The organism is Streptomyces sp. NPDC058240 (assembly GCF_042882135.1).
Classification (GTDB): Bacteria; Actinomycetota; Actinomycetes; order Streptomycetales; family Streptomycetaceae; genus Streptomyces.
Genome location: NZ_JBHVWT010000037.1, coordinates 1 through 51,766, shown reverse-complemented (window position 1 = coordinate 51,766; position 51,766 = coordinate 1). Strand labels below are relative to the sequence as shown.

The window sequence follows — 51,766 nt, the reverse complement described above, 5'->3', positions numbered from 1 at the left end:
CCCCGACTGGCGGGCCCTGCTGCGAGGCGTGGCGGCGAACATCCCCACCATCTACGCGTTCCCCATCGTGGACTCCAGGATGCTCGCCCGCTGGGCTGACGCCGGAGACGCTCTTCGAGTCCGTATCACCACGGACCACAAGGCGTTCATGGTGTTCGGCAAGGACTTCATCGGCGCTCAGGCGCCGAAGCGCTACACGGGCGTTGGCCCGTGCGAGGACGAGACGTTCGAGCAGGCCCTCGAACTCTGGCCGAGCATCTTCGCGGACAGCGATGAGGTCGCCGACATGGATGCGGACATGCCCGCCGAGGAGAAGCCCCGCTACGAGGCCGCGTCCACCATCCCCGACATGGTGGAAAGCCTGCTTCAGCAGACACTCCGGTCGACCAGCGACCTGCTCGGCGCACCCAGCAAGGACGCCGGGGCTATCGCTTCCTACGCCACCGCCGGGGTGAATGCCTGGTCCGCGTACCGGTTCCTCGCCGCCCTCCACCAGGCCGATCCTCGACTTGCCGCGCAGACCGTCGCCGAGCTGGGCGAGGAGTTGGACGCGGGGGACTTCAGCGAGAACGCGTGGGACATCGCCAAGGCGGCCGGACACGACCCGCAGAAGTGGTCCGACGACTACGAGGCCCACCTCAAGAGGCTCGCCGAGAAGCGGACCGTCGAGCAGCCCGCGGCCTGATCACCACCCCCCAGCTCCGCCGCCGGGCCCGCCCCGACCTCCCCGAGTGGGGCGGGCCTCCACACCCCGAAAGGCATGGCACATGAGCACCCAGACACCCGCCATCACCGAGGACACCGCCCGCCACGTCCTGTGGCACTACGGCGCTGACGGAGGTGCCCAGCCCGGCTCGTTCACTCAGCGGCTCATGGAAGCCATGGACGCGGCCGACATCGTCAACCTCGCGATTCTCAGCAGCGTGTACCCGGAGCTGGTCGCCGCCCTCTACGCCGCGAAGAACGACGTCAACGGCATCGCCCAGCTGCAGCGGATTGCTGGTGCGGCATGACCGCCTTCAACCCTCCGACCGGCATCCTCCTCGGCCAATACATCCCCGGCACGGAGGAGTGGGAGCAGGCCCGCGCCGGCCTGTGCATCACCGCCACCGAGATCGCCGTAGTCATGGGCCTGTCGCCGTGGGCCAGCCGCTTCAGCCTCTGGCACAAGAAGGCCGGACTGCCCACCCCGCCGTTCGAGACGAACCCCGCTGTCGAGTGGGGCAACCGGCTCGAAGACGCCGTCGCCCAGAAGTTCGCCGACGAGCACCCCGAGATCGAACTCCGCACCACCGGCACGTGGCGGCACCGCGACCGGGAGTGGCAGCGCGCCACCCCGGACCGGATCGCCCAGGACCGGCTCGTCGAGGTCAAGACGTCCCCGTTCGGCGACGGATGGGGTCCGGCGGGCAGCGACGAGATCCCGATCTACTACCGGTGCCAGGTGCAGTGGCAGCTCGACACCCTCGGGCTGGACGTCTGCCACGTGGCGCTGCTGGTCTCGGGCCACGACTACCGCGAGTACGTCGTCGAGTACGACGAGACGGACGCGGAGGTCATGCGCGGGGCGGCGGAGCGCTTCCTCGACGACGTCCGCCAGGGCAACCGGCCGCCGATCGACGGGGCCGACGCCACCTACCAGACCATCCGCGTCCAGCCCGCCGGCCGCGAAGACCGCGACGTCGAGATCAGCGCCGAGTACGCCGCTGACTACGACATCGCCCAGCAGGCCTACCGCGACGCCGACACCGAACTCGCACGGGCCCGCAGCCAGATCCTCGACGCCATCGGCACCGGCTACCGCGCCGTCCACGGCGACCGCCGCATCGCCTACCGAACCGTCAAGGACGACGGCACCACCCTCGCCCTCCAGCCCTACAGGGGAACCAGCGCATGAGCCAGATCAGCAACGCCCTCGCCCGCCAAGAGCAGACGCCGGCCAACGTCATCGAGCAGTACAAGCCGGAGCTCGCCGTCGTAGCCGCCAGCCACATCAAGGTCGACACGTTCGCCCGCCTCGCCGTCGGCGTCCTGCGCCAGAACGACAAGCTCACCGCCGCGGCACAGAACAACCCCGGCTCCCTCATGAGCGCCCTCATGACCGCCGCCCGCCTCGGGCTGGAGCCCGGCACCGAACAGTTCTACCTGCGCCCGATCAAGCGCAGGGGCCAGCTTGAGGTCCAAGGCATCGTCGGCTACCAGGGCATCGTCGAGCTCATCTACAACGCAGGCGCCGCACAGTCCGTCGTCGTCGAAGTGGTCCGGCAGAACGACGAGTTCGCCTGGACGCCCGGCGCTCTCGACGAGCAACGTCCACCCCGCTGGCCCGGCGCGATGAAGCAGCCGTTCCACAAGGTCGACTGGTTCGGGGACCGAGGCCCGCTCATCGGCGCCTACGCCTACGCCGTCATGCAGGGCGGAGCAATCAGCAAGGTCGTCGTCCTCAACCGCGACCACATCGCCCGCGCCAAGGCCAAGTCCGACGGGGCCGACGGCGAGTACAGCCCGTGGCGCACCGACGAAGAGGCCATGTGGCTGAAGACCGCGGCCCGGCGCCTCGGCAAGTGGGTGCCCACCTCGGCAGAGAAGCGGGCCGGCGTGATCGAGCGTCTCGACACCCCGGCGGTGACGACGGGTGCGCTCGGCGAGATCGACCCGGACGAAGACGACGACCCCATCGAGGGCGAGCTCGTCGACTGACCCACCCCGTGGTCGGGCCGCCCTGACCGAAACAGGGCGGCCCCGGCCTCAAGCACACCACACGGAAAGGAACACGTCATGACCCGCTGGTACCCGCGCCAGACCACGAAGCACGGTGGCGTCCACCCGCCCCGAGGCCCCGTAAACCACCGCATCGGCGAGCCGAGGTCGGCAATGCGGCGCCAACAGCAGCGCATCGACGACAAGCGGTCCCTCGCCAACTACGTGCAGCTCGAACCCGGCGTCCTCGTTATCTGGGACCGGCAGCCCTACCGCGTCGTCGAGCTGACCGAACGCCCCATCGACCTGTGGGGAGAGAAGCACGAGGAGAACTTCAAGGAGGCATTGGCCCGCTGGGAGCGTTACCCGCGCGGCGAGCGCCCCGAGAAGGCCACCTGGGACGGCCGCCCTTTCGTCTTCGTGCTCACCCGGGACGGCCAGCCGAAGGCGGAACTGCACCTGGTCGGCCCATACAACCACTCCTGGGAAGTCTTGCCCGAGCATTACTGCATCTGCTCGGCCTGCGGAGAGCTTCCCCCGTGCCGACACGAGATTGCCGAGCGGATTGCCGACAGTGATGCGGCCCGAGCCAGTGTGCTCATGGATATCGCGCCCGGCCACTGCCTCGGCTGCGGCGAGTACGTCAACGCCCGCCAGAAGGCAGCCCGTTTCCCCGGGCCGAACCTGTGGCGCCCCGACCTGCCTGAGCACTCCGCCGTGTTCCACGCCCGCCAGGAGTGCTCAGGAGAAGTCGAGCGCTACCGCCGCCAGTGGGAAGCGCGCGGCAACAACGACCCCCAGGCCAGCCTCTTCGTCGATGAGGAGAACCCGTCATGACCCGTCGCCTCACGGTCGCCGAGCGCCACGCCGCCGCCGAGAAGGATTTCCTCCTTGAGGAGATAGCCGATCAGTCCAGCTGGGACCAGTTCCTCGTCGAGCAGGCGGTCCTCACCTTCGGCCAGCACCACACCGACTTTAGTTGCAACGACTTGCGGGACGTCCTCCCCGAGATGGGTCACGGCTTCCTTGGCGCCGCGATTAACAGCCTGCGCACCGGCGGGATCATCGCCCACACCGGCCGGGCCGTCCCCTCCACCTCGCCCGCCACCCACGGGCATCGCCTGGCCGTCTGGGCCCTCACCGGCAAGGGGCGCACCATCGCCGCCGAGCGCACAGCCCGAGCGCAGGGGAGCGCCGCCGCATGACCACCGCCGCCCCCCGAGTTCGCCAGCCCGGACCGACGCCGGAGCACGGCACCCCTCAGTGTTACCGCCGCGGATGTCACCGGCCCGAATGCACCAGCGCGGCCACCGCATCGGCACGCAAATGGAAGTACCTCCGAGCCACTGGCCGCAGCGGGTTCGTTCCCGCCGACAAGGTCATCGCCCGCATCTGGCGGCTTCGCGCGGCCGGGCTGACCGACAACGAAATCCGCACTGCCGCCAGGCTCTCGCCCTCGCACATCTACCAGATCATCCGCACCAAGAAGCCGGTCATGCACAGCACCGCCGCCCGCATCTTCGCCGTACCTGTCCCCGAGAACAGCGGCCCATCACGCAACGGCGCCCTCATTCCTCGGCTCGGTACCAGGCGCCGCCTCCAAGTGCTGGTCGCTGAAGGCTGGCCGGCGAAGGCCCTCGACGAACGGCTCGGCACCGGGCAGGGCTACACCGCCTACCTTCTGCGCGGAGAGGGCAACGACATCGTTCGCCTGTCCACTGCGGAGGCGGTGCGGGCCCTGTACACCCAGCTCGTCGATCAGCGCCCCGAAGAACACGGAGTTCCCGCTCACCTGGCAAAGCCGACCCGCACCCGGGCAGCGCGCAAGGGATGGGTCGGATTCGCGTACTGGGACGCCGACGACTTCGACAACCCCAACTTCACCCCCGCTGTCGAAGCTACGCCGCGGTTCATCGAACTGGCGGAGAACGGCCTCGAACTTGAGCGATTGGGGCACACCCGGCAGCAGGCCGCGGAACGCCTCGGCGTCACGAAGGACAACCTGCAGGCCGCCATCGGCAGGTACCGCAAAGCGACGCAGCAGGAACTCCACCCCCGCCCCGAGACGGCCCAGGCCGCCTGAACGCACGACAAAGCCCCGCGGCAACGCGGGGCAGGAAGGGAGGGGACGTGACGTCAGTCGTTGTCGGCGGCCGGCTTCTTGCGACGCACCACGACCTTGCGCTTCGGGGCCGGCGGCTCGATGCCCTGCTCCTTGCGCCATGCGGCAACTCGGGCGTGGGCGTGACGGCGCAGGTCATCGGCGCGGGAGGTTCCCTCCGCCTCGCACAGTTCCCCGTATGCAGCCCAGGTCTCGTCGTCGATTCGGACCACGCGGCCGGGGGTTCCCTTCGTCGTCATGTCGACAGAGTAGCTGACCGCCTGATGACCGGGCACCCCCACGCCACGGATCGACTGTCTATTGACCTACTGGTGACCGGTCACCCTGGGGTACTCTCGAAGCACGCCGAGAGGCCCGCCGACGCGAAATCCGGCGACCGCATGGGCCTGGTTCCGTGCGCCCACTCAGCCCCCATGACCACCTCCACCAACAAGGAGGACCAGTGACCAGCAACTTCGCCACCCTCGCCAAACAGACGCCGAACACCGTCGACCGCGGCGACCAGTGGCGCGAGCACGCCGCTTGCCGCGACGAGGACCCGGAGCTGTTCTTTCCCGCCAGAGAGACCGGGCATCACGCCACCCAGGTCGAGGAAGCCAAGGCCGTCTGCCGCCGCTGCCCCGTCAAGGACGCCTGCCTCCAGTGGGCCCTCGACGCCAGCCAAGAGGCAGGCATCTGGGGTGGCACCACGGAGAAGGAACGCCGCAATCGACGCCGACAGCAGGCCAGGGCTGCAGCCAAGGAACGGCAGGCCGAAACGGAGCCGCTCGTGGCCGCCTGCGGGACAACAAAGGCGTACTACCGGCACCTCTTCGCCGGGGAGCCCATCGACGCCGAGTGTCAGGCGGCATCCGATGCCTACGAACGGCAGGCCGCTGAACAGAACGCGCTGAAGGCAGCCAGGTGCGGCACCCGGCCCGGATATCAGAGGCACATCCGGGAGCACACCAAGATCTGCGACCCGTGCCGCCAGGCCAACACGGACGCCGACCGCCGCCTGCGGAACACCGGCACCACCCTCCAGCGCACCCCCACCTGACCTTACCGCGGCCCGCGGGCCGTGACCGGCAGACCTATCCACACCGCAGGAAAGAAGATCCCGTGAGCAAAGAGGCCATGGACTGGGCGCTTGAATTCGCCCCGCCAATGCCGTCTCAGCTGGTCGCCACGCTGAGCGGACTCGCTCGGCATGCCGACAAGAAGGGGCGCGGCACCTATCCCTCTGTTGCTCGACTGGCCGGCTACGCCTGCAAGTCGGAACGGTCTGTTCAACGGGACCTTGTCGAGCTCCGCAAGCTCGGGCTGATCCGGTACGGCGACCAGAGCAAGGCCAATCACCTGCCCGAGGGGAAGCGCCCGGAGGTCTACGACCTGGCTGTCGAGCGCACCGTTCCGGACGGTCGGGCTGGCAAGGATGAGGTGACGCTGGCGTCACGGGTGACGTTGGCGTCATCCCGTCGGCGCGGCGGTAAGAAGAAGCCCAGCTCAGACCCTGTCGAGTCCGGTTTGACGGGTGACGTGGACGTCAGGGGTGACGTGGACGTCACCGGTGACGCCGACGTCGCGGATGGGGTGACGTCCACGTCGCAGGAGGGGCGACGTCCACGTCACCCAAACCAACTACCTGAACCAACAGATGAACCAAAAGACTCTTGTGAGCCTCCGGCCCACGAGAGCGAGACCGGCACCAAGTCGCTCTTCGGCTCGCCCGCCCCGTCGGCCCAGCCCACCGCGAAGCAGCAACAGGACACCGACTTCGACGCCTTCTGGGCGATCTACCCGCGGAAGGAAGGCAAGGGCAAGGCCCGCCTCGCCTTTGCTGCCGCGGTGAAAAACGGCGTCAAGGCCGACACCCTCATCGCCGCCGTGCAAAAGCACCGCGACCACTGGGCCCACTGCCGGACCGAGACGCGGTTCATTCCGCACCCCACGACCTGGCTCAACGGTGAACGGTATGACGACGAACTGCCCACCCCGACCACCAGTTGGGGTGGCCCCGCCCCTACCGCCCCCCGAAACATGACCGAAGAGGAGAAGAAGCGTGCACTCCAGTTCTGACCCCAACGAGATCGACCCGCGGGCCGAATGGCTTCAGGCCCGCGCCCAGGACGCCCTCACCCGGTTTGCCGACCGCACCCCGGTCATCTACCGCCGGCCGATCACCCTGGACGCGGACACCGACAAGGCCGTCACTGACTGGATCGGCGGCTGGACCGGCAACAGCCTGTTCCTCACCGGCTCGATCGGTGTCGGGAAGACCCACGCCGCGTGGGAGATCTGCCGCCGGTGGCTGGTCGCCGCCTACGGCCCGGCCCGCCCGTGGCAGGGCTCGCCGCTGGTCCGCACGTTCCGGTCGACCGCTCTGTTTGACGCGCTGCGCCCCGATGCCCCCGACGACGAACGCCTCACCCTGTCGCGGGAACTCCAGCGCTGCGATCTCCTGTACATCGACGACCTCGCCGCGGCGAAGGTCACCGAGTGGACGCAGGAGCGCCTGTTCGAGATCTTCGACGAGCGGTACATCAACCGCCTGCCGGTGATCGTCACCAGTGACGTGCTGCCCGGCGACCTCATCCCCGTCACCGGCCCCCGGGTCGCATCCCGGCTCGGCGAGATGTGCCGCGGGTCTGTCCTCCTCCTCGAAGGCCACGACCGGCGCCGGGGTGAGGCCGCGTGAACGCCATTGAGACGGTCGAGTTCCTATACGCCGTCGACAGCAGCGTCGCCGACGACTCCCGGTTCTACGAACCGCCGCGAGTTGTCCGGTTCCGGATCACGAGGAAGACGCCGAAGCGGATCTATTACGTGCGCCGCGAAGACGGATTGACCACGTCGACTGGGTTCGTCGACCGGCAGCGCATTGAGGCCGACGGCGAGATCTACTCCCGGACCCGAGGCTGGTGGGCCCCGGACTTCCACCTCTACCTGAGCCCGCCCGAGCTGGAGCAGGCCACCAAGCCTGACCTCGCCTCCCTGCGAGCCGCCATGGCCGCCGCCCATCCCGACCGTGGCGGCACTGAAGCCGGTTTCATCACCGCCCGGCAGCGCTACGAGGACGCCCGCACCAAGGCCCAGGAGATCACCGCATGACCACCGACCTGTGGGCAGCGCCCCTCGACGAGCAGCAGCCCGGCGGCCCGTCCGCATTCGAAGCCGAGCGGATCATCGCCGCATCCGTCATGGCCCGCCCCGACCTCATTGACGAGCTCGCCTCCGAGTTCGACCCCGCCGACATTCAGGACGACCGCTACCGGTGGGTGTGGAGCGCCGTCGACGAAATCCGGCAGACCCTCAGCAACAGCGAGATCCGGTGGCAGGCCGTCGACCGGCAGCTCCAGGCCTGGCGGGCCACCGGCTACATGCCGATCGTGCCGCTCGCCCTCGACCAACTCGCCCGCCTCTACGACGAAGCCCAGACGTCGCACTCCGCCGCCGCGTACTACGCCGCGCAGATCACCGAAGCGTCCATCGCCCGTCGCTACCTTGCCCTCGGCGCCGACATCAGCGCCCGCGCCCGGTCCGCCGGCTTCAACCCCGAGACGGATATCGCCGCCGCGCAGGACGCCCTCGACAACCTCGTCCGCAACGACGAGGCCAGCACCCCGTCGCTCGTCGGCGACATCATCGGCGGCGCCCTCGAACGCGCCATCACCAAGCCGACGAACGAAGACCGCATCCCCACCGGCTTCATCGACATGGACGGCCTGTTCAGTGGAGGATTTGCCCCCGGCCAGCTGGTCGTTGTTGCAGCCCGCCCAGCCATCGGAAAGAGCACGCTCGGTCTCGGCCTCGCACGGGCTGCCGGAATCAAGCACGGCATCCCGACCCTGTTCGAGTCTCTGGAGATGGGTGAGGCCGAGCTCGCCAACAGCGTCCTCGCTGCTGAAGCCCGCATCCCGCTGCACCACATCAAGCAGGGCATCGTCGACGACGCCGGAATGGCCCGCGCGGCACGGGTAACACCGAAGATTGCCGCAGCCCCGCTCTACCTCAACGACTGCTCGACGCTGTCGCTGCCGATCCTCCGCGGCCGGGTTCGCCACATGATCCGCACCGTCGGGCTGCGCCTCATCATCGTCGACTACCTCCAGCTCATGCAGGCGCCCAAGGCGGAGAACCGGCAGGCCGAAGTCTCCAAGCTCACCCGCGGACTCAAGCTCATGGCCAAGGAGTTCGGGATCACTGTCGTCGTCCTGGCCCAGCTCAACCGCGGACCCGAGCAGCGCACCGACAAGAGGCCGCAGGTATCTGACCTTCGCGAGTCCGGGGCGATCGAGCAGGACGCCGACATGGTCATCCTCCTGCACCGCGAGGACGCCCACGACAAGGAATCCGCGAGGGCTGGCGAGGCGGACTTTATCGTCGGCAAGCACCGCGGGGGACCGACGGGAACGATCACCACTGCGGCCGCTCTGCACTATGCGTCCTTCCTCGACATGGCCGCGACGTGAGCGCCGCCCCCGAGGACATCGCCGCAATGCGCGCCGATGGTGACCTCCTTGACTACATCCGGTCCCTCACCGGGCGCACCCCGAAACAGCGGGTCGCCGCAGAGCCCGAGCCGCCGCCCGTCATCCCGCGATCCCGGCCCGGTGCCTGGCCTGACGGGACCTCACCGCCCGGACCGATCCGGACTGAAGCCGCCGGTGCGTGGGCGGCGGCGCTCGAACGGCACCGGGCCGGCGTAGACGGCCCGCGGTGCGAATGCGGCGGCTGCACGAAGGGCGGCACACGGTGACCCCCGACCCCGCCCCCGCGCCCGTCTCCGGCCGCGTGAGCCCCTCCGACGGCACGGGCGACGCGGGCACCCCTCCGAGGCCGTCACGCGGGCGCACAGCCACCCGCACGGGGTCGCCCGCCGTCGAGGCGCCGATGCCCGGACAGACCGAACTCCCGCTCGTCCACCACCAACCCACCCTCTGGTCCCTGTGACCACCACGAAGGAGAACGCCATGACCTACCGCCCCGACATGAACGCCATCGAGCTCGACGAAGCCGACGGCCGCCCAAGCCAGGCTGACACCCCGGACCCGTGCACCTGCGACGACGAGAACACCCTCGTGACCGTCGACATGGGGGCCGAGGACGGAGGTGTCGTCGACATGTGCGTCGGCTGCTACGACGCCATGCAGAACGAGGACGGCCACTGATGCCGATCCGTCCCGAGAACCGCAACCGGTACCCAGCTAACTGGCCAGAGATCTCCGCGAGCATTCGCTTCGGCCGCGCCGACCGACGCTGCGAGTGCGCAGGCGAATGCGGGCGCGGCACTCACGCCGGCCGCTGCCCGAACTTGCACGGCGGTCTCGCCTACGGCACTGGCTCGCAGGTGATCCTCACCGTCGCGCACCTCGACCACACCCCCGAGAACTGCGCACCGGAGAACCTGCGGGCCATGTGTCAGGGCTGCCATCTGCATTACGACCGCGATCACCACCGCGAGACCGCCGCAGCCACCCGTCGAGCAGCCGTCGAGGCCGCCGGGCAGCTCGTCCTCGACAGCCCCACCCCGTGACACGCCGGACGCCCGCCCCGGGTCATAGCCGGGGCGGGCGCCAGACCACTCCACCACACACCCCGAAGGAGATCCACATGTCGTACCCGCAGTTGCTTACCCCCACTGAGAAGCTCGCCGACGCCAAGGCCCGCCTCAAGATCCCGACGATCGTCGTGATCTGCGGCAGCACCCGGTTCATGGACGCCATGGTCGACGCCGACTGTGAACTCACCGCGGTCGGGTACATCGTCGTCAAGCCCGGCTGCAACATGAAGGAACCCCACCCCCTGTGGGCGGACCCGGCCGAAGCCGAAGCCCTCAAGGCCCAGCTTGACAACCTGCACCGGGCGAAGATCCGCCTCGCCGACGAGGTGCTCGTCGTCGGCGACTACATCGGGGACAGCACCCGCGCCGAGATCGCATACGCCCGGGAGCTCGGCAAGCCCGTCGGCTTCACCCACCCCGAGGTCGACACCGCCGAGGAGCCGAGCCGATGAGCGCCGGGGTGATTCACACGATCCGGTGCGACACCCAAGTCGACGGCGAGCAGTGCAACGCCGAGCGCTTCTGGCCTCTGCCCGTCGCCCACCACCGGGAACTCCGCGCCCACCTCCGCAAGCAGGGCTGGCGCCGCCGCGCCGGCCGCGACCTCTGCCCCGACCACGCCACCGAGGAGACAACCCGATGACCTCCCCGTCGTTCAGTCCCCGAGGCGAGCGCGCCGGCCGCCTTGGGGCCCGGTGGGAGACCGAACTCCGCACCAGCGGCGAACAGGTCATACCCGACGACGCACCCACACCCCAACCCAACCGAGCCACGCGACGAGCAGCACGACGGAGGAAGACATGACCGGTCGTATCCCGCTCGAAGTCCTCAACAGCAACGCCCTCGACTAGCCGCAGCAGCCCACCACCTGACCCACCCAACTGCTCACGTAGGAGACCCCCATGACGTATCGCGAGCCCACCATCCACCACCCCGCCCTCATGGTCAGCTGCCCACGCTGCGGCAGCGTCCCCGGCGCCCTCTGCTACGACACCCGCGGCAGCCGCCTCCCCGACGGGCGCGTCCACCGCGACCGCGCCGACGCTCACCGCGACCGCAAGACCACCTGACCCACCGCACCACCGGCCGGCCGGACCCCATCCGGCCGGCCACCCCACCCCGTCCCACCGCACGCCCGCAAGGAGCCCGCCGTGAACGAGTCGACCGAATGCCTCATCTGCCACCGCGGCCTGTACGCCGACGAGCTCGGCCGGTACGCCTGCTGCCCCTGCACCGATCGCATCGACGGCCAACTGCGGGCCCTGGCCGGGCCAAAGGGTCTGTATGCCCGCCTGAGCGCCCAACTGGCCCCCAGGTTAGGGAATGGTGGCCCGGCGGTCTCCGGGAGCCGTACAGCCCCCGTACCGCTCCGCCTGGGCGTGCTGAACCTGATGACTGCGGGCGGCCCCGTCCTCGGCCCACTGGAAACCTGGGTGCGGGACTGGCGCGAACACGGGCGGGCCGAGGTCTGCGAGGCAGGGACGCTGCAGCAGCGCGTCGACCACGCCGTCCGGACGCTCAGGTTCAACCTCGAATGGGCCGCGGCCAACCACCCCGCCATCGACGAATGCGCGCGCGAGGTGTCGCTGATCCACCGCCAGTGCGAGGCCCAGGTGTCGGGGGAGCGGCGGCCGCGCACCGTGCCCGTCGCCTGCCCCTGCGGCCAGACCCTCCGCGTCACCCTCGACACCCCCGGCTGCCGATGCCCCGGATGCGGCGAGCAGTACGGACACAGCGAGTTGATGGACCTGCCGCTCGCCGAACGGTCGATCGCGGCATGACGGAGCGCCCCCTCCCAGTCGGGCGGGGGCGCTTTGCTGTGCTCAGAGCTACTCCGCAGGCAACCGGCGGGCGAGATCCGCCGCCAGGTCCCCGCCCGCCCGTCCCTCCGCGCTGTCGTCGGCGAAGTGCCGCAGTAGCCGCACCGCCTCCCGCGCCTCGTCCGCGGTCAGCAGCGGAAGCCGCGGGGCGGACGGGTACGAGCCGGTGACCGGGGGATAGGAGTCCATGCCCAGGACAACTCGGCGACGCCTGTGCAGGACACGGCAAGGCCGCAGCGGGGCATGGGTCAGTCAGTGACGGGGTGCAGCTGCTCCGCCTCGGCGTCGATGTCGACCTCGGGGTGCTCGTAGTTTGCGAGGGCCAGGCCCACGGCGAAGAACGTCGGTGCCCACTCGCCCACGTAAATGCCCCAGTGATCCGCACGAGCCACCCCAAGGCGCTCGACCGTGATCGACCCGAACCACGAGGCGACGGACAAGCCGATCGCGAGGAAGCCGGCGCAGTAGGCGTGCTCGGACTTCAGGCCCTTTTCGTGCAGCATCTTGACGATCATGGCTCTCCAAAGGGGAGTGAGGTCAGTGCTCCCTCTACCGTCGCGCAGGAGGTCACCCGCCGCATCTGGGGGACATGGTGAAGCCCCAGCCAGAGGACTGGGGCTTCACCATGCAAGCTCTCAGCGGTACTCGGCCCGCGCCTTCACCAGCTGGGCGTGGACCGTCCGCAGCTGCTCGACCCGCTCCGCCAGCGTGCCGATGACGGTCTCCAGCCCGTCCGGGTCCAGGCCCTCGATCCATGAGTCCTGCATCACCGTGCGGCAGCCGGTACGCGATCGTCCTGATCGGGCTCGGAAGCTCGCGGCATAACGAAGCGCCCCCGACCTTGGCCGGGGGCGCTGTCGTGCGTTGGCGGTCAGGTGCCGCGCCGGTTCTCCTCGCGCGCCGTCCCGTACTGCCACGTCTGTCCTGTGCCTCGGTACTCTGACACAGGGATGGGCTTGATTCCGGGCCGCATCTTCGAGCGGTACAACAGGCCGTGCAGGTGGTCGACTTCGTGGGCGACGAGCCGTGCGTGGCCGCGCTCGAAGATGGTGATCCGCTGCTGGCCGTCGATGTCTGTGTGCTCGACGCTGATTGACATCGGGCGCGGCACCATGCCGCGGACGTCGAAGAAGCTCAGGCACCCCTCGTATTGCTCGTCGAAGTCGCCGGACTCCTCGATGATCCTCGGGTTTAGCAACGTGATCGCCTCACCCTCCGGGGTGCGCACGATCGCAGCCGCGCGGTTGATGCCGATCTGCGGCGCTGCGATGCCCATGCCCTTGCCGAAGTTGTGTACGCCGGCCGCCCGGTCAGCTGCCGAGTGCAGTTCGGCGACGACTCGGCGGGCATCCTCTGCCTCGTCCGGGAGTGAGAACGGAAATGCCGCGGCGGTGAGGATCGGATCGCCTTCTTGGACGATTCCGATCGCCTGCATGCGGGCGCTGGCCGTGTCAGCGGTTCTGGTCAGATTGGGCTCCTTGGTCTTTTGGGCGCGGAAAGTCCACTCAAGGCGGTATCGCGCGTGAAGTGGTGGTTCGTCTGTGCTCCAGGAAAACACGCGCCGGCCGTCTTCGGTGCTGGAACGGATCGGATTGCGGAACGGGAACGCCGCGGCGGTCATGGTCGTCTCAGTGCCCCAGACGACGGGGTCCAGCTCGGCCGGGAAGTCGAGCCGGACGCCGAGACGCTGTGTGGGTAGCCGGACCGCCCGCTGGAACCAGGTGCCCCACTTGTCAGCCCCAACGGTGTAGCTGTACTCGAGCCACACCGACTCGCCCGGGTACAGCGGGTAGCGGCCGTGGTCGTTCTCGAACAGCAGCCACAGTTCCTTGAACGCGTCCCGGTCGTGCTGCACCCGCCACTTCATCTCTTCGCCGTCGATGCTGGCGGAGAGGTTGATTTCCTCCCAGGTGAGCGGGTGTTCGCGGTAGTGCTGGTTGGAGCGATCCGGGCTACCTGGGTAGCGGTCGACGGAAATCCGGATCAGGTAGCGGGTGATCGGGTCGGAGCCGTCGTTGTACAGCCGGCGCCGCTGCGTGGCCCGGTAGGTGCGACCGTCGAAGTGCAGGGAGGTGTCCTCGTGCTCGACGGTGAGGCTCGATGTGTGCGGCTCGCCAGCGCCCGGTGAACGAGGGGTAGGTGCCTCGCGCCCCTGGGCATCAAGCTCGTGGAACGCGCGCCGAAGTGCGCCGCCTGCCCGTAAGGCTTTGTCGGCGCCCTCGGCGAAGGTGGCCGAGGGGCGCTGTTGTCCGCCCTCGACCTTGGACACGTATGACGGTGTGTAGCCGACGGCGGATGCGAGCGCGGACTGGGAGAGGCCGCGGACATCGCGCCACCGCTTCAGCTCGGCAATGAACGCCTCGGTCGGTCCCTGCTCGGACATGAGATCTCCCCGCTGTGCATGTGAGTGAGCTGTGAGTGATCAGCTCTCAGGCTGCCGTCACACCGCTGCCCCACGGTGTCCTGCAGTCACACGGCGGGAATGTACCCGCCCTCAACCCTCGCAAAAGGTGATCGTGATGGTGTGGGCCGGGGCCTACGAGTCGGTGAACAAGGACGCCGGAGGCCGCTCGGGCAGCTCGTTCGTCTCGTGCGTGAGCCACCTCAGGAACGCGTTGAGGTGGTCATTCATAGTCGAGTCTGTGGAGCGGATGCCCTTCATGGCCTTGGCGTACAGCGCGGGATCGGGTCTGAAGGTCTTCGCTGGAACGTTATGGATTCCGTGGGGCATGACGAAATCTTCGCATGGTGGATTGCCATCCGTCCATGACTGCGTCTATGGTGGTGGACATCCACCACGGAGCTGTCTTCCACCAGCCCCTTCGGTGAAGAACGCAAGTGGCCCCATCCCGGGCTTCCACACACCGGGACAGGGCCTGACCGATCACCTTGATGCAACCAAGGAGTCAGTCATGACGCATGGTGTCATGCATGCCGCAGTGGGCGCCAACGCCCCCACCGTCCCTTCTATCCGCATCGTGCCGGCCACCGTGTCCGGCACCCGGGTCTACATCGAGTGCCCCGCCTGGTGCACCGTGGACCACGTTGCCTCGCCCGAGGGGTACCTCGAGGACGTCTGGCACGGAGGCGACTACGCCAACCTGAACGTGCCGCGCATCGGCAGGGATGACGAACTCTTCTCGTTCGCCCGCCTCGGCGTCGATCCGGTGTCCAGTGACCCGGCCAGGCGCAGCGCGTTCGTCTTCGTCGACGACGGTGGCGAGGGCTTCGAAATGAGCCCGGGGCAGGCCGATAGGTTCGCCGACAGCCTTGAGGCGTTCGCCGCCCAGATTCGGGCGATGGCCGCCACAGCGAAGGCTGAGGAATGACTGCCACCGACGAGCTCGCCCACGAGGCCGCGTCCTACGTGCGGACCGTTCGCCGCGACGATTCCACCCTGGACGTGAGCGAGGCCCCGCGCCTCACCGCCGCGTCTGCCGAGGTGGCGGCATGACGACCAAGCACTCGCACAAGCCGAACTTCGGCAAGAAGGTCGACGGCTGTCCCCGCTGCGACGAGCTCAAGGCCGGCGCCGAACCCGTCACTTGGAACGTGCGGCACGAGGCCCGCCTCGACGAGGAGGGGCGACGCTCCATCAGCGCCCACTTCGCCGCCAACGGGCCCCACGTCCGCGGCGAATGCGGCCCGGTCTGCACCTTCGGGGACTGGTGACCATGTTCCGGTCCAGCGATCTGTGCCCCGCCGACCGCGAGGCGGTCCGCGCTATCAAGCGCGCAACCGAAGCCGCGCGGGATGCCGAGAAGGCCCGCACGCTCCGCAAGAAGCTCGAAGCGGCCCGTACCCGCTAACCCCCTTACCGCCGCGCCCTTGCCGGTGACCACCCCCAGCCCGGCAGGGGCGCGGTACTCCACCTCACTTCACTCGGAGGACAGACCATGTGGGCCAGCATCATCGCCGCCGCCTCAGCCCTGGTGGGTGTCGCGCTCAGCACCGTTCTGCAGCAGCGCCAGGCCCGTGAGGTTCGTGCCGAGGCGCGGAGTGAGCAGACCCGGCGGGACACCCTCCAGGCCGTGACCGACCTGATGACCGCGATTGCCGACCACCGCCGGGCGATGTGGGTCCGCGAGGAGGCCCGCCTCACGGGCGCTTCCGAGCAGGAGATTGCCGCACTGCGGGCCGAGTCTCACGTCACTCGGTCGGCAATCACGGCCCCGCACATGACTCTCACGATCCTTGCCCCCGCATTGGCCGAGGCTGCCGACGACGCGGTCGCCGCGACCTACGACATGCGCGGCGCCACCGCCATGCCGCTGTTGGAGCTTCGGCGGGAATCTGCGGTCGCCGCCACGAACCGGTTCGCTGCTGCGGCACGGGCAGTGCTCGCCACCCGCTGAGCCTCGTACTACCCGAACCACCCCATTTCAACTCACTCACCCACTCGAAGGGCACCACCATGTCTCCGTACCTGATGACCACCGCTGACCTCGCCGCCCTGTCCAGTGGCGACGACGCGACCGTGTCCGACCTCGCCGCCCACCGCCGGGCCCGGATCACCGTCGCCCAGGCCGAGCAGGTCACCGCCGACGTCGACACCGACCGGCTGGCCGTCTCGCTCCTCAGCGAGTTCCGGGCCGCCTGGTCGGTGGGCGACCACGCCCAGATGACGGCCGTGATCCTCGCCGCGATCGACCTCGACCAGACCACGCCCGGCGAGCCCCGCCTCATGGACGAGATCCGCGGCATCCAGTACCCGGCCGCTGCCTGAACGTGCCCATCACCCCGACGACGAGAGGGACCGCCATGACCACGCAGACCGAGACCACCGAGACCACCGAGACCACGCCGCAGGAGGTGCTCTTCGAGCTCGTCACCGTCGATGGGGCGACCTACCGCAAGGGCGAGAACGCCCCCGCCGGCACCGTCACAGACCTGATCGGCACCGACATTCCCGTCCGCGTCGAGTCCTACGAGGGGGCGGGTGACTGGATCGACGTCCAGCTCGCCGACGGATACAGCGTCTCCGTCCCCGAGGTGCGCATTGCTCGGCTCGTCACCCGCACCCTCTGACCAGGAGCCGACATGTTCCCCACCCTGTTCGTCCTGCTGTACGTCGCACACCTGTTATCCGACTACCCGTTTCAGCCTGACCGCCAGGCCTCACGGAAAGCGGGCTGGACCGAAGGCGACAAGGATCCGAACCCGGGCCGCCACCACCATGGATGGGGCGCGAATTTGGCGCACGCCGGGACGCACGTCTTGGTCTCAGCCATCGCCCTCGCCCTCGGCGTCCTGGTCCTCGACCTGCACCTGGCCATCCCGGCCGCCGCGGTCGCGTTGCTCTGGATCGGCTCGACTCACAGCGCCATTGACCGCCGCTGGATGGTCCTCCGCTGGATGGAGCGCACCGGTCAGCCCGAGTTCGTCGAGCACGGCGGTGCGGCGCATGTCGATCAGACCGCGCACATCACCGCACTCCTGATTGCTGCCCTCGCCCTCGCAGCCTGACCCGAAAGGACACCACCCGACATGACCACCGCCGAGCAGCCCCGCGAGTACCACTTCGTCCTCACTGTGCAGAAGCCCGCTCCGTCGGGCGGCTACATCGTCGCCGACTGGTCCGGCTACATGACGCCCGAGCCCGGCTGGACCCGGCACGACGCGTTCCAGGCAATTCGGGCGGAGCACGTGAAGCAGAACCCGAACCTGGCGAATGCCAGCGTCCTCTTCTTCTCCCTCGAACCCAACCAGCTCTGACCCTCATCCTGCCCGCGAGAGGAGCCCCGATGATTCCCCGCCCCGTCGCCGACCTGATCTGTCTCTGGCACGGCCTCGCCCTCCGCCCGCGCGAGGTGCTTCTCGCCCGCAACCACCACCAGTGGCGCGGCGCCGGCTTCATCGCCCTCGTCGCTGTCCTCGTCGTCACCGGAGCGCCCGGCTTCCCGGTCGGTGCCTTACTTCCCGCGCTCCTGTTCGCCGGCCCCAGCTGGGTCCTTGACCTGGTCGGCACTTCCGCCCACGGGTTGTGGCAGTCCGGGCGGATCTGGGCGGGCGTCGAGTGCGAGTGCTGCGGCGGTGACCCCGATGACGGCGACGACGACACCGAACCGGACGACCCCACCGACGACGGCGGTCTCGCCCGCGACATCGAGAACTGGCTCCGCAACCAGCCCACCCCCACCAACGCCTAACCTGAAAGGACACCGGCTACCGTGACGACCAGCCCGCCCCAGGTGAACGGCCACAGCCGAACCGCCGTACCCGTCATCCGGGACTGGCGGAGCGCATTCCACGTCCAGCCGACGGAGCAGCCGGTCGTCGAGCCTGCCCCCCAGCCCGAGCCAGCCGCACCTGACGTTGACCTTGTTGCCCAGGCTGAAGCTGATGCCATCCGCGCTCGGGCCTACGCCGACGCTGAGGAACGCCGCATCAAGGCCGAATCCGAAGCCGAGGCCCTGAAGATCAAGGCGGGCGAGGAAGCCCGCAAGCTCAAGCTTGCCAACGACAAAGCCGAGGCACGCGCAGCCGAAGAGCAGGCCGCCCGCGACGCCCGGATTGCCGAGTCCAACCGGAAGCGGGAAGAAGCCGACCGGGCGCAGGCGGCTGCGCGGCAGGCCGAGCAGGAGCAGCAGGAGGCTGACGCCGCCACGGCGGAGGAGATCGTCAAGGCTGCTGACAGGTGGCGGCTGTACGCGGTCATGTTCTATGCCGTGTGCGCAGTTGTTGCCCTGCCGGTTCAGATTGCCGCGTTCTGGGACCCCAATGCCTGGTGGCTGGTGATCGCACCGCTGATGCTCGAAGGTGCCGCCCTCGTCGTCACCAAGGGGGCCGCGGCTGCAGTCGCCGCCCAGCGCCCGCACTGGCACTACCGCACGGTCGCCTGGGTGTTCGCGTTCATCGCCGCCGGAATCAACCTCTGGCATGGTCTCGCTGCGTTCGACCCGGCCACCGCGATTGGCACCGCGTTCGCGTCCCTGGCTGGCCCCGGCGTGTGGGATCTCCACGAGCACGGCCGGATCCGGAAGCGCGACGGGGTGCCGACCCGTCGGGAGCGGAAGGCCGCAGCGAAGGCCGGCAGGAAGCAGGCCGCCGAACAGGCCGCGGCAGAGAAGGCGGAAGCCGAGCACCAGGCTCACCGCGAGAACGCCGCACGGGACGTCGCTGCCGCGCTGGATGCGGCCCGCGCGGCAGAGTTCCCCGAGGTCCACAAGCACGCCAAGAGGCTGGCTGCGGACCTCGGCGAGCGGACCATCACGGAGTCCATCTGGAAGCGCGCCAAGCTCGATGTCGACGGCGCCCTGCCGGGTGAATCGGCGGAGGTTCTGCGCATGCGGAACGCGGCCGAACGACGCGTCGCCGCAGCCCGCACGAACGGCTCCGTCAACACCGTCGGCAAGAACGCATCTGTGCAGCGTGGCGCCCATCTCCCCCCTGCTGCGACCCGGCCCCGCCCGAAGCCTGTTCCGCCCCGCCGGAAGCGTGGCGACAGTGCCCCGTTCCATCCCGCAGCTAAGCGCCTCGCAGCCGACACCGCACGCCGTTCCATGACTGACCGCACCGACAACAACTGACCTGAGGAGACCCCAGCTATGACGACCCCGGCGAACGACAGCACCTCTTACGGACCCGGCCCCCGCCCGGTAGGCGAGCCGTCCTTCCCTCGCGCGCAGCAGGAGCGAGCCACCCGCGGCGCTGCACACCGCACCACCCACAAGACCCGTGTCGGAGGCGGCTTCAATCCGTCTCTCAACCTCACCGTGAACGAGAAGGTGGCCATGCCGCACAGCGTTGGCCAGCCCGGCACCCCGGGCGCCCAGCAGGTGGGTGGCGGGAAGGTTCCCGGGTCGGACTTCATGTCGAACGAGGACATCCGGGCGTACTGCGAGCACTACCGGAAGCGGGCCCGGAACCTCGCCACCGAGATGGCCATGGACGCCGACCACCTGGAGGCCGTCCTCCGTACCATCCCTGACCCCGCCGGCGCCCTCGGCGGCTCCCGCGCCAGGGCCCGCCGCGTCACCCGGTGGCTGAAGAAGGCGTCGGCCGCGCAGAAGGCCCAGCAGAAGTACTTCGCCTCCCTGTACGGCACGTTCGAGCGCGAATTCGAGTCCAACCTCCGCTCGATCAAGGCCCGCCAGCAGCAGAAGCCCGCCCGCACCTTCGGCTGGCGCTAACCCCCGTCCTCCACCCCTCACGAAGGAACGCACCCATGAAGCAGACATGGACCGCCACCACCATCGCGGAGGCCATCAACCTCCTCGACGCAGCGACGAAGCAGCTCGAAGGCCAGGCACTGGCCCTGGAGCCTGGAAGCTACAGCGCCCGCAAGGACATCGAGCGCGGCACCCCGATCCACCTCGCGATCGAGTTCGACCTCACCGACCTCATCCAGCAGACAGCCGACAAGCACATCGCCCGGCTGAGCTGACCTTCCGCCCCCGCCCAGAACAGGAGTACATCCCGTGGCTGACAGCCCGAAGGCCGACCTGTGGAAGGCCACCAAGCACCCCCGTATGAGGCCGTGGCTGGCTGTCGCCGCCGAGGTCCCCGCCACCTTCGCCGCCCACCACTACTGGGGCGACTCCGTACCCGCCGCGATCGGGCTCACCGTCGCAGCCGGCGTACTGACCGCCGCCACGTGGTGGGCGGGGGAGGGGACCAAGGTCGGGCGCCGCGTCCACGCCACCCTGTCCACAGGGCTCGGCACCGCGTACCTCGTCATCGGCACGGTCACGGGCCCGTTCGATCCCGCCATGGCGTCCACGCTCGTCATCGGCGGGGCCGTGGCAGCAGGTTCGTGGAACATCCGGCAGGCCCTTCGCGTCAACGTCGACCCGCAGAAGGAGGGTGGCGCGGTCGAGACGGGCATCCTCGTGAAGTCCATCGGCAACGCCAAGGCTGCACTGCGCGGCCAGCCGAAGGTCGAGCCGAACAAGGTCACGGCGCCGCTCAAACTGGACGGCATCACCAATGACGAACTCGGCAACCGGCTCAAGGAGATCGCCGTCGAGTTGGGCATCGCCCCGACGAGTGCACGTCTCCAGCCCGACCCTGAGCGAGCCGATCACACCGACCTCGTGATTGTTCCTCAGGACATGTTGAAGACCAGCGTGGTCTGGCCCGGCCCTTCCAGTCCGGGTGGCAGCATCACGGACCCCATCGTCATCGGCATCTACGAGGACGGCCAGGAGGCCATCTTGTGGTTTCCCTATGACGATCTGACCAAGCGCAACGCTACCCACTTCTTGGCTGCCGGGATGAATGGGTCCGCCAAGTCGACTGGCATCTCCGTCGCCATGGTCGAGACGCTCGCTCGGCGGGACGTCATCGGATGGGGCATGGACCCGTCGAAGGGAATGCAGACGTTTGCAGCATTCCTTCCGTACCTGGACTGGGTGGAGATGACCGAGGCTGGGGGCAACCAGATGATCGATGCCCTGTCGCAGGTCATCACCGCCCGCGCCAACGAACTCGGCCGCAACGGCTTCAAGAACTGGACGCCGGACGCCTTCGACCAGTTGGGCATGCCGTACATGGTCGTGTGGATCGAGGAAGCAGCGAAGTTCTTCCGTAACGGCACCGAGATGGAAGGCCTCGTCATGGAGGCCCGATCCGCCGGGATCTCAGTCATCATCAGCCTCCAGCGCCCGTCCGCCACCTCGATGCCGACCGACGTCCGCGAACAGCTCGGTGGCGTCATCTGCTTCGGCGTCAAAGGCTCCACCACCGCCGACATGGCCCTCCCCGACGACGTCCGCGACGCCGGCGCCCGCCCCGAAGCGTGGGAGAACCGCAAGCCCGGATACGCCTACCTTGTGGCCCCCGGCGTCGACGAAGAGCGGTACGCGACTCCGCTGCGCACCTACCTGATCGACGACGACCAGATCGGCGGCACCCTCGCCGTCATGCCCCGCACGCCCGTCGACCCCGTCACCGCGGCCGCTGCGGGCGAGGCCTACGCCAACCGCACCCGATACGACGCAGCAGCCCCTTTGACCAGCAATGAGACCACCGAACAGGAGACCATCGTCATGTCGAAGGACGAGACCGAAGCCGCCGAGAAGGCGCTGATCGAGAAGCAGGTCGACCGGGAGATCGAGGCCATGGTCGGCGACGACCCCGACGACGACGGGTTCATCCCCGACGTGGATGCCGAGCAGGAGATCCCGCCCGTGGGGGAGACGTGGTCATTCGGGCAGCAGCAGGCCAAGGTGCGTGAGCAGACACCGGAGGCCGGCATGGACTCGCTGATGGCCATGCTCGACGACTTCCGCGCCGAAGAGCGCGAGTTCATCGGCCCGAAGGACTTCGGGCCCTATGGCAAGGGATCGCGCATCGGACGGTCGCGACCCTGGGTGTCAGAGGCCCTCGGGGACCTGTCAGACGCCGGGATTCACCTGTCAGAAACCGAGCAGGCGGGTGTCTACAGGCTGCTGTACCCGGAAATGGCCGAGGTCTGACACCGGGGGTGTCAGCGCTGACACCCCCTCTGACCTGCGATGACACCGTTCTGACACTCAAATTCCTTGATCAGGAGTCAGTTTCGGGTGTCAGACCCCCTCCGGAGGGCCGATCTCTATAGGTCATGCGCGTGCGCGCGCGAGACGGCCCTCCGGTGACACCCCCAACCTGACACTGGAGACAAACGTCGTGAAACCGTCCGAATCGGATGGCTCGCGTGCCAAGGTGCTCGCCGCCGCTTTCCGGACCTGGACCACCGTCGACAACGACCCCGAACCCGCCGTTGCGCGCCTCGAAATCCGCTACCCGCCGGCCTGGGCCTTCGCATCCACCAACAGCCTGACCGCCCGGCAGCAGAAGCGGCTCCTCGACTTCCTGCGCGACGACTTGGCCGAGAACCGGCCCGGCTACTCCACCCCCGAACGTGCTGCCCGCGTCATCGCAGGACTCCTCGCCGAACTCGTAGCTGCCGGACAGAACCGCATCACGACCGCGGACCTCACCCAGGCCGCCCCACGCATCGGACGGTCCCGCACCTGGATCGCAGAGCACATCACCGAACTGGTCGACGCCGGCCAGCTCACCGAAACCCGCCGCCCCGACACCTTCCGAATCGCCTAGGAGACCCACCGTCATGCAGCTGCCCGAGCCGTACCAGCAGCAGGCCCAGGCCGGGCAGCCCAACCTGGGCAAGCCTGCTGAGTCCGCCAACGACCAAGCCCAGAAGCTCATCGAGGCCGTCAACGAAGCACTCGCCGACCAACACGTCACCTCCTACCGCGACGACACCCCGCTCCCCGTCGTCGGCACCGCGGCGCCAGTACCCCAGCCCGGCCGGCCCCCGATGAGTCAGCGAGCCACCGACGCCAGCGCCCTCATGCTGTCCGGGGGAGTCGCGACCGCACTCATCGGCGGGACCGCATCGCTCGTGATGGTGGCATCCGGAAGCGCCGACCCGGTCGTGTGCGCCATCGTCGTCGGCGCCCCGACCGCGCTCGTCCTCGCGATCGGACGGGTCGTCGGTCGGGTCAAGGCCACGGTCGAGGCGGCGCCGCCTACACACCACCACCACTACAACGGCGACGTTGTCCAGGACTCGCGCAGCATCACCACGACCACCCGCGGGGTCATCGCCAACACCCGGAACACGAGCCCGAACTAGGGGACCTGATGGGCAAGTACATAGGCCGGATGCCGGTCGAGATGCTCACCGACAAGAAGATCCGTCCCACCGAGTACCGCAAGTGGCGAGACGCCGAACGCCGCTTCGCGTGGCGCGACAAGGACAGGGCCATCATCGAGGAGCTCAAGGAGTCGATTCCCAAGTGGGGCCTCCTTGTTCCCATCCAGCTCGGGATCTCCGAGCGTCACCCCACCGACGTATACGTCGCCGACGGGCACCACCGGGCTATCGCCTTACGTGAACTGGGCGCCGACGACTTCCCGTTCCACTGGTACTGGATCAACAACAGCCGAGTCCGGTGGGAGAGCGAGCCGTTCCCGTACCACGTGCTCGGGCTGTGACTACCATGCCTGGATGGTGGCCGGCCGTGATCCGAGGCGTCAGGTGTCGGCGCGCGTTCGCCGCCCTTCTTCTCGACCACGCCACCGTCACCTACGACGGCCAGCTGCACGTCCGCTTCGCCAACCGCGGGGCGTGCGACGCCTACCAGGCCAGCGGCAGCCACCAAGCCATCGACGCCGCAGTGCAGTCGGTACTCGGCGAAGTCTCGGACATCAACTACACGTGCGACGCCTGACATCTAGCGCACGGCACGGCCCCGGACCATGAGGTCCGGGGCCCTGTCGTATCCCGCACCGTTGCCGACTGACCGGGTGGCTGGGACTGTGGTCGCATGGTCGACACTCACTCGCGCGGGTACGAGACAGCCGCCCGCTGGATGTTCTGGTCCGGCATCGCCCTGTTCCTGCTCGGGTTGGCCACACTTGGGGTTGCGAGGACAGATGGTACTCAAACGTGGGAATGTGCCCCGGGCTGCCGACTTGTGGAGAGCACGGCATGGGAGACCGCCAGAACAGTGGGTGCAGGGGGCGCGGCGCTGGGAGCGCTGCTCTGGGCTGCGGCCATCCTGATGGTTCTCCGCAGACGGCGGACACCACCCGCGACACGACCCACCGACAGTTCAGCGTCATAGACCTTCACTGCACGACAGGGCCCCAGACCTCGTCAGCCGGGGCTTTCGCTGTGGCCCTCGCGAGCCACCGTTCCGTTCCTGCGGATCGAGTAGGCGGCAGTAGTGGCCGCAGGTTGAAAGCCGCGCACATGCGGGCCAGTTCGGCGGCGCACTCCTCCCGAGAGTCCGCCTGCACCATGAAGACCGTGGTCATGAGGCCAGTCTGGTGGATAGCGGGTAGCTATCGCAGATGAATCAGCGATAGCTTGACGTGATGACGTGGGCGAACGTATCGTCTGCCTCACTGGACACGCATGTCGCTGAGGGCCGCCCGACGAGGCGGCCCTCAGTCGTTCCCGGCGGAGGTGAACATGGCCGCCCGTGGACTCGTCAGCGAGAAGGACGCCGCCTACTACGCAGGCCGGCCCGGGGTCACCATCCGGCGCTGGGCCCATGAAGGGCGGATCCAGCGGTACGGGTCCGGCCGCGGCCAGGTTCGCTACAGCGTCTTCGAACTGAACAAGGCTGAACGCGACGAATGGACGCGCAAGCTCATCACCCCCGGCGAGCCACCGCCGCTGCCCGAAGTCGCTAACGCCGCCTGACGGCACTTTGGGGGTCTTCGCGTTCCCTTCGCGTCATCAGCACGTGCATGCCACACTGCCTCCACCACAGCACATCCCTGGGGGCGCGATGTCCAGCTACAGCGACGTACAGAAGGCCGTGCGGGTCGAGAAGTTCCGCATCTGGTTCGCCTGGCTCTCCGGCAACGTGATCATGCTGATGATCGCGGGCGCCACTCGTAACGTCAGCATCGTCAGCACCGTCACTCAGATCCTCTTTACGGCCTCCTTCTTCCTGCTCACCTTCGTGGCGATCCGAATGACCAACGCCCTCAACCGCAAGGCGCTTGCGGCCCGGCGGGAAGTGCTCGGCGAAGACCTGTAGCAGGAGGTGGCGCACGTGGCCGGCAACCCCCGCAACGGGCGCCCCTACCGCCGACTCGTCGCCGCCGTGAAGGCGCTCGGCCACCCGTGCTGGCGGTGCGGCCATAACATCGACCCCACACTTGACCCGCGGCACCCGCTCAGCTTCACCCTCGACCACGTCATCCCGCTCAGCCGCGGTGGCAGCCTTCTCGACCCGGCCAACGCCCGCAGCATGCACAGGCGCTGCAACTCGGCGAAAGGGAACCGAGTCGGGCCACAGCCGCTCAAGACCTCGCGGAGTTGGTGACGCCGTGCTCATCGTCGTCACCGGCCCGCCCGGTGCCGGTAAGTCCAGCTACATCAAGGCCCACGCCAAGCCGCAGGACATCGTCATCGACCTAGACCTCATGGCCCTCGCCATGGCCGGCCCCGGAGCAGACCACCACAACCACAGTGAGACCCTGCTCAAGGTGGTGCACCGCGCCCGCTTCGCTGCGATCCGCGAGGCCGAGCAGCACATCGAGACCACCGACGTGTACGTCATCAACACGCTGCCCAACGCCCGGACCGTGGCGCAGTACAAGCGGCTCAAGGCGCGCATCGTCACCGTCGACCCAGGGCGCGACATCGTGATGCAGCGCATCGAGGACATGAGGCAGCCGGGCATGAAGGCGGTCGCGACCAAGTGGTACCGGGCGAACCGAGGCAGGTCACGCAGTGCGATGCCCCAGGCATCGCGGGAGTGGTAACCCACCGCGACTGGCAGTGAGTAGCAGCGAGTGACCGGGTCCCGATGGCGGTCGGGAGGGGCCGGCCGACGGCTCGGATCGTGATCGAACTGGGCGAGCGGAGCCGTTCTTTGAGTGGCGGAGCGGGCGACCCAAAAGCCCTTCGCGCCCGTTTGCGTGCGTGGCAAATCTGAAAGACGATCTTGGGCCGAGCTTGAAGGGTGACCCAAAGTTGACCGTCACTCTTTGTGACCATTGGCAAGGTTACGTTCTGTTACATCACGTGCGTCACCGTATGTGACGTTCTGTCCGCCACGTTCGTGGCGCGCCCCTGTTGATCACCCGCCGCTGATCCCGGCGGGAAGGAAGGCCCGAGTCTCCCGGCTCGGGCCTTCCGCATTTCCGGGAGACCTCATGAAGATCCGTACTTACGTGTGCGCAGATTGCGGCAGCACTGGCGAGCAGACGGGGCGTGGGCCGAACCGGCTGCGGTGCGATGGCTGCCGAGCAATTCGGCTGGCGTACCGGGGAAGGCGGGCTCTCCAGGAGTCTCGCGTCTGTGTTGCCCCTGATTGCGGTCGGTCGTTTAAGCCATGCCGGAAGAGTCAGCGCTGGTGCTCGCTGGCGTGCGGCAACAAGCACAAGCCCAGCGCAGGCCCCCGCGGCGGCCTGTCGCCTGCAGCTCGGGAACGCCAGCGTTTGTACTGGCAGGAGAAGAACCGGCGTCGGCGTGCCGCGAAGCGCGGTGGAGTGTCGGAGCCGTACACGTTGCTGCAGATAGTCGAGCGCGACCGGGGTTGCTGCGGGCTCTGCGGCGACCCGGTGCTCATGGCCGCGAAGGTCCCGCACCCGAAGGCTCCGACGATCGACCACGTGGTGCCCGTCTCGGAGGGTGGGGACGATACCCGCGCCAACGTGCAGCTGGCGCACTTCCGTTGTAACAGCGTCAAGGGCGCCCGCGGTTGCCAGCAGCTCGCCCTGATCGGGTGAGGGGGAGCCGTGGTTGCTGACGAGATCCGGGCGGAGATTGAGCAGCTGGGCGTGGCCTCGGTCGCACCCGGCCAGGCCGCCCTGGCAGAGACGCTTGCCCGAACGTTCGACGAGAACGATGCGCCTACGTCGCGCGCGATCGTGGCCCGCGAGTTGGGCGCCGTGATGAAGACTCTGCGCGCCCTCGCTCCTGTACAGGCGGAGGGGGATGCGCTCGATGACCTCGCTGCTCGAAGGGCCCGGCGCCGTGGCGCCTGATACACCGCTGTACGGCTCGCAGACGCCTCGCATCCTGACGGTGCCGAAGACGTGCTTGTCGTCGTCCGGCCAGGAGGCGGTGGAGCTTGCTGCGTTGGCTGGCCTGACGTTGGACCCGTGGCAGCAGTTCGTGCTCGACAAGGGCCTGGGCGAGCGGGCCGATGGTCGGTGGTCAGCGTTCGAGGTTGCGGTGAACGTGCCGAGGCAGAACGGCAAGGGCGGGATCATCGAGGCCAGAGAACTGGCCGGGCTGTTCCTCCTCGGCGAGAAGCTGATCCTCCACTCTGCACACGAGTTCAAGACCGGGCTCGTTGCGTTCCGCCGGATCGAGCAGCTCATTATGGGGTGCCCTGACCTGCGTAAACGTGTCCTTCGGGTGCGTAAGACGACGGGCGAGGAGGCAATCGAGCTCGTCACCGGGCAGGTGCTTCGGTTCCTGGCCCGCAGCGGCGGTAGCGGCCGTGGCTTCACTGGGAACCTCAACGTCCTCGACGAGGCGATGATCCTTGGGGATGACGCGATGGGTGCGCTGATGCCGACGATGTCGGCGGTCCCGAACCCGCAGATCTGGTACTTGGGTTCCGCGGGCATCGGCCATCCGTCGGTGCAACTGGGCCGCCTGCGCGGCCGAGCCCTGGCCGCAGTGGAGTCCGGGGAGCCGGATCCGTCGCTGGCGTACTTCGAGTGGTCGGTGGATCCGCACCGCGACGAGTGCGCGCCGTCGTGTACGGAGCACGCAGGTGCAGATGATCCGGCGTCGTGGGCGACTGCGAACCCCGCCTTGGGCATTCGGATCAGCGAGGAGCACGTGCGCAACGAGCGCCTCAGCATGGGCGGTAGTGGCATCTTCGAGCGTGAACGTCTTGGCGTCGGCGACTACCCAAGTGACGGCAAGGACGCCTGGCAGGTCATCGGCGAGGATGTCTGGCGGGCACTGGCGGCCGCGGAGTCCACGCCGGAGGGCGCGGTGGCGTTCGCCATCGACGCGACTCCGGAACGCTCGCATGCCGCGATTGCCGTGGCTGGGCACTGGCGTGGCGGGACGCACGTGGAAGTCGTCGCGCATCAGCCCGGCATGGGCTGGGTGGTGGAGAAGGCGAAGAAGCTTCACGAGCGACACAAGCCGCGCTGCTGGGTTGTCGACGCGGGCGGCCCGGCCGGTTCGCTCATCGAAGACCTGGCCGAAGAGCTCGGCGTTGAGATCGTCAGCCCGAAGATGCGCGAGATCGCTTCTGCGACTGGCCAGTTCTTCGACGCGGTCACCGACCAGTCCCTGTCGCACATCGATCAGGCGCCCTTGGCAACGGCTTTGGCGGGCGCCCAGAAGCGCCCTATGGGTGACGCGTGGGCATGGGCCCGGCGCGGCGTGAACGTGGACATCAGCCCGCTCGTGGCGGTGACCCTGGCGAAGTGGGGCCTCGGTGCCGAGGTCGAAGATCCTGGCGACGTAGTCGACAACGTGTGGTGAGGGGTACTCAGTGAGCTGGTGGTGGCCCTTCCGACGCAAGGAACAGCGGTCGATCTCGTTTCAGGATGTGTGGGGATCTGGAGGGGATACCCGCCTGCTGACGGGTGCTGGGCAGGAGCGGGCACTTCGTCTGGCCCCGGTGTACGCGGCTACGCGGCTCCTGTCGGACTCCGTGGCGTCGATGCCGCTGAAGTCGTATCTGGGCGAGGGCACGTCCCGGCGGCCGATCGTGTCCCCGCAGATCTTCACCCGCCCGGCTGCGGTGGGGACGCGGTACGACTGGCTGCACCGGTGCATGACGTCGCTGACGCTGCGAGGCAACGCCTACGGGCTGGTCGTCTCTCACGACGTAAACGGGTGGCCGGATCAGGTGGAGTGGCTTCACCCGGACGACGTGCATGTCGAGGACAACCTCGCCCCGGTGCCGGTCTGGTACTACAAGGGCCGGCGCCTGGACCCGGGGCAGCTGTTCCACATCCCGGCGTATACCCTGCCCGGTCAGATCCTGGGGCTGTCGCCGATCGCGTACTTTGCGACGACGACCGACACCGGGCTGCTGGCGCAGCAGTTCGGGCGGGACTGGTTCGCGAACGGCAGCACCCCGGCAGCTGTGCTAGAGACCGACCGGGAGATCTCGAAGGAGACCGCGGGCATTCTCAAGGCGCGGTTCAAGGAGGCTGCCGAGGGGCGCGACATCGTCGCACTGGGGCTTGGCACGAAGTACCGGCCGATCAGTGTCCCGGCGAACGAAAGCCAGTTCCTGGAGACCATCAAGGCGTCGGCGAATCAGATCGCGGCGATCTACGGTGTGCCGCCGGAGAAGATCGGCGGCGAGACTGGCGGATCGCTGACCTACGCCACGGTCGAACAGAACAGCATCGACCTGCTGACGTGGACGCTCCGCCCGTGGCTGGCCCGCCTGGAAGAGGCCTTGTCGCTTCTGCGGCCGCCCGCCGAGGACGTGCGGTTCAACGCAGACGCCATGCTGCGCACGGACACCCTGACCCGGTACCAGACTCACCGGATCGCCCGCGTGATCGGCCTGAACAACATCGACGAACTGCGCCTCCTGGAAGACCAGGAGCCCCTGCCGAATGGCCAGGGGCAGGACTACGCGCCGCTGGTCAAGGCGGCCCCTGACGGAAGCGAGAAACCGTGAACGGCGAGACAGAACGTCGGTTCACCCGTGGCCTCGTGGAGGTCCGGGCGGCCGGGGACAGCAGGACGATCGGCGGGTACGCCGCGAAGTTCAACACCCTGTCGCGGAATCTGGGCGGGTTTGTCGAGCGGATCGACCCTGGGTTCTTCGCGAAGAGCGAGGGCGATGGGTGGCCGCGGGTGATGGCCCGCTACAACCACGACAACAACATGCTGCTGGGCACGTCCCGGTCGGGCACCCTGCGTCTTGCCACCGATGGCACGGGGCTCGACTACAGCGTGGATGTGCCGGCCGCCCGCGCCGACGTGTACGAGCTGGTGCAGCGCGGCGATGTCGCCGAGTCGTCGTTCGCGTTCCGCACGCTGGACGACGACTGGTCGATGACCGAGGACGGGTTCCCGGTGCGGACGCTCCTCGCCGGTCAGCTTGTCGATGTGGCGCCGGTGAATGACCCGGCGTACCTGGACACCAGCACCGGCCTGCGGTCGCTTGCCGAGCGCGCTGGGGCTGAGCTGGAGGAGGTCCGGGCCGCGGCCGAGTCGGGCGACCTGAAGGGCTTTCTGGTGCCGCAGCGCACCATCATTGATCTTGCGCCGGAGGGCGGGCAGGGCGAAACCCACCCGCCGCTGGCGTTGCGGCAGCGGCGCGCCGAGTTGTATCGGCGCCGCACCTTCTGAGGCAGGGCGACACCCACCTCGCACATCCAATTCATCAGACACCCCGGCCGCCGGCTGAGGGTGTCGTCGTCATGCCCCGGGAGGGCAAATGAGCGAGTACATCCAGCGCCTCAAGGAGCGCCGCGCCAACGTGTGGGAGCAGACGAAGGAGCTCCTGGACGCGGCCGAGGGCGAGAAGCGCGACCTGACCGCCGAGGAGGAGCAGACCTACCAGCGGCTGAACGCCGATCTGGACGCGATCGACGCGCGGGCCAAGGAACTGCACCAGGCGGAGGAGCGCGCGAAGGACGCCGAGGCGGCATTCGCCGGGCTGCTCGACAAGCCGCAGACCGCCGACCGTCGCGACGCCGGGCAGGACACGGATGCCCAGCTCCGGGCATTCTTCAAGGGTGAGACAGGCAAGCGCGTCTTCGATGTGCAGCCTGACGAGGGCGAGCGCCGCACGGACCTGCGGACCCTGTCCAAGCTCACCGCAGCCGCGGGCGCCAACACGGTGCAGACCTCGTTCTACACGCAGCTGGTACAGCACCTCATCGAGGTTTCCGGGGTGATGCAGACCAACCCCACCACGCTGCGTACCGCGACCGGCGAGCAGATCCAGATCCCGAAGACGACCGCACATTCTGCGAGCGCTTCGCTGGTGGCGGAGGCGGGGACGCTCTCGCCGAACGACCCGACTTTCGGGCAGGTTCCGCTGGACGCCTACAAGTACGGCTTCCTGCTCCAGATCTCGCACGAGCTGCTCAACGACACCAGTGTCGACCTCACCGGATACCTGTCCATGCAGGCCGGCCGGGCGCTCGGCAACGGGTTCGGTGCCCATCTGGTCACGGGCACTGGCACCTCCCAGCCGAACGGCATCGTCACGGCGTCCACGCTCGGGGCGACTGGGGGCACGGGCGTAACTGGCGCTTTCACGGCCGACAACCTGATCGACCTGTACTACAGCGTCATCAGCCCGTACCGTGCCAGCGGTTCCTGCGCGTGGATGATGCGTGACTCCTCGGTGGCCATTCTCCGGAAGATCAAGGACACGACCGGGCAGTACATCTGGCAGCCCGCGCTGACTGCGGGCAACCCGGACACCGTGCTGGGCAAGCCGCTGTATACCGATCCGAGCGTTCCTGCGGTGGCACTGGCGGCGAAGTCGGTGCTGTTCGGTGACTTCTCGCAGTACTTCGTCCGCATGGTCGAGAGCATCCGCTTCGAGCGGTCGGACGACTATGCGTTCAACTCCGACCTCGTCACCTATCGAGCGATCCTGCGCGGTGACGGTGACCTCGTCGACACGACCGGCGCGATTAAGTACTTCGCCGGTAACGCTGCCTGACCCGCGGGCGGGGCGGCAGTAGGCCGCCCCGCCCCCTTTCATCGAACGGAGAGGTACCCATGCTTGTGCGTATGAGGGTCGATGTGTCAGGGACCCGCGACGGCGAGCCGTGGCCGGCGAAGGGCGGCACCGTCGAACTGCCGCAGGACGAAGCCAAGAGCCTGATTGCGATCGGCCTGGCGGTCGAGGCCGACGACGAGGAGTCCGGGGAACCGGCCGAGGAGAACGCCGAGGCGTCAGCCGACGAGGAGACCGCAGCGCCGAGGAAGCCTTCGCCGCGGAAGCCTCCCGCCAAGCCGACAAAGTAGGAGGCAGCTGTGGCCCTGCTGACCCTGGCCGAGGCGAAAGCCCAGCTCGACATCGAGACCACGGCCGACGACGTAGAGCTGCAGGCGTACATCGAGGCGTTGACGGCGCCGATCGAGCGGTACGTAGGCCCGGTGGAGACGCGGGAGTTCACCGAGACGATCGAGGGCAAGCGCGCTTCGATCGGCCTGACGCACATTCCGGCCGTGGCTCTGGTCTCGATCACTCCAACGCTGGGCGCCGGCGGCGCACTCGGTCTGTCCTCCGTGGTCCTGGATCCGGCGCCGGGCATCGTGCGGCACCGGACGGGCACATTCGCCGGGACGCTGTGGACGGTCACGTACACGGCTGGCCGCGGCACGGTACCCCCGACGATCAACCTCGCGGCGCGGCTGCTGCTTCAGCACCTGTGGCGCACCCAGTACGGGGCCGCCCGCGGTGGCGGCGGAGCCGACGACTACGCGGTTACCGAGCCCATCCCCGGCTTCGGATACGCCATCCCCAACCGAGTCCTCGAACTCCTGGAGGCGTTCAAGGTCCCGCCGGGGGTGGCGTGATGGCCACGTCCGCAGTACCCGCCGCGGTCGATGCGCTGCTCGCGATCCTGCGGGCTGAGCCTGCCTTGGCTGACGCGAGGATCGTGGACGGCCCGCCGTCGGTGAACCTCACCGAGCGGCACCGCATCTACGTGGGCTGGTCACCAGGCGCCGATCAGGCCATCGACATCGCCCAGGACTTCGCATCGGCCGGCGCGCGCACCCGCGACGAGAGCTTCGACATCGCCTGCTACGCCGAGACCCGGGCAGGCGACAAAGACATGGCCCTGCGCCGAACGACGGTCTTCGAGCTTCTGGCCGCCGTCGAGGTTGCGCTGCGTGCCACGAACGACGCACCCACCGCGCCGACCCTGTCCGGGACCGTCCAGTGGGCGCACCTGACTGCTGGCGGTCTCGTACAGGAGCAGAGCGACGGCGGGGCCCTGGCCGGTCTGTCGTTCACCGTGTCCTGCCGCGCCCGTATCTGATCACCCCACCCACATGAGGAGTTACGCCATGGCGCGAGTGCGCTACATCGGCGCCGAGCCGGTCACCGTGCCGGAGCTCGGCAGCAAGACGATCCAGCCCGACGAGGTGGTCGAGGTGCCTGACGGCAGGTTCGAGGGCTACCTCTGCCAGCCGCAGACGTGGGAGAGCGTGGAGGAGCCGAAGGCCGATCTGCCCCCGAAGAAGATGACGACCGCGGCGAAGTCCGCCACCTCGAAGGAGGGCTGACCCATGGCGATCGGTTCTGGGCTCGGCGCGCAAATCGGAATCGCGGCCGAGTCGACCTACGGCACCTACGTGGCGCCGACGAAGTTCATCGAGTTCACGAAGGAGGGCCTTCAGCTCAAGAAGACCACCGCTCAGTCCGCCGGAATCGCGGCGGGTCGGCTGCTGCCGCTTTCTAGTCGACGTGTGGTGACGCAGCGCCAGGCATCCGGCAGCCTGGACATGGAGGTCACCACCAAGGGCATGGGGGTGCTGCTCCAGACCCTCATGGGGACGAGCGTTACTCCGGTCAAGCAGGCGACTAGTGACGCGTACCTCCAGACACACATCCTGGTCGACACCGCGGGCAAGAGCCTGACGGTCCAGAAGGGCGTACCCCTCACTACCGGCGTCGTCACCAGGAAGAACTTCATCGGTTGCAAGATCGTGTCGGCGGAGTTCTCGTGTGAGGTCGGCGGGATGCTGACCGCGTCGTTCGAGATCGACTCGAAGGACTGCCAGGAGACATCCGTTCTGGCGGTGGCCACGTATCCGACGATGGCGCCGTTCCACTTCGGGCAGATGGCTCTGAAGACCGGCGTGTTCGGTTCCGAGGCGGACCGGTCCGGGATCCGCAAGGTCAGCATCAAGTTCGAGCGCGGCATGGCGACCGAGCGGTTCTACGCCGGGCAGAGTGGCACGAAGGCCGAGCCGATCTCGAACGACCAGGTGAAGGTGACCGGCAGCATCGAGATGGACTACGTCGACACGGCCCTCGACGACCTCCACACCAGCGATGCAGCCACCAGCCTGGTGTGGGCGTTCACCGGCGCCGAGATCGCCCCCACGTATCCCGAGGCCATCACGTTCAACCTCCCGGCGATCCGGTTCGACGACGCACCGCCCGTCGTCGAGGGCTTCGACGTCATCAAGCCGACGCTCAACTTCACCGGCCTGTACGACGGCACGAACCCGCTGTCCATCACCTACATGTCCACGGACATCACGCTGTAGCAGGGGGTGGCCCGATGGCTGTCGGCTCTGTACAGATCACCGGCACCGGCCAGCTCCTGGAGCTTCAGAGGCGGCTTCGGGCGGCTGGCCACGAGAACATCCGGGCGTCCATGCAGCGGCGGACCCGGCGGGCGGCCGAGCCGATGCGCAACGATCTACAGTCCGCGATCCGTGGGTTGCAGATCTCGTCACCGGGGCGGTCTGGGAGGGGTGGCGGCCCGTCGCCGACGACACGGCCTCTGCGCGTGACGATCGCCAACGCGATTCGGATCAGTGTCCGCGTATCCGGGAACCCGGGCGCACGGGTGTGGGTCGACAAGGGGCAGCTGCCGCCCGATCTGCGCAGGATGCCGCAGGTCATCAACGAAGGCCGGATCAGGCATCCCGTGTTCGGGAACCGCCGCCGGTGGGTGACGCAGACCGCGCCCCCGCTGTGGTGGGACAAGACCGTTCGTACTCACCGCTCGCGCATGGAGCGCGAGATGGCGCGCGTCCTGGACGACGTGCGCCGCCGACTCGACTAGGAGCAGCAGTGATCGTTTCGTACACCCATGAGGACGGCACCGTCGAGGAGGTCTCGACGGACGACCTGTCCGCCGTTGAGTCCGCCGCCGTCGAGTCGGTCACCGATCTGGAGTGGGACGACGTCGAGCGCGCGTTGAAGTCCCAGCGGCCCGGGGCGATGCGGGCCGTGCTGTGGGTCTTCCGCAAGCGGGCCCAGCCGCAGCTCCGGTTCAGTGCGTTCGATGTCCCCGCGTGGAAGCGCCGGTTGAAGGCGCGGCTGGAGCGTGAGGAGATCCTCGATCTCGTCGAGACGCTCCGCAAGGATGCGAGCACCGAGACCGAGGCCGGGTTCGAGGAGATGCTCGGGTACATGCGGGCCCTCGCCCATGACCCGGCTGACGTCGACTGGGCTGTGGCCGAGACGGGCCCAAAAGCCCTGGTGCCGGTGGCCGACCTGCCGTCGGAGGGATCCGCGGCAGCATCCTGACGTACCGGTGGCTGCTCGCGCACCACCTGCACTTCACCCCGCGGGACATCGATCAGTTGTCCCGTGAAGAGCTCGCCTCCGCGATTGCGTGGGTCACCCGCTACCAGGCCGACTTGGCTCGCACCGCCGGAGGTGAGTGATGGCGTCCACGACGATGACGTTCACGCTGGAGGGCCGTGACCGGCTGTCCCGTGTGCTCGACAACGCGGGGAACTCGGCGGCGAAGCTGGAGGCCAAGTTGGGCTTGGCGTCGGCGGCGATCCCTGCCGCGGCGGCGCTGGCCCCGCTGGTCGCGCAGACTGGCGCGGCTGCGGTCGCGGTGGCCGCTTTCGGTGCGGCAATCGTGCCGCAGGTGATGGCGTTGGGTGAGGCGTCGCAAGCGCAGAAGAAGTACGAGGACGCCGTCGCTGAGGGCGGGAAGGCGTCGGATGCTGCGGTCAAGGCCGAGCTTGCGTATCAGCGGCAGCTCGCGAAGCTGCCGGCCGCGACGCGTCAGGCGTCGGCTGCACTGTCGACGTTGAAGGATGGGTTCACGGACTGGTCTGATGCCCTGGCGAAGGACACCATGCCGGTGTTCACGAAGGGCCTGGCGGTGGCGGGCGGTCTGCTGCCGAAGCTGACGCCGATGGTGAAGGGCGCATCGGTCGAGCTGGACCGGTTCATGACCGTGCTCGGCGGTGGCATCTCAATGCCCGGATTCGACGCGGCCATGGGCAAGTTCAGCAACTTCGCCACCGGGTCGCTGAAGCGGGCCAACGATGGGCTGATCCACCTGACCCGCACCCTCGGTGACGGGCAGGTCGGCAGTGGCCTCGCCCAGTTCATGGACTACGCCCGCGCGCAGGGACCGCTCGTCGGCGAGACGTTCCGCAGCATCGCATCGGCGGTCCTGAACATTCTGACGGCTGCATCCGACGTGGGTGTCGGCGTGCTCCAGCTCGCCAACGCGTTCGCCAAAGTCGTGGCTGCGCTGCCGCCCGGGTTCATCACCACGATGTTCCAGGCTGCTGTGGCGATCCGTGCCATCAAGCTGGCGATCAGCGGTGTGCAGTTGGCGGCCGGTGCGTTCGTGCTGGTGCGTGCTCAGATCGTGGCGGCTGGGACGGCGGCGATCGGCGCGTCTGGGGCGATGGGCACTCTGCGGGCCGCGTTCCTGGGCATGTCCCGGTCGGCTCGTGTGGCGGTCGCTTCGACCGGTATCGGTCTACTGGTCCTCGGGTTGATCAAGCTGTCGTCGATCGGTAAGCAGGCGCCGCCGGATGTCGACCGGCTGACCACGTCGCTCGGGAATCTCGCCCGCACGGGCAAGGTCACCGGGGAGGTCGCGAAGGCGTTCGGTAAGGACCTTGGTGGTCTGGCCGACTCGCTCCGTATCCTGTCCCGGCCGTCGAACCTCGACAAGACTCAGCAGTTCCTGACGCAGCTGGTCGGCATGGACTCCACGCCGGTCAAGGAAGCGAAACAGGACCTGGAGGCGGTCGACAAGGCACTCGCGGACCTGGTCAAGGGCGGCAAGTCGGAGATCGCTCAGGCGGCATTCGACAAGCTGGCCGCGGGCATGAAGAAGAACGGCATGTCCGCGGGTGAGCTGCGCGAGAAGCTCGACGGCTACCGCAGCGCGCTGGCGGACCAGGCGTTCGAGCAGCAGCTCGCCGCCGCGAGCATGGGCCTGTTCGGGGCCCAGGCTCAGCAGGTGCAGGCGAAGCTCGACGCGCAGAAGGCATCCGCGGACGGGTTGAGGCAGAGCATCCAAGCGTTGAACGACACGAACCGCCAGGGCTTGGGCGGGATGATCGGGTTCGAGGCGGCGATCGATGCCGCGGCGAAGGCGGCCCGGGACAACGCCGGTGCGCTCAGCATGTCGGGCGGGCAGCTCAACCTCAACTCGGAGAAGGCCCGGAATGCGGCAGCCGCGCTCAACGACCTTGCGGCCAAGACCGACGAGGCGACCGCGTCGGCGCGGCAGTCCGGTGCGTCGTGGTCGACGGTCAACGGGATCTACGCGCGCGGCCGGGAGAAGCTGATCGCGTCCGCGCAGGCCATGGGCCTCACCCGGGACCAGGCCCGCCGTCTGGCGGACCAGATCCTGAAGACGCCGGACAAGACCGCGCGGCTGAAGGGCAACCTGGAAGACCTTCAGGCCAAGCTGTCGTCCGCGAAGGCTCAGCTGGCGAAGGTGCCGGACTCGCGCAAGGCGGCGATCCGGGCGCAGATCTCTGATCTTCAGGAGAAGGTCCGGCAGGCGAAGGCCGCCCTTGCCACGGTCCAGAGCAAGACCGTTTCTGTCATGGTCGACTACCGGTCCAGCCATAACCCCTCGTCGTTCGCCAAGTCGATCGGCGGGTACGCATCGGGTGGCCGGCCGACGCCGGGCGAGTGGGCATGGGTCGGCGAGAACGGGCCCGAGCTGGTCCAGTTCAAGGGCGGGGAGACCGTCTACAACCACCCCACGTCGATGGGCATGACTTCGCCGCTGGCTGCTGCTGGTCAGGATGCGGGCCGCGGTCTGTCTGCGGGCATGGTCGGCTCGGCGTCCGGTGTGGAGGCGTCGGCGCGGCGCATGGCAGCCGCGGTGACGGCCGGTGTGCGCGCGGAGCTGGAGATCGCGTCTCCGTCTCGGAAGATGAAGGCGCTCATGGCCGATGTCGGCAAGGGCATCATCATCGGTCTGACCGGCACCAAATCCAAGATCAGCGCGACGGCGAAAGACCTGGTCAAGGACATCTGGAAGGCGTGGGAAGGCACCAAGTCGACCAAGGACTCGAAGCTGGTCCAGATGGTCAACCGGGACACTGCCAAGCTCCAGAAGCTGGCCACGAAGCGGGACGTGCTCGCGCAGAAGATCGCGGGGGCGAAGAAGAACGCCGCGGACTGGACAGCCGGGGCACGCGAGGACGCTTCCCTGTCCGGCCTCGGTATCGAGGAGGGGAAGGTCACTGCTGGCACCATCCAGGCCGGGCTTGCCGAGAAGCTGGCGAAGATCAAGCAGTTCACCAACTACATCAAGATTCTCGGTCAGCGCGGGCTCGCGAAGTCCATGCTCAAGCAGATCCTCAACATGGGCCCGGAGCAGGGCTACGCCTACGCATCGGCACTGGCCGGGGCGTCGAATTCCACTCTGAAGTCCATCAACTCGCTCCAGTACTCGATCAACTCCACAACGGACAAGCTCGGCAAGACCGGCGCCGACGTCATGTACGACAGCGGCAAGCAGGCGGGGAAGGGGTTCCTGACCGGTCTGACCAGTCAGCAGAAGGCGATCGAAGACCAGATGGTCAAGATTGCCAAGGGGATGCAGAAGGCCATCAAGAAGGCCCTCGGTATCAAGAGCCCCAGCCGTGTGATGGCGGAGCTCGGCAGGTACTCCACCGAGGGCCTGGCCGTGGGCCTGACCGAGCGGATGCCGGTCCTCGACCGTGCGCTCGGTGCGGTCACGGACCGGGTCGCGTCCGCTCAGCCGGTCATCGGCCGGCCTGCGGTGGTCAGCGGACGCGGGGGCGCGCAGCCGGTGCAGATCCAAATCGATGTCCACGGAGCGATGGACCCGGTCGCGGTAGGACGCGAGATTCAGCGGGTCCTTCTCCAGCTGAAGCGGACGCAGGGGCTGAACGTCAACTTGGGGGTGGCCTGATGGGTGTGCTCGTCGAAATGGGATGGGGTGGCCTGGTGCAGTACCCGGCTACCATCACCTGGACGGACATCACGCAGCGGGTCGACGTGACGTCCGGGGTGACAATTACCCGCGGCGCGAGCGACGAGCTGTCCGAAACGCAGCCGGGCACGGCCACCCTGACCCTGGACAATCAGGACGGGGCGCTGACGCCCGGCAACCCATCGTCGCCGTACTACCCGTATGTGCGACGTAACGCCCCGATCCGGGTGAGCATCACAGCTCCGAATCCTCGCACCGGCTCGGCGCCGTGGCTGATGTCGCAGCTCTGCGACGACTTCGACGACGGCATAGTGGACCCGGCCCTGTGGCCAGGTTCCTACGGCGGTGTTTCCGAGTCCGATGGCCGGGCGCGCATTCCGTGCGTGCCCGATGTGCCGGCCGGGTACCTGTCCGCACGGCAGTGGCGGCTTGGCGGATCCCGACTGATCGTGAAGCCTGGACGGCTGCCGGCGGCGAACGGATCGACGGCTGCCACCCTGTCCGTGATGGCGAACGGAACGGCCGCAGGTACCCGGGTGGGATTCACTTACTCGCCTGTCGCCGGGACACTGAGCTGCGTATCCGAGGTCGGTGGCACGGACCCCACCCCAACTGTCCTGCCGTACAGCGGGATCGACCACCTGTGGTGGCGGCTGCGGATTCTGAGCGGCGCCCTCCGCTGGGAAACTTCGGGCGACGGCTACACGTGGACGATGAGGCGAAGCGTGCCTACCCCAGCGTGGGTGACCTCGCAGACCGCGACAGTGGAACTGCTGGCCACGCGTACTGGGGGGACCGCGGACACCGCAGAAATTGATCTCGTTGGTCACAACGTGTGGCCACGACTCTGGGGCGTCGTCAATGAGTGGCCGGTGCAGTGGGAGGGCCTGCTGTCTACGGTCACGATCAGCGCGACGGATCTTTTCAAACGGCTGAACCGGCTGCCTCCACTGATGAGCTGCCTGTCCGAGGAAATCAAGATTCTCGGGCCGCTGGCGTACTACCCCTTGACCGAGCCGACCGGAGCCACGTCAGCGGGCGACCTGTCCGGGACCACAGCGGGGCCGCTCACCGTCGCCCAGGTGGGGACGGGCGGCACCCTCGACTTTGGCACGGCCATGGGGCCGGCTGCAGCACCAGACTCTTTGCCGACGTTCGCGCCCGTGTCGGTGTCGGTGGGTAAGTACCTGACGGCAGACATGGGACCGGGGTATCAGGACTCGTCCACGGGCAACTGGAACATGATGGAGTGCTGGTTTTCGACCAGCACACCGGGTCGGGTGATCTTCGCTCTGGCCGGGGCTGCGGGCACCATGCAGATGGTGTGGTCCCTGAACGGGTCCGGGGCGCTTCAGGTCGAGACGATGATCGACGGGGCGAGCTGGCAGACCGCTGCGGTCTCGACGGGGAATCTGGCCGATGGGGTGCTGCACCACTTCGCCTACGACGAGTTCGCGGGGCTCGTATACATCGACGGGGTAGCCAAGACCACAGGCGCCGTGCAGTGGATGGCAGGCCTGCGGACGCTGACCGTGGGGGCGTATGCGGGGACTCGGCTGTGGTCGGGCTCCATCGGGCACATCATGCTCACCGCGACCCTGTACACGGGGATCGGGCCGCAGATGGCCGTCCACTACCAGGCCGGAACCAGCGCGTTCGCTGGGGAGGACGCTGACGCCCGGATCATCCGGCTCGCCAAATACGCGGGTATCAGCGCAGTGACGATTCTCGGGACCACGCATGATCCGATCGCCGGGCAGGGCGACGGCGGGTCGGGTGTGGTGGCACGGATGCGGGAGGTGGAGGCGGCCGAGTCCGGGCGCCTGTACGCCACACGTGACGGGTACGGGCTCGCCTATCAGTCGCGGGACCTGCGCTACAACCCCGACCCGTCCAGCGAGGTCTTCACGATCGCCTACGCCGACCTCGACACCCTCGGTGTGCAGCTCGCTGACGACGATCAGAAACTGTGCAACCAGGTCGAGGCGAGCAGGCCGGGCGGAGCGACGCAGAAGGTCCGCGCGGACAGCTCGGTTCTCGCTTACGGGCTGTATGGGCAACAGCTCGAAATCCTCAAGACCAGCGACAACTCGCTCGTTGACGCGGCTTCCTGGATCGTCTCCCGGTATGCCAACCCCGACCCTGAACTGCGTGAGGTGCCGGTGGAGGCATTCACGATGCCCAACTACTTGGCCATCCTCAACGCGGAAATCAGCAGCTTCTTCTCTGTCACTGATCTGCCCGGCCAGGCGCCGGCCTCGTCAATGCGGGTCACCGTCGAGGGCTACACCGAGACGATCCGCGAGCAGTCCCACGTCATCCAGTTCCGCACCAGCGCCTCGGCCCGCGACTCCGTCTGGGTCCTCGGCGACGCCACGTATGGAGTGCTGGGCTCCACCACCCGACTCGCTTACTAGGAGGCCGCATGGCCATGTCCGTCTTGCGCGCGGAAACGTTCTACCTGCCCCCCGCTGTCGAGCCCGTGGACGCGTGGGCCGACACTCCGGCCGCCGAGCTGGTGTTCCGATGGATGGAACACCGAATGCAGCGCCGCGTTCCGCTGCCGACCGCCGTGGTGGATGAGGCGTACTTCGCGCGGATCAACCAGAATCGGTGGCTGGCCGACTGCGTTTGTGGATCTGCGCAGGTGGTCAGCCCGGCCGACCCCCGGTATGGGTGCACTGAGTGCGGCTATGGGTGGTGCGGTCTGGTCTTCCCCGAGGATGTGGCGGCGGTTGAGTCGGAGATGCTGCTCCAGGCGAAGCCGTACCTGCGGAACTGGTGGCACCCGGATGACCCGGCGAACCCGGATCGGCCCGAACCCGACCCTCCTGTTGATCCGCCGGTGGTGACGCCGTGACGTTCGCTCCCCGAACCTGGGTGGTCGGCGAGGTTGTGTCAGCCGCCGTCATGAATCAGGAGATTCGCGACCAGATCAATTCGATGCTGGACACGTGGACGAGCTGGACTCCGATATGGACGGCGGCCACCACGAACCCAGCCCTCGGGAACGGCTCCATGACCGGCCGGTACATGAAGATCGGCCGTACCTGCCACGTCAACCTCGAACTGACCATGGGATCGACCACCACCTACGGCGCCGGTGTGTGGTCCTTCTCGCTGCCGTTCACCGCCGCATCCGCAGTCGGGTCACGAGTCGGCCTTGCTCACGCGCTGGGCGGATCGAACCGTGTCGCTGGCCAGCTCATAGTGGCCCCGGCCGCCGGCACGTTCACATGCTTCTTCCCTGCCAGCACCAGCGTGAGTTTCCTGTCCAATAGCGGGGCCACGAACCCCTTCACCTGGGCGGCCACTCATCAGCTCCGGGCTTCGTTCGCCTACGAGACCGCCGCCTGAACTACCCCGAACCGCATGCCCCGTGCCACCTGGCCGGGGCTTCTTCTATGTCTGGAGGCCCCATGGCCACACCCTTGTCCGCCACGGCCGTGCTCACTGCCCTCCTCGCGGAGGGCGTGCGCGTCGTCGAGGTCGGCAACTGGCGCACCCACAACCGCAACCAGAAAGGGCCCTGGGGCCCGCTCAACGGCAGCATCGTGCACCACACCGTGACCAAGGGCACCGCGTCCACGGTGGCCATGGTCCGCGACGGGTACGCGGACCTGCCCGGCCCGCTCTGCCACGGAATGATCGCGAAGGACGGCCGAGTCCACATGGTCGGCTGGGGACGCACGAACCACGCCGGGGGCGGTGATCCCAAGGTGCTGGACCAGGTCACCGCTGAGTCCTACGGCACCCGCCCGACTCCGCCGACCCGCGGCAACAGCAACGGTGTCGACGGCAACCGGCACTTCTACGGGTGGGAGTGTCAGAACCTCGGCGACGGCAAGGACCCGTGGCCGGCCGCCCAGTACGACGCGATCGTCCGCGTCCAGGCCGCCCTGTGCCGGGCTCACGGCTGGTCGGCGAAGTCCGTGATCGGCCACCGCGAGTGGTCGAGCGACAAGGTCGACCCCCGCGGCATCGATATGTCGCAGCTGCGGGCCGATGTGGCCGAGCGCCTCAAGCACCCCGCTGGCTGGTCGCCCGGCAAGACCACCCCCACTCCCACCCCGCCGAAGGAGACGCCCGTGTCCACGACGGACGACCGCGTGAAGGCCCTGCACTCCAATCTGTTGGCGATCGGAGAGATCGGCACCACCGCCAAGGGCACCCAGTCCGGCCGCGTCGAGCACGGCGCCGGCTACTACCTCGCCCACATCCTCGACGAAGTCCGCGCCCTGCGTGCCGACGTCGCCACCCTGAAGAAGGAGGCCTGACCATGCCAGAGTTCCCGTTGCCTTCGACGCAGACCGTCATCAAGGGCGCCAAGACCTACGCCCGCGACCTTGCCGAGCGGGTGCTGGCCACGTTCCTCCAGGCGTTCGTCGGCGGTCTCGTCCTCACCGCCCCGTTCGACCTCGCGATGTGGCAGGCCGCCGGGGTGGCCGGTGTGGCCGCCGCCGGGTCGCTACTGAAGGGCCTGCTCGCCCGGTGGCGTGACGTCACGAACTCGGCCAGCCTCGCCAAGGGCGTCTGAGCTGCCACGAGCGCACTGGAGGACCGTGTGGACGCTGCCATGCTGACCGCGCTGGGTGCACTACTGGCCTCGCCGGTAGCAGCGGCAGCGGCCATGTACGGCTCCCGGGGCGCATCGAGGGCGACCCGGGAGGGCGGAGCATTGACAGGCTTCAACAGTTTGACCGACCAGCTACAGGAGGAACGGAAAGAACTGCGCTCCGAGCTGGCCACACTGCGCAGTGACTTGGCGGCGGAGAAGGCGGAGACCGCGCGTCTGCGGCTGCTGGTCACCCAGTTGGGAGGCACGCCGTGACGCGGACAGAGCGTCTGTTCTACCGGCGCCGCCGAGGCCTCTGGATAGTGGCCGCGCTGTTGTTCCTCGGGGGCGGCCTCGCCATCGCGTTCCTGCAGATCGACAAGGCCGAGGCGCGCGCGGACCAGCTGGCTGTGGAGGCGGACCGGCGCGGCGGCGCGGTCACCACGCTGGCCACGGATGTGCGGAAGCTCCGCTCGCAGATCCAGGCGAAGGGCGAGACGCCAGCCGCGCCGGACCCTGGGGACGCGGTTGCCGATCTGCCTGCCCGTGCCGAGGTGCCCGTACCGATCCCTGGCCCGCCGGGACCGTCCGGCGCGAAGGGCGACCGCGGCCCGGCAGGACCGGCTGCTACTCCGGTGCCCGGCCCGTCCGGTGCGACTGGCCAGGCTGGTGCTGACTCCACTGTCCCGGGGCCGGCCGGGCCTGCGGGCCCGCCGGGTCCTGCGGGGAAGGACGGCACGAATGGGAAGGACGGCACGAACGGCCGCGACGGCGCCGACGGCCAGACCTGCCCGGACGGCTACAGTCTCCAGGTGCCGCCGGATGATCCGGATGCCCTGGTGTGCCGCCGTACCGGCGCCGCCACTCCGACGCCGGACCAGTCCCGCAGCCTCCTCGGCCTCGGCGCTCTGGCGGCAACCTCGATGTACAGGAGACTTGATGGCTGAATTTCCGCCGCGGCAGGTACAGCGGCGCCTGGACGACACCGCTGCCGGGTCGCCACCGAAACCGCAGTACGCCGGGCTGTTCCTTGAACCCGACATCCCGCCCCTCGACGAGCCCGAGTGAGCAAGCTGATGCCCCCGCCGCCCATCACGGGTGGCGGGGGCATTCTGGCGCTATGCGCGCTTCGGCATCGCCCGCAGACGTGAATCCGAGCCGCGGGAAGGCGACCTACCTCGAACAGTGCATCTCCCATAGCTTGCTGAGATGGAGTGGACAACGCTGGCGGCCACATTTCTCGGTGCGACCATCGCCATGGGATCTACGGTCCTCGTGGAGGCACGCAGAGATCGACGCGAGACGCTCGGCGAGTGGAGGCGTAGCAAGCGCGAGTTATATGGCGCCTACCTGGCGACGCTCGCGCAGGTTCGCAGCGATCTGCAGCTCATCATTCTTGACCGCTCTCTCCCGGAGGCTGAGCGCATCGTCGTAGCGCACCAGACGTTTGCCAGGTGCTACGAACTGCGCTATCAGCTTGAGGTCTTTGCGCCCCGCGCAGTCGTTGAGCCGGCACTCACGTACTTCCGGAGCGTGCGCAAGCTGAGAGACGCGACTGGCACAGGTATGGAGAACGGTGACGAGGAGTGCGAACGCGTCTTCCCAGCGGTGATGGATGCCTTGGCGGACGTCCGAACCGCCATGCGTCTAGATATGGGTACGGACACGCTCGCGACCGACTGATCGGGGGATCGCCACCTCGCCAGAGGAAGGATTCCCAGCCGAACCCTGCCGCACCACTCGCAGGTGGTAGGAGCTGTTCATCAATCGGTCGGGATGTGAACCTGAGCGCTGACGCGCCGAACGCCCGTATCTGGACGCTCGATTGTTCAGCAACTCGTTCATCTACCTGGTACCGTTCAGATAGGTATCGGAAGCGTTTGATGAACAAAGGGGAGTCCAGTGGCCTTAGTTGGCCTCGTCCGAGTCAGCACCGACAAGCAGAACACTCAGCGGCAGCACGACGCGCTGGATGCGATCTGCATCAAGGTCTTCGAAGAGAAGATCAGCGGCAAGCTCAGCACTGAAGAGCGGCCCGTGCTCATGGCCGCAGTCGAGTACGTGCGCGAGGGCGACATGCTCTGCGTGCAGGAGGTCGACCGGCTCGGCCGCAACCTCCTGGAGGGCCTGATCGTCCTCAACGACCTTTTCGAGCGCGGCATCGCCGTCAAGGTGCTCGAAGGCATTGCCGCCGGCGAGCACACGGAGCGCTCCCTCATCCTCGACCTTGCCCTGGCTCTCGCCGAGGATCGCCGCCGGGACATCGTCAAGAAGACGAAGAACGGTCTGGAGGCCGCCCGTAAGCGCGGTCGAGTTGGAGGGCGCAAGCCTGTCATGACGGAGACGCTGACTGTTCAGGCTGCGGCTCTTCGTGATCGAGGATTCACCATCAGGCAGATCCAGCCGCACCTTCGGATCGCCGAAGGTGCGAACAAGGGGAAGAATCCCAGCGTCGGCGCAATCTCCCAAGCCCTCCAAGCCTTCGACGCTGAGCGCAGCACGGCCACTGAGCGCGCAGTGGACGCATAGGGCGACCAAGGCCCAGAACCCACCTTGGAGTCAGACTGCGGCGGCCTCGCTGGCCGCCGCTTCTAGGGTCCGCGCGGCCGACCCGAGCGAGGCAAACGCTTCTCCGAGCTGGAAGCTCACGTTGGGCGTCAGCCCGTCCAGTCCGGCGAGGGCATCGCGTAGACGCTGCTGGAGTGCCTCAGTATCGGCAGCGAGGGTGCGCAGGTGACTGGCGGAAGCCTCGGGCATGGCTGGCTCTTCCCGGAGTACAGCGGATGGGAGACCAGGTTACGACCCCGGCGCCGCCCAGAGTTCCGAAACAGGCACTTCACGCCGCTTCGTACTGGTGGGCGCGCCCGCCGCGCCATTCGATCCAGTGAGGGTCGTCGAGGAGGTCCCAGGCATCTTCAAGGCCGGACCGTCTCAGGAACTCGACGAGGTCATGATCATTGTGGGCGAGCCCGGCAATCACGCCACCGATCACTACTCGGCGGCCGCCGGTCGGTGAGGGGTGGTGGACGACTATCGGGGCGCTCATCTCTCCAGGGTGTGACGAGGTGCCGCTCACAGCACCCCGAGTTCGGTGTCGGGCCGGCAGTGCGCGCAGGGTCGGATTCCCTCGGCGAGCGCGGCGAGGGCTTGCTCGCGGCTGATGGCCCGGTGGTGTTTCCCGATGGCGTAGCAGTGCCCGGCGTGGACCTCGATGGGCCGGGCACCGAGCCCGATGCTGAGCTCCATCACCCAGTCCGGCGTCGGCGGCCGCCGCTCCTCGCCCCGCTTCTGCTCAGCCTCGCGGCGCTCTTCATCGGCGATCCAGCGGTCGATCTGCTCGACCTGCTGGACGGCGATGCGGCGGGCGAAGCGCAGCATGACCAGGCGCGACGGACTATCGGACATAAGTTCGATTCTAGTTCCTGCAGAGTCTGCCGCGAGCTTCGCTTACCCCTGCCACACTGGCCGTGGCCCCGCTGTCACCCCGTCGGCGGGGCCACCTGCTGCCCAGCCCCGTTGTCATACCGGCCCAGTACCGCGGACTCATCCCATTCGCGCCTATGGCTGGGCGCAGCTACGAGACCGCCCCTCACCCGGAACAGCGCCCGGGGGAGGGGCGGACGCGCATCAGCCCTCGTCGGGTGAGGGCTCCGGATGGAGGACGGCCTTCTTCACAGCCATCTCCAGCTCGAACCGGGAAACGCCAGTCGCTTCGGCGTGCGCGGTCACCGCGGCCTGGAACTTCGCCGCCGCCTCACGCCAGGCCGCCCACCCCTCCGCCGTGTACGGCTTGGCGAGGGCCTTGCGCTGCTCTTCAACGGCGGAACGTTCCAGCATGATCAGATCTTCAGGGATATCGATTGCCACGGCCGGATCGTAAGCGGCGGCACTGACAATCGAACGGAGCCGCGCAGGTCAGGCCGCTGCGACGACATCCGCCCGGACCGCGGCTTCCCACTCCACCAGCAGCCGCTGATACTCCGCCTCACCCTCCGCCGACAGCGGGCCAGCCGCCCACAGTGCACGGATGTCCGCGTTCACCGAGGCAGGGGAGCGAACAGGCGTGATCGACATGAGAACAGGCTATGAGGTGGGACTGACAATGGCCCCGACCGCGTCCAGGGCCAGGTGCCACGGGAAGCCCTCGGGGCGCCGCTCGCCCGGCTGGTTCGGCACGAATCCGCCGGGTCCGTACAGCACCGTCACCCCGGAGCCGCGGAGAGTCTCCACTGACTGGTCGAACTGCGGATGCTGCACGTAGGCCGCGTTTACGCACGGCATCGCCACGGTCGGGATCCGCTTCCCAATCCCCTCGGCGACCACCCCGACGACGAATGACGACGTCAGTCCGAGTGCCCAGGCGTTAACCGTATTGAAGGTGGCCGGCGCGAGCAGGATCGCGTCCGCCGCCGGCCACACATCCGGCTCCCCGGGCAGCTTGTACTCGGAGCGCACAGGATGACCGGTCAACGCCTCCAGCTCGTGTAGCTGCGGTCCCAGCCACTTCGCAGCCGTCGGCGTGAGCCCTAGGCAGACGTCCCAACCGCGATCCTGGGCCTCCTCAATCACCTTGCCCGCTTCGAAGACCGGCGGGGCAGCAGAACCGAACAAGTACAGGACACGAGACGTCATGCGCCCATCCCACCCGTCGGGGCCCGGACATGCAACCGCCCCCGAACCGGGTGGAATCGGGGGCGATGCGGGATCCAGCGCGCGGACGCGCGGGTACCGTTCCGGATGACGAGTCAGGAACGGAGACCAGTATGCCCAGACTGGACGACGACCACACAGGCGCCCGGATCAAAGAGCAACGGAAACTCGCCAGGCTGACACAGCGACAGCTGGCCGCCCGGATCCCGTACTCGTACAGCCTCCTCAACCAGGTCGAGTGCGGCGCCAAGCCCGCCAACCTCGACTTCGTCGCGGCTGTGGCCCAGGCCTTGCGGATCGACGTCACCGTGCTGACGGGACAGCCCTACGTGACCGAACTGCAGCAGGACCGCCTCGCCGAACTCGTGCGTCCCATCCGGGAAGCGCTCGACCTGTACGACCTGGGGGCCGACGACGCCATCCCGGACCGGCCAGCAGAGCAGCTGATCGCAAGCGCTGAAGAGCTCTGCGCCCAGGTCAGAGCCACGCATCTGCGGAACGCGGCCCGCCTGCTGCCCGCCACCATCGCGGAACTCACCACCGCGGCCTGGCGGGCACAGTCGACGGAACTGTGGCAGGCCCTTGCCTCGACGTACCGCACTGCCCACGACATCTCGGTGAAGCTCGGCTACTACGACCTATCCAGTGTCGCCCTCGACCGCATGGACTGGGCAGCCCATCGCGCCTCCGACCCCTGCCTGGCTGCCATCCGGCAGTACATGCGCGCCCTGGTCTATTTCCGGGAAGGTGAGTACACAATCGGGCAGCGCCTCGTCGCCGCCGGCCACAGCATCGTCGGTGCAGCCGAGCAGACCCGGGAAGCAGTGGCCGTCACCGGGCAACTCCACCTCGGAGCGTCCGTCATCGCCGCCCGCGCCGACCAGCAGACCATGGTCGACACCCACATCGCCGAAGCCCACGACTGTGCAGAGCGGACCGGGGATGCCTCCGAAGTCCACTGGCTCAGCTTCGGCCCGACGAACGTCGCGCTCCACAAGATGTCGGCTGCGGTCGAGATGCGCCAGTACGACGAAGCCCTCACCCAGGCCCGGCAGATCACCCTGCCGACGGCGCTGGCCACATCGCGGCGCGCCCATTTCCTCATCGACAAGGCGCGCTCAGAAATGGAGACCGGCCGGACCGAGGCCGCACTGAGCAGCATCGTCGACGCCCGGCACGCCGCTCCGGAGCAGACCCGGTACCACCCGGGAGCCCGCGAGACCATCAAGGGCCTGGTGCACATCTCGCGCCGCACCCCGGACACCCTCGGATACATGGCCGCCTGGATCGGCCTGTAGCCGCGCTCACGGCCTGACCTGCCAACGCTCACGAATCTGTGAGCGTTGCGCCCCTTCGCGCACGTCACGCTGGTCTCGTACCTGATCAGCGACGAGCCAAGGACGCCATGACCGTGAGGGACTTACCGCCAGTCAGTGACCTGACGGAGCAGCAGCAGCGCGGATGGTCCTGCGTCTGGTGCAGGACTGCTCTCACCGTCGGTGAAGATCGGGACCTCGGCGAGAAGCGGGCCCGACCCGAGGGGGGCGCCGCGTACTCCTGGTTCCCGCGGGCCTGCTCGGACACCGCCGCCTGCGCCGTCCGGGAAGCAGAGCAGGCGCCGTGACGGCCTTAGCCGACGGCCCAGCCTCCCGGCCGCTCCCCGACCCGAAGACGCTGACGTGGGACCAGTCCGCCGGCCGCGCCTGCATCTGGTGCAAGAAGCCCCTCACTGTCGGCGCCGTGAGCGCCGGCGTCATCCAAGACCGGCTGGGCGCCCACGTCCTTGACATCGAGGCATGGGCCGGGCCCTGCTGCCAGAGTGATAAACCGAACGTGCGTTCGTAGGAACGTCCACTGTCGTTTCATGCATATGCCTGCCACGCTGGATGGCCCGGCTGAAATGCCCTGGATTCAGTGGCTGCGAAGCCGGATGAGCCATCGATCCATCGGGAGAATCAGATCAGCAGTTTCGAGTGGAGCCCCGACGTCGTCGATGCGAGTGCGCACCAGGCGGAACGCCATGGTGTCCACCAGCAGGCCAAGCGCGTGAGCTTGCTCGCCCCCCAACGAAATCGTTCCGACCTCGACGATGCAACCGGCGTGGGTTCGACGCCGACCGTGCCACCACGAAGACACGATCATCGCGGAATGGCCGCCGGGGTCGAGGCACTCGATGGTCTCGTGGTGCAGCATTACGCCCGGCCGCACGCCGAGGCGGTCCGCGAGTTCCTCGGTGGCGGGCCGCGGCCTGGTGTCCGTGGTCTCGCTGCTGAAGGGCCAGTCCGCGTCCGCGTCCGTCAGGGTGCGCATGGCAGGAGGATGCGCCACGGTGACGCGCTTCCGCTCCTCGCCGTCAAGAACTCCGGTGCGCCTCAGCAGTGCGTAGGAGAGCCGCATTGTCTGCGGGTGCACGCCGTACTCGGTGGCCATGTCGGTGCGCGAGGGCAGTGGATCCCCGGTCGCCCATTCCCCGGCCTGGATGCGGCGGCGAATGTCGGCGGCGATGCGCCGATGCGCCGCTTCGACTGGCATCCGGACCCCTGGCGTCGATCATGACGTGAGGTCCTGAACCTACGAAGGTGCCCGGTCGCTGGATATATCCAGCGGGCCTTGGGAGTCTGAACTATGCCAAAGGCATTTGAAAACTAAAGAACTCGACTGCGGAGCTCAGGATTCCGTCGGTCGAGGGGGCCGCCCCGTCAGCTGCAGTACCCCCTGTGGCAACTGGCGGGGGGCCTCCCCCTTTACCCGTCGTGGCGCGCCGGGTATCCACCTGGACGAGTGAACCGTAAACCGTGATCGGTGTACGAGGCATTCGTTGACCAAATTGCCGGGGCCGGACCGCCTCAGTCGCCTCCAAGGGCATAGCGGTCCGGCCCCGGTTCTTTGCATCGGGGCCGGGTGGGCAATCTGGGAAACCAGTGGGAGATGATCATGGTCAACCATGGGCACCAGTGGCCGCTCATGCCCACCAGCAGACTGCCTTAGCCCCTGTTGAAGCCTTGATTCTTAGCCAATCTGCAGGATGCAGAGCTGACCGGTTCAACAACGGGGAGTTCTCGAAGAACTTCGAC

At 68.0% G+C, this 51,766-nt stretch carries 76 protein-coding genes and 1 pseudogene (1 of these 77 cut by a window edge); 65 read left to right on the top strand and 12 right to left on the bottom strand.

The window, feature by feature from the left end:
- From ACFVX4_RS33430 to ACFVX4_RS33400, 7 genes are all read left to right on the top strand, one after another.
- Positions 1–685 carry the 3' portion of a hypothetical protein gene (locus tag ACFVX4_RS33430; protein WP_389984717.1) on the top strand. The gene continues 362 nt to the left of window position 1, outside the view, so 685 of the gene's 1,047 nt are visible here — the last part of the coding sequence; the start codon falls outside the window, past its left edge; it ends in the stop codon at positions 683–685.
- An 82-nt stretch (positions 686–767) separates the two neighbouring features.
- Positions 768–1,013: a hypothetical protein gene (locus ACFVX4_RS33425; protein WP_389984714.1), complete on the top strand. Its 246-nt coding sequence runs from the start codon at positions 768–770 to the stop codon at positions 1,011–1,013.
- Positions 1,010–1,897 (top strand): YqaJ viral recombinase family protein, encoded by an 888-nt coding sequence (locus ACFVX4_RS33420; RefSeq protein WP_389984711.1) that lies wholly within the window; start codon positions 1,010–1,012, stop codon positions 1,895–1,897. Before ACFVX4_RS33425 ends, ACFVX4_RS33420 begins: the two co-directional genes overlap by 4 nt.
- A complete protein-coding gene (locus tag ACFVX4_RS33415; RefSeq protein ID WP_389984708.1) occupies positions 1,894–2,700 on the top strand; it encodes a recombinase RecT in 807 nt (268 codons plus the stop codon). Before ACFVX4_RS33420 ends, ACFVX4_RS33415 begins: the two co-directional genes overlap by 4 nt.
- 78 nt (positions 2,701–2,778) lie before the next feature.
- Entirely contained in the window at positions 2,779–3,537 is a 759-nt protein-coding gene (locus ACFVX4_RS33410) for a hypothetical protein (RefSeq protein ID WP_389984705.1), read from the top strand.
- Entirely contained in the window at positions 3,534–3,905 is a 372-nt protein-coding gene (locus tag ACFVX4_RS33405; RefSeq protein WP_389984702.1) for a hypothetical protein, read from the top strand. The genes ACFVX4_RS33410 and ACFVX4_RS33405 overlap by 4 nt, the downstream gene beginning before the upstream one ends.
- Positions 3,902–4,783 carry a hypothetical protein gene (locus ACFVX4_RS33400; protein ID WP_389984699.1) on the top strand — a complete coding sequence of 294 codons (882 nt, stop codon included), beginning with the start codon at positions 3,902–3,904 and terminating at the stop codon, positions 4,781–4,783. The genes ACFVX4_RS33405 and ACFVX4_RS33400 overlap by 4 nt, the downstream gene beginning before the upstream one ends.
- Before the next feature lie 53 nt (positions 4,784–4,836).
- Here the strand turns inward: ACFVX4_RS33400 and ACFVX4_RS33395 are convergent, their stop codons facing one another.
- Positions 4,837–5,061 (bottom strand): hypothetical protein, encoded by a 225-nt coding sequence (locus ACFVX4_RS33395; RefSeq protein WP_389984696.1) that lies wholly within the window; start codon positions 5,059–5,061, stop codon positions 4,837–4,839.
- Positions 5,062–5,264: 203 nt separating this feature from the next.
- Here ACFVX4_RS33395 and ACFVX4_RS33390 point away from each other — a divergent pair.
- The 11 genes and pseudogenes from ACFVX4_RS33390 to ACFVX4_RS33340 form a co-directional block, all read left to right on the top strand.
- A pseudogene (locus ACFVX4_RS33390) lies at positions 5,265–5,576 on the top strand (WhiB family transcriptional regulator); the annotation flags it as partial.
- 347 nt (positions 5,577–5,923) lie between these two features.
- Positions 5,924–6,880 (top strand): helix-turn-helix domain-containing protein, encoded by a 957-nt coding sequence (locus tag ACFVX4_RS33385; protein WP_389984693.1) that lies wholly within the window; start codon positions 5,924–5,926, stop codon positions 6,878–6,880.
- Complete coding sequence (locus ACFVX4_RS33380) at positions 6,864–7,499, top strand: DnaA ATPase domain-containing protein (RefSeq protein WP_385618626.1); 636 nt, start codon at positions 6,864–6,866, stop codon at positions 7,497–7,499. Before ACFVX4_RS33385 ends, ACFVX4_RS33380 begins: the two co-directional genes overlap by 17 nt.
- Complete coding sequence (locus ACFVX4_RS33375) at positions 7,496–7,912, top strand: hypothetical protein (protein ID WP_389984689.1); 417 nt, start codon at positions 7,496–7,498, stop codon at positions 7,910–7,912. Before ACFVX4_RS33380 ends, ACFVX4_RS33375 begins: the two co-directional genes overlap by 4 nt.
- The gene (locus tag ACFVX4_RS33370; protein WP_389984686.1) at positions 7,909–9,273 is read left to right on the top strand and encodes a replicative DNA helicase; all 1,365 of its coding nucleotides are present in this window, start codon (positions 7,909–7,911) and stop codon (positions 9,271–9,273) included. Before ACFVX4_RS33375 ends, ACFVX4_RS33370 begins: the two co-directional genes overlap by 4 nt.
- A 477-nt stretch (positions 9,274–9,750) precedes the next feature.
- Complete coding sequence (locus ACFVX4_RS33365) at positions 9,751–9,972, top strand: hypothetical protein (protein ID WP_389984683.1); 222 nt, start codon at positions 9,751–9,753, stop codon at positions 9,970–9,972.
- Positions 9,973–10,151: 179 nt separating this feature from the next.
- Positions 10,152–10,337 carry a hypothetical protein gene (locus tag ACFVX4_RS33360; RefSeq protein ID WP_389984680.1) on the top strand — a complete coding sequence of 62 codons (186 nt, stop codon included), beginning with the start codon at positions 10,152–10,154 and terminating at the stop codon, positions 10,335–10,337.
- Positions 10,338–10,414: 77 nt separating this feature from the next.
- Positions 10,415–10,816, top strand: coding sequence for a hypothetical protein (locus ACFVX4_RS33355; RefSeq protein WP_389984677.1), 402 nt, complete (start codon positions 10,415–10,417; stop codon positions 10,814–10,816).
- On the top strand, positions 10,813–11,007 hold the full coding sequence (locus ACFVX4_RS33350) for a hypothetical protein (RefSeq protein ID WP_389984675.1): 195 nt from the start codon (positions 10,813–10,815) through the stop codon (positions 11,005–11,007). The genes ACFVX4_RS33355 and ACFVX4_RS33350 overlap by 4 nt, the downstream gene beginning before the upstream one ends.
- Before the next feature lie 259 nt (positions 11,008–11,266).
- Positions 11,267–11,434, top strand: coding sequence for a hypothetical protein (locus ACFVX4_RS33345; protein WP_389984672.1), 168 nt, complete (start codon positions 11,267–11,269; stop codon positions 11,432–11,434).
- 81 nt (positions 11,435–11,515) lie between these two features.
- Positions 11,516–12,145, top strand: coding sequence for a hypothetical protein (locus tag ACFVX4_RS33340; RefSeq protein WP_389984669.1), 630 nt, complete (start codon positions 11,516–11,518; stop codon positions 12,143–12,145).
- A gap of 48 nt (positions 12,146–12,193) precedes the next feature.
- Here ACFVX4_RS33340 and ACFVX4_RS33335 read toward each other — a convergent pair whose 3' ends face one another.
- The 4 genes from ACFVX4_RS33335 to ACFVX4_RS33320 form a co-directional block, all read right to left on the bottom strand.
- The gene (locus ACFVX4_RS33335) at positions 12,194–12,373 is read right to left on the bottom strand and encodes a hypothetical protein (RefSeq protein ID WP_389984667.1); all 180 of its coding nucleotides are present in this window, start codon (positions 12,371–12,373) and stop codon (positions 12,194–12,196) included.
- A gap of 59 nt (positions 12,374–12,432) precedes the next feature.
- Positions 12,433–12,699, bottom strand: a complete 267-nt coding sequence (locus ACFVX4_RS33330) for a hypothetical protein (RefSeq protein ID WP_389984664.1) — start codon at positions 12,697–12,699, stop codon at positions 12,433–12,435.
- A gap of 120 nt (positions 12,700–12,819) precedes the next feature.
- Positions 12,820–13,101, bottom strand: coding sequence for a DUF6907 domain-containing protein (locus tag ACFVX4_RS33325; protein ID WP_389984661.1), 282 nt, complete (start codon positions 13,099–13,101; stop codon positions 12,820–12,822).
- A complete protein-coding gene (locus ACFVX4_RS33320; protein ID WP_389984658.1) occupies positions 13,056–14,567 on the bottom strand; it encodes a peptide deformylase in 1,512 nt (503 codons plus the stop codon). The genes ACFVX4_RS33325 and ACFVX4_RS33320 overlap by 46 nt, the downstream gene beginning before the upstream one ends.
- A gap of 442 nt (positions 14,568–15,009) precedes the next feature.
- On the opposite strand from ACFVX4_RS33320, the gene ACFVX4_RS33315 reads away from it, so the two are divergent.
- The 46 genes from ACFVX4_RS33315 (at position 15,010) to ACFVX4_RS33090 (ending at position 46,571) form a co-directional block, all read left to right on the top strand.
- The gene (locus ACFVX4_RS33315; protein WP_389984655.1) at positions 15,010–15,513 is read left to right on the top strand and encodes a DUF6907 domain-containing protein; all 504 of its coding nucleotides are present in this window, start codon (positions 15,010–15,012) and stop codon (positions 15,511–15,513) included.
- On the top strand, positions 15,510–15,638 hold the full coding sequence (locus ACFVX4_RS33310; RefSeq protein WP_389984652.1) for a hypothetical protein: 129 nt from the start codon (positions 15,510–15,512) through the stop codon (positions 15,636–15,638). Before ACFVX4_RS33315 ends, ACFVX4_RS33310 begins: the two co-directional genes overlap by 4 nt.
- Complete coding sequence (locus ACFVX4_RS33305; RefSeq protein ID WP_389984649.1) at positions 15,635–15,856, top strand: hypothetical protein; 222 nt, start codon at positions 15,635–15,637, stop codon at positions 15,854–15,856. The genes ACFVX4_RS33310 and ACFVX4_RS33305 overlap by 4 nt, the downstream gene beginning before the upstream one ends.
- A 2-nt stretch (positions 15,857–15,858) precedes the next feature.
- A complete protein-coding gene (locus ACFVX4_RS33300; RefSeq protein WP_389984646.1) occupies positions 15,859–15,993 on the top strand; it encodes a hypothetical protein in 135 nt (44 codons plus the stop codon).
- An 87-nt stretch (positions 15,994–16,080) separates the two neighbouring features.
- Positions 16,081–16,539 (top strand): protein kilB, encoded by a 459-nt coding sequence (locus tag ACFVX4_RS33295; protein WP_389984643.1) that lies wholly within the window; start codon positions 16,081–16,083, stop codon positions 16,537–16,539.
- Positions 16,540–16,613: 74 nt separating this feature from the next.
- Positions 16,614–16,910: a hypothetical protein gene (locus tag ACFVX4_RS33290; protein ID WP_389984640.1), complete on the top strand. Its 297-nt coding sequence runs from the start codon at positions 16,614–16,616 to the stop codon at positions 16,908–16,910.
- A gap of 35 nt (positions 16,911–16,945) precedes the next feature.
- On the top strand, positions 16,946–17,212 hold the full coding sequence (locus ACFVX4_RS33285) for a hypothetical protein (protein WP_389984637.1): 267 nt from the start codon (positions 16,946–16,948) through the stop codon (positions 17,210–17,212).
- Between the two features lie 12 nt (positions 17,213–17,224).
- A complete protein-coding gene (locus ACFVX4_RS33280; protein WP_389984634.1) occupies positions 17,225–17,650 on the top strand; it encodes a DUF3307 domain-containing protein in 426 nt (141 codons plus the stop codon).
- A gap of 21 nt (positions 17,651–17,671) precedes the next feature.
- Complete coding sequence (locus ACFVX4_RS33275) at positions 17,672–17,899, top strand: hypothetical protein (RefSeq protein WP_389984631.1); 228 nt, start codon at positions 17,672–17,674, stop codon at positions 17,897–17,899.
- Positions 17,900–17,928: 29 nt separating this feature from the next.
- Positions 17,929–18,333: a hypothetical protein gene (locus ACFVX4_RS33270; RefSeq protein WP_389984628.1), complete on the top strand. Its 405-nt coding sequence runs from the start codon at positions 17,929–17,931 to the stop codon at positions 18,331–18,333.
- A gap of 21 nt (positions 18,334–18,354) precedes the next feature.
- Entirely contained in the window at positions 18,355–19,713 is a 1,359-nt protein-coding gene (locus ACFVX4_RS33265; RefSeq protein ID WP_389984625.1) for a hypothetical protein, read from the top strand.
- An 18-nt stretch (positions 19,714–19,731) separates the two neighbouring features.
- Positions 19,732–20,316 carry a plasmid transfer protein TraA gene (gene traA / locus ACFVX4_RS33260; protein WP_389984622.1) on the top strand — a complete coding sequence of 195 codons (585 nt, stop codon included), beginning with the start codon at positions 19,732–19,734 and terminating at the stop codon, positions 20,314–20,316.
- Between the two features lie 35 nt (positions 20,317–20,351).
- Positions 20,352–20,570: a hypothetical protein gene (locus tag ACFVX4_RS33255; protein WP_389984619.1), complete on the top strand. Its 219-nt coding sequence runs from the start codon at positions 20,352–20,354 to the stop codon at positions 20,568–20,570.
- A gap of 34 nt (positions 20,571–20,604) precedes the next feature.
- Positions 20,605–22,602, top strand: a complete 1,998-nt coding sequence (gene traB, locus ACFVX4_RS33250) for a plasmid transfer protein TraB (protein WP_389984616.1) — start codon at positions 20,605–20,607, stop codon at positions 22,600–22,602.
- Positions 22,603–22,792: 190 nt separating this feature from the next.
- Positions 22,793–23,224 (top strand): hypothetical protein, encoded by a 432-nt coding sequence (locus ACFVX4_RS33245; RefSeq protein WP_389984613.1) that lies wholly within the window; start codon positions 22,793–22,795, stop codon positions 23,222–23,224.
- Between the two features lie 13 nt (positions 23,225–23,237).
- Complete coding sequence (locus ACFVX4_RS33240) at positions 23,238–23,765, top strand: hypothetical protein (protein ID WP_389984610.1); 528 nt, start codon at positions 23,238–23,240, stop codon at positions 23,763–23,765.
- Between the two features lie 8 nt (positions 23,766–23,773).
- Positions 23,774–24,127, top strand: a complete 354-nt coding sequence (locus ACFVX4_RS33235) for a ParB/RepB/Spo0J family partition protein (RefSeq protein WP_389984607.1) — start codon at positions 23,774–23,776, stop codon at positions 24,125–24,127.
- Between the two features lie 26 nt (positions 24,128–24,153).
- Complete coding sequence (locus ACFVX4_RS33230; protein WP_389984604.1) at positions 24,154–24,363, top strand: hypothetical protein; 210 nt, start codon at positions 24,154–24,156, stop codon at positions 24,361–24,363.
- 746 nt (positions 24,364–25,109) lie between these two features.
- Positions 25,110–25,343 carry a DNA-binding protein gene (locus ACFVX4_RS33225; RefSeq protein ID WP_389984601.1) on the top strand — a complete coding sequence of 78 codons (234 nt, stop codon included), beginning with the start codon at positions 25,110–25,112 and terminating at the stop codon, positions 25,341–25,343.
- Between the two features lie 88 nt (positions 25,344–25,431).
- Complete coding sequence (locus tag ACFVX4_RS33220; RefSeq protein ID WP_389984598.1) at positions 25,432–25,686, top strand: hypothetical protein; 255 nt, start codon at positions 25,432–25,434, stop codon at positions 25,684–25,686.
- Between the two features lie 15 nt (positions 25,687–25,701).
- On the top strand, positions 25,702–25,974 hold the full coding sequence (locus tag ACFVX4_RS33215; RefSeq protein WP_389984595.1) for an HNH endonuclease: 273 nt from the start codon (positions 25,702–25,704) through the stop codon (positions 25,972–25,974).
- Positions 25,975–25,978: 4 nt separating this feature from the next.
- On the top strand, positions 25,979–26,416 hold the full coding sequence (locus ACFVX4_RS33210; RefSeq protein WP_389984592.1) for an AAA family ATPase: 438 nt from the start codon (positions 25,979–25,981) through the stop codon (positions 26,414–26,416).
- Positions 26,417–27,163: 747 nt separating this feature from the next.
- On the top strand, positions 27,164–27,385 hold the full coding sequence (locus ACFVX4_RS33205; protein ID WP_389984589.1) for an HNH endonuclease: 222 nt from the start codon (positions 27,164–27,166) through the stop codon (positions 27,383–27,385).
- 9 nt (positions 27,386–27,394) lie between these two features.
- Positions 27,395–27,643 carry a hypothetical protein gene (locus tag ACFVX4_RS33200; RefSeq protein WP_389984587.1) on the top strand — a complete coding sequence of 83 codons (249 nt, stop codon included), beginning with the start codon at positions 27,395–27,397 and terminating at the stop codon, positions 27,641–27,643.
- Positions 27,603–29,111, top strand: coding sequence for a terminase (locus ACFVX4_RS33195; protein WP_389984584.1), 1,509 nt, complete (start codon positions 27,603–27,605; stop codon positions 29,109–29,111). The genes ACFVX4_RS33200 and ACFVX4_RS33195 overlap by 41 nt, the downstream gene beginning before the upstream one ends.
- A gap of 10 nt (positions 29,112–29,121) precedes the next feature.
- Positions 29,122–30,270: a phage portal protein gene (locus ACFVX4_RS33190; RefSeq protein WP_389984581.1), complete on the top strand. Its 1,149-nt coding sequence runs from the start codon at positions 29,122–29,124 to the stop codon at positions 30,268–30,270.
- On the top strand, positions 30,267–30,947 hold the full coding sequence (locus ACFVX4_RS33185; protein WP_389984579.1) for an HK97 family phage prohead protease: 681 nt from the start codon (positions 30,267–30,269) through the stop codon (positions 30,945–30,947). Before ACFVX4_RS33190 ends, ACFVX4_RS33185 begins: the two co-directional genes overlap by 4 nt.
- Before the next feature lie 88 nt (positions 30,948–31,035).
- Positions 31,036–32,277 (top strand): phage major capsid protein, encoded by a 1,242-nt coding sequence (locus tag ACFVX4_RS33180; RefSeq protein ID WP_389984576.1) that lies wholly within the window; start codon positions 31,036–31,038, stop codon positions 32,275–32,277.
- Positions 32,278–32,348: 71 nt separating this feature from the next.
- Positions 32,349–32,585 carry a hypothetical protein gene (locus tag ACFVX4_RS33175; RefSeq protein ID WP_389984573.1) on the top strand — a complete coding sequence of 79 codons (237 nt, stop codon included), beginning with the start codon at positions 32,349–32,351 and terminating at the stop codon, positions 32,583–32,585.
- Between the two features lie 9 nt (positions 32,586–32,594).
- Positions 32,595–33,140 (top strand): head-tail connector protein, encoded by a 546-nt coding sequence (locus ACFVX4_RS33170; RefSeq protein ID WP_389984570.1) that lies wholly within the window; start codon positions 32,595–32,597, stop codon positions 33,138–33,140.
- The gene (locus ACFVX4_RS33165; protein WP_389984567.1) at positions 33,140–33,607 is read left to right on the top strand and encodes a hypothetical protein; all 468 of its coding nucleotides are present in this window, start codon (positions 33,140–33,142) and stop codon (positions 33,605–33,607) included. The genes ACFVX4_RS33170 and ACFVX4_RS33165 overlap by 1 nt, the downstream gene beginning before the upstream one ends.
- Before the next feature lie 28 nt (positions 33,608–33,635).
- The gene (locus tag ACFVX4_RS33160) at positions 33,636–33,854 is read left to right on the top strand and encodes a hypothetical protein (protein ID WP_389984564.1); all 219 of its coding nucleotides are present in this window, start codon (positions 33,636–33,638) and stop codon (positions 33,852–33,854) included.
- Positions 33,855–33,857: 3 nt separating this feature from the next.
- Positions 33,858–34,844, top strand: a complete 987-nt coding sequence (locus ACFVX4_RS33155) for a phage tail tube protein (protein ID WP_389984562.1) — start codon at positions 33,858–33,860, stop codon at positions 34,842–34,844.
- Between the two features lie 245 nt (positions 34,845–35,089).
- The gene (locus ACFVX4_RS33150) at positions 35,090–35,368 is read left to right on the top strand and encodes a hypothetical protein (protein WP_389984559.1); all 279 of its coding nucleotides are present in this window, start codon (positions 35,090–35,092) and stop codon (positions 35,366–35,368) included.
- Between the two features lie 8 nt (positions 35,369–35,376).
- Positions 35,377–35,835: a hypothetical protein gene (locus ACFVX4_RS33145; protein WP_389984556.1), complete on the top strand. Its 459-nt coding sequence runs from the start codon at positions 35,377–35,379 to the stop codon at positions 35,833–35,835.
- 139 nt (positions 35,836–35,974) lie between these two features.
- Positions 35,975–39,466: a hypothetical protein gene (locus ACFVX4_RS33140; protein ID WP_389984553.1), complete on the top strand. Its 3,492-nt coding sequence runs from the start codon at positions 35,975–35,977 to the stop codon at positions 39,464–39,466.
- On the top strand, positions 39,466–41,904 hold the full coding sequence (locus tag ACFVX4_RS33135; protein WP_389984550.1) for a hypothetical protein: 2,439 nt from the start codon (positions 39,466–39,468) through the stop codon (positions 41,902–41,904). The genes ACFVX4_RS33140 and ACFVX4_RS33135 overlap by 1 nt, the downstream gene beginning before the upstream one ends.
- 8 nt (positions 41,905–41,912) lie before the next feature.
- Complete coding sequence (locus ACFVX4_RS33130; protein ID WP_389984548.1) at positions 41,913–42,347, top strand: hypothetical protein; 435 nt, start codon at positions 41,913–41,915, stop codon at positions 42,345–42,347.
- Positions 42,344–42,844: a hypothetical protein gene (locus tag ACFVX4_RS33125; RefSeq protein WP_389984545.1), complete on the top strand. Its 501-nt coding sequence runs from the start codon at positions 42,344–42,346 to the stop codon at positions 42,842–42,844. Before ACFVX4_RS33130 ends, ACFVX4_RS33125 begins: the two co-directional genes overlap by 4 nt.
- A 62-nt stretch (positions 42,845–42,906) precedes the next feature.
- On the top strand, positions 42,907–43,764 hold the full coding sequence (locus tag ACFVX4_RS33120; RefSeq protein ID WP_389984542.1) for an N-acetylmuramoyl-L-alanine amidase: 858 nt from the start codon (positions 42,907–42,909) through the stop codon (positions 43,762–43,764).
- Between the two features lie 2 nt (positions 43,765–43,766).
- Positions 43,767–44,024, top strand: a complete 258-nt coding sequence (locus ACFVX4_RS33115) for a hypothetical protein (RefSeq protein WP_389984539.1) — start codon at positions 43,767–43,769, stop codon at positions 44,022–44,024.
- Positions 44,025–44,183: 159 nt separating this feature from the next.
- Complete coding sequence (locus ACFVX4_RS33110) at positions 44,184–44,318, top strand: hypothetical protein (RefSeq protein ID WP_361644857.1); 135 nt, start codon at positions 44,184–44,186, stop codon at positions 44,316–44,318.
- Positions 44,315–44,989, top strand: a complete 675-nt coding sequence (locus tag ACFVX4_RS33105; RefSeq protein ID WP_389984536.1) for a collagen-like protein — start codon at positions 44,315–44,317, stop codon at positions 44,987–44,989. The genes ACFVX4_RS33110 and ACFVX4_RS33105 overlap by 4 nt, the downstream gene beginning before the upstream one ends.
- Positions 44,982–45,110 (top strand): hypothetical protein, encoded by a 129-nt coding sequence (locus ACFVX4_RS33100; RefSeq protein WP_389984533.1) that lies wholly within the window; start codon positions 44,982–44,984, stop codon positions 45,108–45,110. The genes ACFVX4_RS33105 and ACFVX4_RS33100 overlap by 8 nt, the downstream gene beginning before the upstream one ends.
- Positions 45,111–45,251: 141 nt before the next feature.
- Positions 45,252–45,725 (top strand): hypothetical protein, encoded by a 474-nt coding sequence (locus ACFVX4_RS33095; protein ID WP_389984530.1) that lies wholly within the window; start codon positions 45,252–45,254, stop codon positions 45,723–45,725.
- A gap of 219 nt (positions 45,726–45,944) precedes the next feature.
- On the top strand, positions 45,945–46,571 hold the full coding sequence (locus tag ACFVX4_RS33090; protein WP_389984528.1) for a recombinase family protein: 627 nt from the start codon (positions 45,945–45,947) through the stop codon (positions 46,569–46,571).
- A 30-nt stretch (positions 46,572–46,601) separates the two neighbouring features.
- Here the strand turns inward: ACFVX4_RS33090 and ACFVX4_RS33085 are convergent, their stop codons facing one another.
- The 6 genes from ACFVX4_RS33085 to ACFVX4_RS33060 all read right to left on the bottom strand — a co-directional run bounded on the left by ACFVX4_RS33085 (position 46,602) and on the right by ACFVX4_RS33060 (position 48,674).
- Positions 46,602–46,799 carry a hypothetical protein gene (locus ACFVX4_RS33085; protein WP_385618477.1) on the bottom strand — a complete coding sequence of 66 codons (198 nt, stop codon included), beginning with the start codon at positions 46,797–46,799 and terminating at the stop codon, positions 46,602–46,604.
- A 79-nt stretch (positions 46,800–46,878) separates the two neighbouring features.
- Complete coding sequence (locus ACFVX4_RS33080; protein WP_389984525.1) at positions 46,879–47,088, bottom strand: hypothetical protein; 210 nt, start codon at positions 47,086–47,088, stop codon at positions 46,879–46,881.
- A 26-nt stretch (positions 47,089–47,114) separates the two neighbouring features.
- On the bottom strand, positions 47,115–47,447 hold the full coding sequence (locus ACFVX4_RS33075) for a DUF6233 domain-containing protein (RefSeq protein ID WP_389984522.1): 333 nt from the start codon (positions 47,445–47,447) through the stop codon (positions 47,115–47,117).
- A gap of 222 nt (positions 47,448–47,669) precedes the next feature.
- The gene (locus tag ACFVX4_RS33070; RefSeq protein ID WP_389984519.1) at positions 47,670–47,909 is read right to left on the bottom strand and encodes a hypothetical protein; all 240 of its coding nucleotides are present in this window, start codon (positions 47,907–47,909) and stop codon (positions 47,670–47,672) included.
- A 48-nt stretch (positions 47,910–47,957) separates the two neighbouring features.
- Positions 47,958–48,116: a hypothetical protein gene (locus tag ACFVX4_RS33065; RefSeq protein ID WP_389984516.1), complete on the bottom strand. Its 159-nt coding sequence runs from the start codon at positions 48,114–48,116 to the stop codon at positions 47,958–47,960.
- A 9-nt stretch (positions 48,117–48,125) separates the two neighbouring features.
- A complete protein-coding gene (locus tag ACFVX4_RS33060; protein WP_389984513.1) occupies positions 48,126–48,674 on the bottom strand; it encodes a flavoprotein in 549 nt (182 codons plus the stop codon).
- 131 nt (positions 48,675–48,805) lie between these two features.
- On the opposite strand from ACFVX4_RS33060, the gene ACFVX4_RS33055 reads away from it, so the two are divergent.
- The gene (locus tag ACFVX4_RS33055; protein WP_389984510.1) at positions 48,806–49,990 is read left to right on the top strand and encodes a helix-turn-helix domain-containing protein; all 1,185 of its coding nucleotides are present in this window, start codon (positions 48,806–48,808) and stop codon (positions 49,988–49,990) included.
- 613 nt (positions 49,991–50,603) lie between these two features.
- Here the strand turns inward: ACFVX4_RS33055 and ACFVX4_RS33050 are convergent.
- Positions 50,604–51,224 (bottom strand): GntR family transcriptional regulator, encoded by a 621-nt coding sequence (locus tag ACFVX4_RS33050; RefSeq protein ID WP_389984507.1) that lies wholly within the window; start codon positions 51,222–51,224, stop codon positions 50,604–50,606.
- Positions 51,225–51,766: the final 542 nt, after the last annotated feature.

What these genes read in the sequence shown, in the direction of transcription:
- ACFVX4_RS33050 (WP_389984507.1), bottom strand. Translation starts at nt 51,224, where the DNA reads ATGCCAGTCGAAGCGGCGCATCGGCGCATCGCCGCCGACATTCGCCGC.
- ACFVX4_RS33370 (WP_389984686.1), top strand. Translation starts at nt 7,909, where the DNA reads ATGACCACCGACCTGTGGGCAGCGCCCCTCGACGAGCAGCAGCCCGGC.
- ACFVX4_RS33400 (WP_389984699.1), top strand. Translation starts at nt 3,902, where the DNA reads ATGACCACCGCCGCCCCCCGAGTTCGCCAGCCCGGACCGACGCCGGAG.
- ACFVX4_RS33405 (WP_389984702.1), top strand. Translation starts at nt 3,534, where the DNA reads ATGACCCGTCGCCTCACGGTCGCCGAGCGCCACGCCGCCGCCGAGAAG.
- ACFVX4_RS33290 (WP_389984640.1), top strand. Translation starts at nt 16,614, where the DNA reads ATGACCACCGCTGACCTCGCCGCCCTGTCCAGTGGCGACGACGCGACC.
- ACFVX4_RS33240 (WP_389984610.1), top strand. Translation starts at nt 23,238, where the DNA reads ATGCAGCTGCCCGAGCCGTACCAGCAGCAGGCCCAGGCCGGGCAGCCC.
- ACFVX4_RS33270 (WP_389984628.1), top strand. Translation starts at nt 17,929, where the DNA reads ATGATTCCCCGCCCCGTCGCCGACCTGATCTGTCTCTGGCACGGCCTC.
- ACFVX4_RS33135 (WP_389984550.1), top strand. Translation starts at nt 39,466, where the DNA reads ATGGGTGTGCTCGTCGAAATGGGATGGGGTGGCCTGGTGCAGTACCCG.
- ACFVX4_RS33115 (WP_389984539.1), top strand. Translation starts at nt 43,767, where the DNA reads ATGCCAGAGTTCCCGTTGCCTTCGACGCAGACCGTCATCAAGGGCGCC.
- ACFVX4_RS33320 (WP_389984658.1), bottom strand. Translation starts at nt 14,567, where the DNA reads ATGTCCGAGCAGGGACCGACCGAGGCGTTCATTGCCGAGCTGAAGCGG.
- ACFVX4_RS33195 (WP_389984584.1), top strand. Translation starts at nt 27,603, where the DNA reads ATGACCTCGCTGCTCGAAGGGCCCGGCGCCGTGGCGCCTGATACACCG.
- ACFVX4_RS33280 (WP_389984634.1), top strand. Translation starts at nt 17,225, where the DNA reads ATGTTCCCCACCCTGTTCGTCCTGCTGTACGTCGCACACCTGTTATCC.
- ACFVX4_RS33225 (WP_389984601.1), top strand. Translation starts at nt 25,110, where the DNA reads ATGGCCGCCCGTGGACTCGTCAGCGAGAAGGACGCCGCCTACTACGCA.
- ACFVX4_RS33100 (WP_389984533.1), top strand. Translation starts at nt 44,982, where the DNA reads ATGGCTGAATTTCCGCCGCGGCAGGTACAGCGGCGCCTGGACGACACC.
- ACFVX4_RS33310 (WP_389984652.1), top strand. Translation starts at nt 15,510, where the DNA reads ATGACTGCCACCGACGAGCTCGCCCACGAGGCCGCGTCCTACGTGCGG.
- ACFVX4_RS33085 (WP_385618477.1), bottom strand. Translation starts at nt 46,799, where the DNA reads ATGCCCGAGGCTTCCGCCAGTCACCTGCGCACCCTCGCTGCCGATACT.
- ACFVX4_RS33255 (WP_389984619.1), top strand. Translation starts at nt 20,352, where the DNA reads ATGAAGCAGACATGGACCGCCACCACCATCGCGGAGGCCATCAACCTC.
- ACFVX4_RS33420 (WP_389984711.1), top strand. Translation starts at nt 1,010, where the DNA reads ATGACCGCCTTCAACCCTCCGACCGGCATCCTCCTCGGCCAATACATC.
- ACFVX4_RS33415 (WP_389984708.1), top strand. Translation starts at nt 1,894, where the DNA reads ATGAGCCAGATCAGCAACGCCCTCGCCCGCCAAGAGCAGACGCCGGCC.
- ACFVX4_RS33160 (WP_389984564.1), top strand. Translation starts at nt 33,636, where the DNA reads ATGGCGCGAGTGCGCTACATCGGCGCCGAGCCGGTCACCGTGCCGGAG.
- ACFVX4_RS33155 (WP_389984562.1), top strand. Translation starts at nt 33,858, where the DNA reads ATGGCGATCGGTTCTGGGCTCGGCGCGCAAATCGGAATCGCGGCCGAG.
- traA (WP_389984622.1), top strand. Translation starts at nt 19,732, where the DNA reads ATGACGACCCCGGCGAACGACAGCACCTCTTACGGACCCGGCCCCCGC.
- ACFVX4_RS33180 (WP_389984576.1), top strand. Translation starts at nt 31,036, where the DNA reads ATGAGCGAGTACATCCAGCGCCTCAAGGAGCGCCGCGCCAACGTGTGG.
- ACFVX4_RS33095 (WP_389984530.1), top strand. Translation starts at nt 45,252, where the DNA reads ATGGAGTGGACAACGCTGGCGGCCACATTTCTCGGTGCGACCATCGCC.
- ACFVX4_RS33065 (WP_389984516.1), bottom strand. Translation starts at nt 48,116, where the DNA reads ATGTCGATCACGCCTGTTCGCTCCCCTGCCTCGGTGAACGCGGACATC.
- ACFVX4_RS33285 (WP_389984637.1), top strand. Translation starts at nt 16,946, where the DNA reads ATGACCACGCAGACCGAGACCACCGAGACCACCGAGACCACGCCGCAG.
- ACFVX4_RS33410 (WP_389984705.1), top strand. Translation starts at nt 2,779, where the DNA reads ATGACCCGCTGGTACCCGCGCCAGACCACGAAGCACGGTGGCGTCCAC.
- ACFVX4_RS33350 (WP_389984675.1), top strand. Translation starts at nt 10,813, where the DNA reads ATGAGCGCCGGGGTGATTCACACGATCCGGTGCGACACCCAAGTCGAC.
- ACFVX4_RS33165 (WP_389984567.1), top strand. Translation starts at nt 33,140, where the DNA reads ATGGCCACGTCCGCAGTACCCGCCGCGGTCGATGCGCTGCTCGCGATC.
- ACFVX4_RS33140 (WP_389984553.1), top strand. Translation starts at nt 35,975, where the DNA reads ATGGCGTCCACGACGATGACGTTCACGCTGGAGGGCCGTGACCGGCTG.
- ACFVX4_RS33130 (WP_389984548.1), top strand. Translation starts at nt 41,913, where the DNA reads ATGGCCATGTCCGTCTTGCGCGCGGAAACGTTCTACCTGCCCCCCGCT.
- ACFVX4_RS33335 (WP_389984667.1), bottom strand. Translation starts at nt 12,373, where the DNA reads ATGGACTCCTATCCCCCGGTCACCGGCTCGTACCCGTCCGCCCCGCGG.
- ACFVX4_RS33425 (WP_389984714.1), top strand. Translation starts at nt 768, where the DNA reads ATGAGCACCCAGACACCCGCCATCACCGAGGACACCGCCCGCCACGTC.
- ACFVX4_RS33395 (WP_389984696.1), bottom strand. Translation starts at nt 5,061, where the DNA reads ATGACGACGAAGGGAACCCCCGGCCGCGTGGTCCGAATCGACGACGAG.
- ACFVX4_RS33275 (WP_389984631.1), top strand. Translation starts at nt 17,672, where the DNA reads ATGACCACCGCCGAGCAGCCCCGCGAGTACCACTTCGTCCTCACTGTG.
- ACFVX4_RS33295 (WP_389984643.1), top strand. Translation starts at nt 16,081, where the DNA reads ATGTGGGCCAGCATCATCGCCGCCGCCTCAGCCCTGGTGGGTGTCGCG.
- ACFVX4_RS33175 (WP_389984573.1), top strand. Translation starts at nt 32,349, where the DNA reads ATGAGGGTCGATGTGTCAGGGACCCGCGACGGCGAGCCGTGGCCGGCG.
- ACFVX4_RS33330 (WP_389984664.1), bottom strand. Translation starts at nt 12,699, where the DNA reads ATGATCGTCAAGATGCTGCACGAAAAGGGCCTGAAGTCCGAGCACGCC.
- ACFVX4_RS33345 (WP_389984672.1), top strand. Translation starts at nt 11,267, where the DNA reads ATGACGTATCGCGAGCCCACCATCCACCACCCCGCCCTCATGGTCAGC.
- ACFVX4_RS33220 (WP_389984598.1), top strand. Translation starts at nt 25,432, where the DNA reads ATGTCCAGCTACAGCGACGTACAGAAGGCCGTGCGGGTCGAGAAGTTC.
- ACFVX4_RS33075 (WP_389984522.1), bottom strand. Translation starts at nt 47,447, where the DNA reads ATGTCCGATAGTCCGTCGCGCCTGGTCATGCTGCGCTTCGCCCGCCGC.
- ACFVX4_RS33080 (WP_389984525.1), bottom strand. Translation starts at nt 47,088, where the DNA reads ATGAGCGCCCCGATAGTCGTCCACCACCCCTCACCGACCGGCGGCCGC.
- ACFVX4_RS33055 (WP_389984510.1), top strand. Translation starts at nt 48,806, where the DNA reads ATGCCCAGACTGGACGACGACCACACAGGCGCCCGGATCAAAGAGCAA.
- ACFVX4_RS33120 (WP_389984542.1), top strand. Translation starts at nt 42,907, where the DNA reads ATGGCCACACCCTTGTCCGCCACGGCCGTGCTCACTGCCCTCCTCGCG.
- ACFVX4_RS33060 (WP_389984513.1), bottom strand. Translation starts at nt 48,674, where the DNA reads ATGACGTCTCGTGTCCTGTACTTGTTCGGTTCTGCTGCCCCGCCGGTC.
- ACFVX4_RS33300 (WP_389984646.1), top strand. Translation starts at nt 15,859, where the DNA reads ATGTTCCGGTCCAGCGATCTGTGCCCCGCCGACCGCGAGGCGGTCCGC.
- ACFVX4_RS33305 (WP_389984649.1), top strand. Translation starts at nt 15,635, where the DNA reads ATGACGACCAAGCACTCGCACAAGCCGAACTTCGGCAAGAAGGTCGAC.
- ACFVX4_RS33355 (WP_389984677.1), top strand. Translation starts at nt 10,415, where the DNA reads ATGTCGTACCCGCAGTTGCTTACCCCCACTGAGAAGCTCGCCGACGCC.
- ACFVX4_RS33235 (WP_389984607.1), top strand. Translation starts at nt 23,774, where the DNA reads ATGGGCAAGTACATAGGCCGGATGCCGGTCGAGATGCTCACCGACAAG.